General features: G+C 43.6%; 41 protein-coding genes. 20 read left to right on the plus strand and 21 right to left on the minus strand.

The genetic code is table 11. The features are described 5' to 3' along the window. Positions 1-499 precede the first annotated feature (499 nt). A complete protein-coding gene (locus ACE1AQ_RS19670; RefSeq protein ID WP_301182370.1) occupies positions 500-1,111 on the plus strand; it encodes a choice-of-anchor R domain-containing protein in 612 nt (203 codons plus the stop codon). Positions 1,112-1,295: 184 nt separating this feature from the next. Here the strand turns inward: ACE1AQ_RS19670 and ACE1AQ_RS19675 are convergent, their stop codons facing one another. The 3 genes from ACE1AQ_RS19675 to ACE1AQ_RS19685 form a co-directional block, all read right to left on the minus strand. Further along, positions 1,296-1,589, minus strand: coding sequence for a hemolysin XhlA family protein (locus ACE1AQ_RS19675; protein WP_008199924.1), 294 nt, complete (start codon positions 1,587-1,589; stop codon positions 1,296-1,298). 478 nt (positions 1,590-2,067) lie between these two features. Beyond that, positions 2,068-2,850, minus strand: coding sequence for an endonuclease/exonuclease/phosphatase family protein (locus ACE1AQ_RS19680; RefSeq protein ID WP_008199922.1), 783 nt, complete (start codon positions 2,848-2,850; stop codon positions 2,068-2,070). Between the two features lie 148 nt (positions 2,851-2,998). Then, complete coding sequence (locus tag ACE1AQ_RS19685; RefSeq protein WP_008199920.1) at positions 2,999-4,615, minus strand: ABC transporter substrate-binding protein; 1,617 nt, start codon at positions 4,613-4,615, stop codon at positions 2,999-3,001. A 98-nt stretch (positions 4,616-4,713) separates the two neighbouring features. On the opposite strand from ACE1AQ_RS19685, the gene ACE1AQ_RS19690 reads away from it, so the two are divergent. After that, entirely contained in the window at positions 4,714-4,902 is a 189-nt protein-coding gene (locus ACE1AQ_RS19690; protein ID WP_039899800.1) for a hypothetical protein, read from the plus strand. 418 nt (positions 4,903-5,320) lie between these two features. Here the strand turns inward: ACE1AQ_RS19690 and ACE1AQ_RS19695 are convergent, their stop codons facing one another. Then, positions 5,321-5,875, minus strand: coding sequence for a YqeG family HAD IIIA-type phosphatase (locus tag ACE1AQ_RS19695; protein ID WP_008199918.1), 555 nt, complete (start codon positions 5,873-5,875; stop codon positions 5,321-5,323). Between the two features lie 116 nt (positions 5,876-5,991). Next, entirely contained in the window at positions 5,992-6,615 is a 624-nt protein-coding gene (locus ACE1AQ_RS19700) for a class I SAM-dependent methyltransferase (protein ID WP_008199916.1), read from the minus strand. A gap of 119 nt (positions 6,616-6,734) precedes the next feature. Between ACE1AQ_RS19700 and hemH the strand changes: the two genes are divergently transcribed. Then, positions 6,735-7,898 (plus strand): ferrochelatase, encoded by a 1,164-nt coding sequence (gene hemH / locus ACE1AQ_RS19705; RefSeq protein WP_008199914.1) that lies wholly within the window; start codon positions 6,735-6,737, stop codon positions 7,896-7,898. A gap of 90 nt (positions 7,899-7,988) precedes the next feature. On the opposite strand, the gene ACE1AQ_RS19710 is transcribed toward hemH, so the two are convergent. The 3 genes from ACE1AQ_RS19710 to ACE1AQ_RS19720 all read right to left on the minus strand — a co-directional run bounded on the left by ACE1AQ_RS19710 (position 7,989) and on the right by ACE1AQ_RS19720 (position 10,750). Then, a complete protein-coding gene (locus ACE1AQ_RS19710) occupies positions 7,989-8,240 on the minus strand; it encodes a hypothetical protein (protein WP_002739055.1) in 252 nt (83 codons plus the stop codon). 82 nt (positions 8,241-8,322) lie between these two features. Then, a protein-coding gene (prfB, locus tag ACE1AQ_RS19715; RefSeq protein ID WP_106909843.1) for a peptide chain release factor 2 occupies positions 8,323-9,448 on the minus strand; the annotation gives its coding sequence in 2 pieces (ribosomal slippage) (positions 8,323-9,375 and positions 9,377-9,448; 1,125 coding nt in all). A gap of 189 nt (positions 9,449-9,637) precedes the next feature. Further along, entirely contained in the window at positions 9,638-10,750 is a 1,113-nt protein-coding gene (locus tag ACE1AQ_RS19720; protein WP_110545118.1) for a DUF3747 domain-containing protein, read from the minus strand. 832 nt (positions 10,751-11,582) lie between these two features. On the opposite strand from ACE1AQ_RS19720, the gene murD reads away from it, so the two are divergent. The 4 genes from murD (at position 11,583) to mdh (ending at position 17,315) form a co-directional block, all read left to right on the plus strand. After that, on the plus strand, positions 11,583-12,932 hold the full coding sequence (gene murD / locus ACE1AQ_RS19725; protein ID WP_110545117.1) for a UDP-N-acetylmuramoyl-L-alanine--D-glutamate ligase: 1,350 nt from the start codon (positions 11,583-11,585) through the stop codon (positions 12,930-12,932). 273 nt (positions 12,933-13,205) lie between these two features. Next, positions 13,206-15,857 (plus strand): glycoside hydrolase family 10 protein, encoded by a 2,652-nt coding sequence (locus ACE1AQ_RS19730; protein ID WP_008199902.1) that lies wholly within the window; start codon positions 13,206-13,208, stop codon positions 15,855-15,857. 238 nt (positions 15,858-16,095) lie between these two features. Then, on the plus strand, positions 16,096-16,311 hold the full coding sequence (locus tag ACE1AQ_RS19735) for an NAD(P)H-quinone oxidoreductase subunit O (RefSeq protein ID WP_008199900.1): 216 nt from the start codon (positions 16,096-16,098) through the stop codon (positions 16,309-16,311). Positions 16,312-16,337: 26 nt separating this feature from the next. Continuing rightward, positions 16,338-17,315: a malate dehydrogenase gene (gene mdh, locus ACE1AQ_RS19740; protein ID WP_008199899.1), complete on the plus strand. Its 978-nt coding sequence runs from the start codon at positions 16,338-16,340 to the stop codon at positions 17,313-17,315. 143 nt (positions 17,316-17,458) lie between these two features. Here mdh and ACE1AQ_RS19745 read toward each other — a convergent pair whose 3' ends face one another. Together ACE1AQ_RS19745 and ACE1AQ_RS19750 are read right to left on the minus strand one after the other, a co-directional pair. Then, positions 17,459-18,586 carry a class I SAM-dependent RNA methyltransferase gene (locus ACE1AQ_RS19745; protein WP_110545115.1) on the minus strand — a complete coding sequence of 376 codons (1,128 nt, stop codon included), beginning with the start codon at positions 18,584-18,586 and terminating at the stop codon, positions 17,459-17,461. 300 nt (positions 18,587-18,886) lie between these two features. After that, complete coding sequence (locus tag ACE1AQ_RS19750) at positions 18,887-19,072, minus strand: hypothetical protein (RefSeq protein ID WP_106909839.1); 186 nt, start codon at positions 19,070-19,072, stop codon at positions 18,887-18,889. Positions 19,073-19,293: 221 nt separating this feature from the next. On the opposite strand from ACE1AQ_RS19750, the gene ACE1AQ_RS19755 reads away from it, so the two are divergent. From ACE1AQ_RS19755 to ACE1AQ_RS19775, 5 genes are all read left to right on the plus strand, one after another. Next, a complete protein-coding gene (locus ACE1AQ_RS19755; RefSeq protein ID WP_002735229.1) occupies positions 19,294-19,530 on the plus strand; it encodes a NifU family protein in 237 nt (78 codons plus the stop codon). A 287-nt stretch (positions 19,531-19,817) separates the two neighbouring features. Next, positions 19,818-20,906 (plus strand): isocitrate/isopropylmalate family dehydrogenase, encoded by a 1,089-nt coding sequence (locus ACE1AQ_RS19760; protein WP_288124548.1) that lies wholly within the window; start codon positions 19,818-19,820, stop codon positions 20,904-20,906. Between the two features lie 160 nt (positions 20,907-21,066). Next, a complete protein-coding gene (locus tag ACE1AQ_RS19765; protein WP_130756903.1) occupies positions 21,067-21,690 on the plus strand; it encodes a COP23 domain-containing protein in 624 nt (207 codons plus the stop codon). A 37-nt stretch (positions 21,691-21,727) separates the two neighbouring features. Then, on the plus strand, positions 21,728-22,657 hold the full coding sequence (locus ACE1AQ_RS19770; RefSeq protein ID WP_374809070.1) for a serine protease: 930 nt from the start codon (positions 21,728-21,730) through the stop codon (positions 22,655-22,657). 29 nt (positions 22,658-22,686) lie between these two features. After that, positions 22,687-23,892 (plus strand): tetratricopeptide repeat-containing serine protease family protein, encoded by a 1,206-nt coding sequence (locus ACE1AQ_RS19775; RefSeq protein WP_110545735.1) that lies wholly within the window; start codon positions 22,687-22,689, stop codon positions 23,890-23,892. 110 nt (positions 23,893-24,002) lie between these two features. Here the strand turns inward: ACE1AQ_RS19775 and ACE1AQ_RS19780 are convergent, their stop codons facing one another. The 3 genes from ACE1AQ_RS19780 to ACE1AQ_RS19790 all read right to left on the minus strand — a co-directional run bounded on the left by ACE1AQ_RS19780 (position 24,003) and on the right by ACE1AQ_RS19790 (position 26,616). Next, positions 24,003-24,602, minus strand: a complete 600-nt coding sequence (locus ACE1AQ_RS19780) for a hypothetical protein (protein ID WP_110545733.1) — start codon at positions 24,600-24,602, stop codon at positions 24,003-24,005. Positions 24,603-24,649: 47 nt separating this feature from the next. Further along, entirely contained in the window at positions 24,650-25,864 is a 1,215-nt protein-coding gene (locus ACE1AQ_RS19785) for a hypothetical protein (protein ID WP_110545731.1), read from the minus strand. Positions 25,865-26,112: 248 nt separating this feature from the next. Beyond that, entirely contained in the window at positions 26,113-26,616 is a 504-nt protein-coding gene (locus tag ACE1AQ_RS19790; protein WP_008203264.1) for a hypothetical protein, read from the minus strand. Positions 26,617-26,895: 279 nt separating this feature from the next. On the opposite strand from ACE1AQ_RS19790, the gene ACE1AQ_RS19795 reads away from it, so the two are divergent. Both ACE1AQ_RS19795 and ACE1AQ_RS19800 read left to right on the plus strand, forming a co-directional pair. Beyond that, the gene (locus ACE1AQ_RS19795) at positions 26,896-27,210 is read left to right on the plus strand and encodes a hypothetical protein (protein ID WP_002735918.1); all 315 of its coding nucleotides are present in this window, start codon (positions 26,896-26,898) and stop codon (positions 27,208-27,210) included. A 282-nt stretch (positions 27,211-27,492) separates the two neighbouring features. Further along, entirely contained in the window at positions 27,493-27,888 is a 396-nt protein-coding gene (locus ACE1AQ_RS19800; protein WP_110545728.1) for a hypothetical protein, read from the plus strand. 248 nt (positions 27,889-28,136) lie between these two features. On the opposite strand, the gene ACE1AQ_RS19805 is transcribed toward ACE1AQ_RS19800, so the two are convergent. From ACE1AQ_RS19805 to ACE1AQ_RS19820, 4 genes are all read right to left on the minus strand, one after another. Then, positions 28,137-28,529 (minus strand): hypothetical protein, encoded by a 393-nt coding sequence (locus ACE1AQ_RS19805; protein WP_008203269.1) that lies wholly within the window; start codon positions 28,527-28,529, stop codon positions 28,137-28,139. A gap of 76 nt (positions 28,530-28,605) precedes the next feature. Further along, positions 28,606-30,744 (minus strand): hypothetical protein, encoded by a 2,139-nt coding sequence (locus tag ACE1AQ_RS19810; RefSeq protein ID WP_110545726.1) that lies wholly within the window; start codon positions 30,742-30,744, stop codon positions 28,606-28,608. An 18-nt stretch (positions 30,745-30,762) separates the two neighbouring features. Further along, positions 30,763-31,452, minus strand: coding sequence for a Uma2 family endonuclease (locus tag ACE1AQ_RS19815; RefSeq protein ID WP_110545723.1), 690 nt, complete (start codon positions 31,450-31,452; stop codon positions 30,763-30,765). Between the two features lie 220 nt (positions 31,453-31,672). Continuing rightward, positions 31,673-32,956 carry an aspartate aminotransferase family protein gene (locus tag ACE1AQ_RS19820; RefSeq protein ID WP_110545721.1) on the minus strand — a complete coding sequence of 428 codons (1,284 nt, stop codon included), beginning with the start codon at positions 32,954-32,956 and terminating at the stop codon, positions 31,673-31,675. A gap of 126 nt (positions 32,957-33,082) precedes the next feature. Between ACE1AQ_RS19820 and ACE1AQ_RS19825 the strand changes: the two genes are divergently transcribed. After that, positions 33,083-34,141: a TrkA family potassium uptake protein gene (locus tag ACE1AQ_RS19825; protein WP_002803175.1), complete on the plus strand. Its 1,059-nt coding sequence runs from the start codon at positions 33,083-33,085 to the stop codon at positions 34,139-34,141. Here ACE1AQ_RS19825 and ACE1AQ_RS19830 read toward each other — a convergent pair whose 3' ends face one another. Both ACE1AQ_RS19830 and ACE1AQ_RS19835 read right to left on the minus strand, forming a co-directional pair. Continuing rightward, a complete protein-coding gene (locus tag ACE1AQ_RS19830; RefSeq protein WP_008203283.1) occupies positions 34,142-34,552 on the minus strand; it encodes a PIN domain-containing protein in 411 nt (136 codons plus the stop codon). After that, positions 34,549-35,514: a hypothetical protein gene (locus tag ACE1AQ_RS19835; RefSeq protein ID WP_374809075.1), complete on the minus strand. Its 966-nt coding sequence runs from the start codon at positions 35,512-35,514 to the stop codon at positions 34,549-34,551. Before ACE1AQ_RS19835 ends, ACE1AQ_RS19830 begins: the two co-directional genes overlap by 4 nt. A 245-nt stretch (positions 35,515-35,759) precedes the next feature. On the opposite strand from ACE1AQ_RS19835, the gene ACE1AQ_RS19840 reads away from it, so the two are divergent. The 4 genes from ACE1AQ_RS19840 (at position 35,760) to ACE1AQ_RS19855 (ending at position 40,018) form a co-directional block, all read left to right on the plus strand. After that, positions 35,760-36,554: a DUF5131 family protein gene (locus ACE1AQ_RS19840; protein ID WP_008203287.1), complete on the plus strand. Its 795-nt coding sequence runs from the start codon at positions 35,760-35,762 to the stop codon at positions 36,552-36,554. 14 nt (positions 36,555-36,568) lie between these two features. Then, on the plus strand, positions 36,569-37,471 hold the full coding sequence (locus ACE1AQ_RS19845; RefSeq protein ID WP_106909305.1) for a three-Cys-motif partner protein TcmP: 903 nt from the start codon (positions 36,569-36,571) through the stop codon (positions 37,469-37,471). 390 nt (positions 37,472-37,861) lie between these two features. Further along, positions 37,862-39,181, plus strand: coding sequence for a type IV pilus twitching motility protein PilT (locus ACE1AQ_RS19850; protein WP_110546043.1), 1,320 nt, complete (start codon positions 37,862-37,864; stop codon positions 39,179-39,181). Positions 39,182-39,271: 90 nt separating this feature from the next. Beyond that, positions 39,272-40,018, plus strand: a complete 747-nt coding sequence (locus tag ACE1AQ_RS19855; protein WP_110546042.1) for a circadian clock KaiB family protein — start codon at positions 39,272-39,274, stop codon at positions 40,016-40,018. Here ACE1AQ_RS19855 and ACE1AQ_RS19860 read toward each other — a convergent pair. After that, entirely contained in the window at positions 40,015-40,227 is a 213-nt protein-coding gene (locus ACE1AQ_RS19860) for a hypothetical protein (RefSeq protein WP_002751038.1), read from the minus strand. The two genes, ACE1AQ_RS19855 and ACE1AQ_RS19860, sit on opposite strands and share 4 nt — an antisense overlap. Before the next feature lie 70 nt (positions 40,228-40,297). Between ACE1AQ_RS19860 and ACE1AQ_RS19865 the strand changes: the two genes are divergently transcribed. Beyond that, positions 40,298-41,959: a M14 family metallopeptidase gene (locus tag ACE1AQ_RS19865; protein WP_110546041.1), complete on the plus strand. Its 1,662-nt coding sequence runs from the start codon at positions 40,298-40,300 to the stop codon at positions 41,957-41,959. Here ACE1AQ_RS19865 and ACE1AQ_RS19870 read toward each other — a convergent pair. Beyond that, positions 41,954-42,421, minus strand: coding sequence for a retroviral-like aspartic protease family protein (locus tag ACE1AQ_RS19870; RefSeq protein ID WP_008203298.1), 468 nt, complete (start codon positions 42,419-42,421; stop codon positions 41,954-41,956). The genes ACE1AQ_RS19865 and ACE1AQ_RS19870 overlap by 6 nt on opposite strands. Between the last annotated feature and the right edge of the window lie 662 nt (positions 42,422-43,083).

Raw genomic sequence — 43,083 nt, forward strand, 5'->3', positions numbered from 1 at the left:
TTGATTGTTTTCGCCACGACCCCGGCGACTGTTCGAGTTTTGTCAGGGAGATTATGGTGGTGACCCTTGCTACGAAGCGGTCTTTTCCGACCAAGGTTGGGACGGTCTACCACCTCTCTCAATATACAAGGTTGGGTTGAACGATAGTGAAACCCAACAACCGAGGATTTATGTCGGGTTTCGTTGCCTCAACCCGACCTACGAATTTACTAACCCCCCCGATGTCGGGGGGGCAGGAGGGGGTAAGTTGCCCGATGTTGCTTACCACTTTCTAGCCCTTTTGTCAACACCCTATAGAATTAAATATCATACCAGACGGTAAATGATGACAAAATCTAATCAATGATTGAACAGAAGAGACGGCTGCTATAGAATTAAGGCAATCTTTCTGAACTTTTTTAGAAATCATGAAAACCTCATCTATGTCTTTTGTGTTGGCGGGCATTAGTAGTTCTCTTGTACTAATGGGGGGGTAAACCCTGTCCGCGCGGCGGTTATCATCGGGAATCTACCGCAAACCAATGATAATATTCCGTCTGGGATCAGCAGTAGCAACATGGTAGTAGCGATCCCCTTTGACCTGCCCGCGGGTGACAATTACAGCCTCGGCAACGTGATCCTGCCACTCGGGGACTACGAAACCGGAGACATTCCCCTCGTCCAGATCCGCAATGATGTCGGGGGTAGCAATCCGGGCAGTACCGTCCTCGCCAATTTCACCAATCCCACCCCTCAAGGAGCGGGAAACTTTAACTACACCTTCACTCCCACTAGCCCCTTCACGTTTGCCGCCAGTACGAAATACTGGTTATACGTTACCACTACCAATGGAGCTTTCAGCTGGCGCGTCAATGAGCCGAGTATAACCCCGACGGGCATCGCGACGCTATCGCCAATGCCAGTAGTATCCGGAACAGGAGAAACGGGATTGCAGAGATTTAGTACTAACGGTGGCTCTACTTTCACGTCTGGTTCCATGGCCCCCAATTTCCAGATCAACACAGCCGACATACCCCCCTCGGTCGCCACTCCCGAACCTGGTGCGATCGCGGCGTTGTCCCTGTTCGGATTGGGTTTACTGGGGGTTAAAGGTCGTCGGAACGAGGGATAATTTGCCGTAGGTTGATTCATGAATCAACCTACCCTAACCCCCCCGATGTCGGGGGGGGCAAGGGGGGGGAAGCTTTTAAGCTGTAGGTTAGGTTGAACAGAGTGAAACCCAACCACCGAGGATTTAGGTCGGGTTTCGTTGCCTCAACCCGACCTACGAATTTACTATACAAACGGAGAAACTTTTAAGGATTAGGGATCGATCGCACCAGCAGAGTCAGAATACTGGTTAATACTGCTACTACCACGGGAATAATCAACGATTTTGCTCCCTTAAGGTCGGATACATCCTTAATTAAAGCGTTCTGTGTTCCCTCTACTTTTTCCAATCGCCTATCAATACTTTTGAGTTCGGTTTTCACCTCGGCCATATCTACTTTTAGATCGGTGACATCTTTCTGTAAAGAGTCTAACTTGCCTTCGATTCTTGTTAGAACAGTTTCTAGGGAATAGGTGATAGTGACGGGGGATTGACTCATCTGAATTTCGGGGAATATTCGATCGCCTAGTAATATTGTAGGCTGTTTTTGTAGGTGATGCGCTCCTTACCAACGTTCTAAAATCAGTCCATCTACATAATTAAAATCAGTATCATCTGTCACCAATACCCAATTATTTGGCGTTGTCAAATTGAAAGATGATCCGAATCAGCTTGCAACTGAAATTACTTTGATAGCAGGGATTGCATTGCATCTTTCATATTCTGATCTGACAACGCCCAAAAATAACCTTTATAGTTAAGCTAAAACTCCCTAGTACAAAACTGCCAGTTTGAAGCAAATTTAACCCAGTTCTCCCCACAAAAGTCGGGATAATTCCTAGTAAAGTCGTCATAAAAATACCACTGGTTAAGTTTTTTCCTGTTTAAAACACTTAAGAAATTTAACTATTGAATTACCAAAGTCTGCTGCAGCTTTCCCCCTCTATATATTTGCTAAATACAAAAATAATCTATTTTTAGGGCAAGGTAAAAGCAGCAATTACGGGATAATGATCGGAAGGAATAAGATTCAGCCAACGGGAACGATCAACTTTTGCCCAATCTAACTGTAAACGGCTATCATAATAAATGGTATCGATGGCTAAATAAGGAGTATCAGTGTAATTATTAAAGCTCATTTGTTCTGCTAATTCCCAATCTGCTAAAGCGTCCTTTAATTTAATGTCTGACTGGAGAGGTTGAGTTAAAATCTGACGGGGTAATTGCTGAGAATTAACATTAAAATCCCCCGTTAAAAATAGGTAATCTTCTGTTAAATCTAGTTGACAAAAATGCTCCTGTATGCACTTAGCACCTAAGTCCTTAGCTTTGTCGCTATAGTAATCGAGATGGGTGTTATAAAACTGCAAAGTTTGCCCCTCAAGAGTGCGAAATTTAGCCCCCGTTACCATGCGGGGATAAGGATTACCCCAAGCTTCGGTAATACTGCCAATAATATCGGGGGTTTCTGATAGCCAAAATTCGTATATTTCTAAACATTTTAACCGACTTGGTTGATATAAAATTGCACAATGTTCATCTAATCCTGTCCCCCTGCGATCGCTGCCTAGACTTTGGTATTTTGGCAATAAACGGTGTAGATCCAATAATTGATTAGCGCGAGCCTCCTGAGTACCAATTATATCAGGAGAATAGTGAGCAATTAAAGCCGCTACTGCTTCCCTTCTTACTCGCCAATTACGCTCATCGGGATCGGGTTTATCGTAGCGAACATTAAAGGACATTGCTGTTAGTTTCATAGCAAAATGGAGAATGGAAGAGATGGAAGGGAGAAGGAAGTGGGGAGTTTTGTCAGTGAACAGTAAACAGTAATCAGTGAACTGAAAACTCACATCTGATAACTGATAACTGATAACTGATTCAAGGCTGACTCCTAATAATTAATTATCAGGATTTTTTGGCAATTGTCCAGAAGGGAAAAGTTTGACTGGGATTGATGATAACTCCCCTGATGCCATGGCGAGCAAAAGCGTATTCCTTGGTTTGCCAAAGGGGAATATAGGGAACTTCATCGGCGAGAATTTCTTGAATTTTGCCAAAAATTTGCTTTCTTTTAGCTGGGTTACTTTCCTGACGGGATTGGGCGATTAATTGATTCATTTCTTGACTGTAAAAAAATGAGCCTTGACTTTGCGAGCCGCCTTCTTCGCATCCCGTTTCTGGGGAACCTTTAGCACAATCTAAAAAGGGATAAATATAGTTATCTGCATCCAAAAAATCTGGATACCAATTAGATAGAGCAGTGGTATAAAGTCCCCGGCTAATATTACGGAAAAATGCCGCTCCTAGGATACTATTGGGTTCAAATTGAATCCTATTATCTAAATCCCGTTTTGATAGGGCTTTCAACACTGCCGCCACAGTGCTGGAAGTGATCGATCCGGAGGAGTGCCAAACTTCTACAATTGCGGGTTTTTCCGGACTATAACCAGCCGCTTTTAGTAATTGTTTGGCTTGCTCTATATTATGATTGCCATAACGCTCTTTAAACACTGGTTGTGACTCGGAAAAAGTAGTAGGAATGAGACTAAAAAGAGGGATGCCTTGACCTTGTAAAATGCGATCATTAAGTAAATCTCGATCAACAAGAGAAGCAATGGCTTGTCGCACTAAAATATTATGGGTGGGTTCACTTTTGAGATTGACGCTCATAAAGTTAATTGCTGCCCCAGAAGATTCGATGGCTTGCCATTTTCCCTGGGCTGCTTCTGTGCGTAATTTTTTCACTTGAGGAGCCAGTAAAGATTGATAGGCAATATCCACCGCACCTGTCTGAAAACCGTTAAACAAATTGGCAGGATTCGAGAGATAAATTTGCACATTAACTCCCTTATTTTTGGCCGGTTCTCCCCAATAGCGATCGAAGGCTTCTAAACTAAAAGAATCGCTGGTAACTGCTTTTAATCGATAATGTCCTGTGCCGATAAATTCTTCGGGTTTAAATTTACCCTCGCCAATTTGATAAAATTTGGGTGAAACCGCACAGGCTCCGGGATAAGCTAAAAGAGCGGGAAATGCGGCAAAAGGTCTGGTTAGTTTAATAGTAATTTCGTCTTCTTTGGTAACGGTGATTTTATCAATTGTATCCCGGAGAAGAAAGGAAGGTTCACCACCATTTTTGATAAATCTTTCTAGGGAAAACTTCATCGCCTCTGCGTTAAAAACCGTGCCATCATGAAAAATAACTCCTCGACGTATTGGGATAGTATAAGTCAAACCATCGGGGCTAATTTGGGGCAATTCCGTGGCGAGGAGAGGCTTTAAATTAGTGGTTCCTTCGGCGTAGGTGTAGAGAGTTTCACCGAGATTATAAATAATAAAAAGTCCCGCTAACTCATAACTATCGGCCGGATCGAGCGAGCGTGGTTTTAGGGTTGTCCCAATCATCAGGCGATCGCTATCCCCCCGGGGTAAATTGGAATTAGTGGACTGACAGCCCACGATCAGAAGAAGACAGAGGCAAAATAAACTTAAATAGCGGTAAAGTTGGCGTAAAGGTCTCATCGAGGGCGATTAACGGCAGCTAGGTATCGATCGATCCTATCATTTTTGTGCATAATCTTTTCCCTAGGTTCCCTGAAGGAAGTAGGTTGATTGCTTAATTGGTTGGGAAAAATTCTTCAATAACTGCACTGATTACCCAGACAATTAAATTAAATTTTCCGGTTGAGGATGGCAAAAACTTGATTAATTTTGCCAAGGAGAAGACCCAGGGCAGAAAAGGTGTTAAATGGTTCAGAATAGCTGCAGATGTGGAGGCAGATAAACAGGGAAATGGTCAAGATTTTTAAGCCTAGATCAGGTGACAGCAACTGATTAGAAACTCATCTTCTTTTATAAACCTCTTGCATAATTAATTTTTCAGAGTTCAAAAACGGCAGAAATAAGGATTAAATGGCATAAAGTCTATAATTAGACCATTTAACTGATTATTATTCATTCTTAATTCTCCTAACTACTGACTTGAAAGAGGGTGTGGGGAAAGAAACCTCTTTCATCTGTGGGGGTGACAATTTTTTCATTGGGACTGAGGACTGACTACTGGCTACTGACTCCCAACCCTAACAACAATTTTTGATTTTTACAAGAGGTCTTATCTATTCACTTTCTTATATTTAAGGTCTTTATCTGGGCTGACCTCATTTCAAATTGCCTATAGTATTTCCTACTTTTCGCTATTTTCCTCTATACTTAAGTATTTTTTAATATTTACTTTTGTGAGGATTGGTCAGGTTTTATGAAGTAATGCTGCGGATGCAGGGAAACGCCGAGAATTTGTGATATCCACACCTCAAAATCGTGGATTGGATAAGCTTGCCCCCCAGTCAAGGGATTTACCATTGGTTTCACCAGAATGGTAAACATTCCCAGACGATTTCCCGCTAAAACATCGGTAAACAAGCGATCGCCAACCATGGCAATTTGTTGGGGGGGGAGTCCCATGGCTGCCATCGCTTGCCGGAGTTTGCGTCGAGATGGTTTCACCGCACCGAGAAGGTAGGGAAGTTGTAAATTATCAGCGATCGCACCGATCCGATTTTCACTGAGATTATTGCTGACCAACCAAATCGGTAGATAAAGACGCAAGGAATCGACCCAACGCTGTAAATCGTCAGAAACCGTGGTTTCCTGAAGGGGAACAAGGGTATCGTCCACATCGAGAATCAATCCCTTAATCTGATGCTGACTCAAAATCTCCAGAGTGAGACCGAGAATCGTATCCCCTAAAATTAAATCGGGTTGTAGAATTTTTGCTCTAGTCATTAACTTCTCAAAAGTAACTGGCACTGAGTCGATCAAACTCAGCTTGATTAAAAAACCGTTGCCTTATTAAGTATAAATGACCGACTGCCCCTGAAAATAATGCCAGATCCATCCCTTCACTTGGCCGCTTGAATCACCTGTAAACTACCACCAGCGTATAATTTTTGTTGACAATCACGAAAACCGATCGCCTGTAAAGATTGGATCAGGTCCCTATCGATAAACTGCCAAGCGGTATGGGTTTCAAATAATTGCAAAAATAGGGCCAAAGAGGGCCAAAAAAGCGGGTTAGTGGGTCGATGAAAATCCACGAGGGCAAAAATTCCCCCCGGTCTGAGAACTCGATACACTTCTTTAAGGATTTCCTCTAACTGCTCCGGCTCCATTTCGTGGAGAGCGGCGCTAGTATGAACAAAGGCGAATTCTCCGGCACTAAAGGGCATTTTTTCGGCTAATCCCTCCACATAATGCCCTTGCGGCACCGCTAAACTAGCTCGCTCCAGGGCCCGGGGAGAGACATCTAAACCAGTACAGCGATCGGATAGGAGGACTAAATAACGGGTGGTTTGACCCGCACCACAACAGAGATCCAGGATAGGGTCATTTTTAGCGATTTTTAAATCTTCTAGGGCCAATTGCCGAAAACGAGGCTCCCCACCCACCGCTAGGGCAGCCAGACGGGAGATACCATCGTAAAGCCATTGATATTGATAACTGAGGGGACGTAAAATTGTAGCCAAGATCAACCTCCAAGATTTGATTAAGTTCTATATTGTCTGTAATTTGTTTTAACGGTTCCACCGATATATTGTTAAACTTGGTAAAGAATCTGAAAATTTAAAAATTATCTGTTAACACTATGGGTCGCGTTGGGGTTCTATTATTAAATTTGGGTGGGCCGGAGCGGTTAGAGGATGTGCGTCCTTTTCTATTTAACCTTTTTTCTGACCCAGAGATCATCCGTTTACCGATCAAAGGATTACAAAAACCGTTAGCTTGGTTAATATCGACGCTAAGAGCGAGTAAATCCCAAGAGAATTACCGTCAGATTGGTGGTGGCTCCCCTTTACTCAAGATTACGGAAGCACAGGCCACGGCACTGCAACAACGTCTCGCGGAAATGGGCCGCGAGGTGAGCGTTTATATCGGGATGCGTTACTGGAATCCCTTCACCGAAGAAGCGATCGAGCGGATTAAACGGGATCATATCAAAAAATTAGTTATTCTTCCTCTTTATCCCCAATTTTCCATCAGCACCAGTGGTTCCAGTTTTCGTGTACTGGAGGAAATGTGGCAGCAGGATCCCTATCTGCGTTTGACGGAATATACTCTCATCCCCTCTTGGTACGATCATCCCACTTATCTGAGTGCTATGGCGGATCTGATTGCGCGAGAATTAGAGCAGTGTCCTAATCCTGACCAAGTACATATCTTTTTTAGCGCCCATGGTGTCCCCCAAAGTTATGTGGAGGAAGCGGGAGATCCCTATCAAAGGCAAATTGAAGAATGCACTAGGGCGATCATGCGTACACTAAACCGACCCAATCAGTACACTTTAGCCTATCAAAGTCGCGTTGGTCCGGTAGAATGGCTAAAACCCTATACTGAAGATGCTCTAAAAGGGTTGGGAGAGCAGGGAATTAAGCATTTATTGGTCGTTCCGATTAGCTTTGTCTCGGAACACATCGAAACTCTGCAAGAAATCGATATAGAGTACCGAGAAGTGGCGGAAGAAGCGGGAATTGAACATTTTCAGCGAGTACCGGCTCTTAACACTCACCCGATGTTTATCGAATCTCTCTCCCAGTTAGTGGTCAAATCCCTAGAGGAAAACCCCACTACTTTCGAGCAAATTACCCGTCCGAAGGCGAATATGAAAATGTATCCCCAGGAGCGTTGGGAATGGGGAATGACCACGGCAGCTGAGGTGTGGAATGGTCGATTAGCGATGATCGGTTTTCTGGCAATTATTATCGAATTAATTACTGGTCAAGGACCATTACATTTTGTGGGTTTATTATAACCTCGCTCTTCGCTGCCATTGCTTTTGACGGTAACTACCAAAATAAGGTTGGGTTAAACATAGTTAAACCCAACCATTGGCGATTTTATCTTAGGACATCATATTAGCAGAACGAACATTAACGTTAACTTCTAGCCTGCCATTGCCGAGCATATCTAACCCAGTGACGCTAAACAGATTAGCTTTAATCCCCCTTTCCTGAAAATTAGCCTGTAATTCTTTGATGAGAACCTCTTCCACTTTCCCTTCATCATCTGCTAGAGCTTGGACGATTTTAGCGGCGAAAGAGCCAATTTTTGCGCTTAATATTTCTTCCACATTGGTAATCTCGATAATAACCATTGATTTTTCTTCTTAGTAGAGGACAAATAGCTTAACAAGCCAATAAGAACAGAATTTGCAAGAAAATAGAGCTGCTCTCATCTTAGGAATCAGTATAACCCGCACTGTTCCCCCCCAAACGTAAATAGGCTTCAATAAAGCTATCTAAATCCCCATTCATTACCCCGCTAACATCGGTGGTTTCCACATTACTACGCAGATCCTTAACTAATTGATAGGGATGAAAAACATAGTTACGGATTTGATTGCCCCAAGCGGCCTCCACCATATCTCCGCGAATTTCGGCGATCGCTTGAGCCTGTTGTTCCCGAGCAATAATTAACAATTTCGCTTTTAATAAAGCTAGGGCTTTTTCTTTATTTTGTAGTTGCGATCGCTCTTGGGTACAACGCACAGCGATACCTGTGGGAAGATGAACTACACGCACGGCAGTTTCCACTTTATTAACATTTTGTCCACCTTTTCCCCCGGATCTAGTGGTGGTAATTTCTAAATCTTTATCGGGAATTTCTACCCTCACCGCATCATCGCCCAAAATTGGCATCACTTCCACCCCGGCGAAACTGGTTTGACGTTTACCATTAGCATTAAAAGGGGAAATTCTGACTAACCGATGGGTGCCTTTTTCTCCTTTCAGATAACCGTAAGCATAAGTTCCGGCAATCTCAATTGTCACCGATTTAATTCCCGCTTCATCTCCTTCTGATATTTCCGCTAAAGTGACTTTATAACCCTGTTTCTCGGCCCAGCGAGAATACATTCTCAGGAGCATTTCTGTCCAATCTTGGGCATCGGTTCCCCCGGCCCCCGCATTAATCGTTAAAACTGCTCCTTTTGCGTCGTAGGGACCATTTAAAAGCTGTTGCAATTCCCAGCGATCGAGGTCATGCTGTAAATGGGTTAAATTGTCCGTCGCTTCTTCTAGTAAAGTTCGATCGGATTCTAATTCTAATAACTCGATAATTGCCTTAGTATCTTCTAATTGTTCACACCAACCCTGATAGGTTTCTAAAGAAGATTTACATTCATTTAGTTCTTGCAGGGTTTTTTGAGCAGTATCTGGGTTATCCCAAAAAGTGGGGACGGCTGCCACCTGTTCTAAGTCTTTAATTTTCGCCCTTAAAGTGGGTAAGTCAAAGATAGTCCTGGGTTTTACCCAGGCGCAATCCTACTATCTCGATACCTTTTTTTAGTTCCGATATTTCCATGTTTTCAGTTATCAGTTATCAGTTATCAGTTACTCTAGGAGTCGGTCGTCAGGAGGCCGGAGTTGAGAGTTGGGGTTTTAGGGTTTTGGGGTATTAGTTGAAAGTCCCCATTACCCCATCACCCCATTTCCCCATTTCCCCATTTCCCCTATCGACTCTCTGTTGCCCGTTCCGCAGTTCCAGCGTTCCCTAAAATGGTACGATCGATCCGCGCAGGGGGGCAAGACTTTGTAAAGCGTTTTCAGCCTTATCACGACTGCTAAACGCGCCTATTTGCCAGACGCGACGACCTTGGTGGGAAGTGGGGAAAGCGTCGGGATAGAGAGAACGAACTTTGGTGCGATCGCTCTCGTTTTTAGCTTCGATTACTACTTTAAAACCTTTGCGGCCACTATTGCTCATGTTAGCACTACTGGGATTAGCGGCGGCTCGATTAAAAGTGATTACGTCTGATAAACTTCTCTGATTGCCTAGGTTGCGCGGTGGTGGTGGTGGTACAATTGCATTACTATTTTGAGAATTGGGAGGAGTTAGGGGGGGCAAATTAGGGGTAACTGGGGACGGTGGCGTTAAATTTGGTTCTGGTGCTGGATTATTGACCGCTGGCTGAGGATTGCTCTCTACTGCTGTTTCTGCAGCCGTAAAGGTATATTCTCGCACTTCGGGATTAGCAGAAGGATTAACCGGTGTTTCTGCTTTGACGGATTCTCTGGGGAGGGAATAACTATTACCCGCGAGTAATTCCGGGGGAGGATTGAAACTGGGACTATCAGCAGTTAGATAGATATGACTGAGATTTTGACCGGCTAGACTGCGTTTAGTAAAGCGCCAGCCATCGATGAGATAAATTTGGATTAAACCGGTCCCTAAACCTTTTGTCCGTCCAATGATTACCTCCGATTGTCTGGGATTGCGGGGGGTTCCCACGAGGACTAATTCCCCGTTGCGTTGTACGATACGCAGCAGGTATTCTAAACCGTAATCTTTGCCCTGAATGCGAAGGGAATAACCGTTACTGTCGGTGGCCCGTTCACAACTGCCGGTAAAATCGAAATCGAGGAGAAGAGGCTGAACAATGGTCGGTTCTCTGCCATTTACCGCCCAACATTGGCGTTTACCGGGGATTTGTTGCAAAATCAGTAAATCGTATTTACCGTTACCGTAGGGTCGGGCAATAGCGATAAAATCCTCTTGATTAACTTCTCGTTGTTCAAAGAGAGTTGCTTGACTGGGTGTCGTCAGGAGACAACCCCCCAGAAGTGAAAACAGTAGGGTAAATTTTAAGGATGATTTTAGATTCATAAATAGGGAGCGTTGTTATAGAGATTGTACTTGCATTTATTTTATCGATCTAGACGTAAGCGAGAGAATTTTGTTTTCTTGGAAGATAAGTACCTAACAAAATTAATTACACATCTAAGCCACTACTCCGTCAGACTTCTGGTGTGAGGAAACAGTGAACTGAAAACTCAAATCCGATCCCTAATAGCTGTCTCCCGTCTCCCGTCTCCCGTCTCCCGTCTCCCGTCTCCTGTCTCGACTAGGAAATTAATTTTGCACGACTACTTATTTAGGGTTTGCTCAATAAATCTAAAAACCTTGTTGGGTAAAACTTTTAGACTTTTTCGTTTCCAAAAAGTACCATATCTAGGGTTTGCTGAATAAATCTAAAAACCTTGTTGGATAAGGCTTTTAGACTTTTTTTCCCTGAAAAAGTGCCTACCATTGGAGTGATTGGGGGGAAAATTTAGGGATTTTTTCCCTGAAAATTAGGTAATTGACCACCTGAAAATGGGTAAAACCCCACACCCCACACCCCACCCCCCCGATGTCGGGGGGGTTGGGGGGGCCACACCCTGCCCCCACGAAAAACTTTTTCAGCAGCCCCTATCTAGGAGTGATCGGGTGGAAAATTCAGGTACTTTTTCCCTGAAAATTAGGTAATTGACCCGCTCAAAATCGCTAAAACCCTACACCCTACACCCTACACCCTACACCCTACACCCCACACCCTACACCCCACACCCTGCCCCCACCGAAAAACTTTTTGCCGCAAACCCTAGTTATTACTCGACCTAATCCACAGTAGGATAGAGATTGCTAAAAATTGACCCTTGAGTAGAGTTGCAACAAGATGGCGAAAGCGGCGATTATTGGATTGGGAAGATCGGGAATAGCGGCGGCAAGGTGCTTAAAACGGGATGGTTGGCAGGTGACATTAAGCGATCGCTCTGATGCTCCCGGTTTACAAGAGACCAAAACCAATCTGGAAAGGGAAGGAATTATGGTCAATCTTGGTCAAAATCTCAGTCTAGAGGCTTCGGACTTGCCCAATCTTATCGTGGTTAGCCCCGGCGTGCCTTGGGATGCCCCGATTTTAATTACTGCCAGAGAAAAAGGCATCGATACGATCGGAGAATTAGAATTAGCTTGGCGTTATCTGCAATCTTCCCCCTGGTTGGGGATTACGGGAACTAACGGCAAAACCACCACCACCGCCCTCTGTGCCGCTATTTTTCAAAAAGCGGGGTTAAATGCCCCTTCCTGCGGTAATATCGGCTATGCTGCCTGTGAATTGGCTTTAAAAGCTGATAAATACGATTGGATTATTGCGGAGATTAGTAGTTATCAGATCGAGTCCAGTCGGGATTTATCGCCGAAAATCGGCATCTGGACAACTTTTACCCCCGATCACCTCAATCGTCATCAAACCCTGGAAAATTATTATCGGATTAAAGCCTCTTTACTGCAAAGAAGCGATCGCCAAATCCTCAACGGGGATGATCCCTATCTGCGTCAAATCGGTGTTAGTCAATGGCAACAAGCTTATTGGACTTCTGTGCAGGGCAAAGAGGCACTTTTGGGCGATCCTAGTCGTGGTGTTTATCTGCAAGATAACTGGATCGTGGCTTTTGGGGAATTAATTGCCCCGGTTAATCTGCTGAAAATGGTGGGCAGTCACAATCAGCAGAATTTGCTTATGGCTGTGGCCGCCGCTAGATTGGCGGGAATCGAGAAAAAAGCCATTACCGAAGCAATCGCCACTTTCCCCGGGGTTGCCCATCGCTTAGAGTATATTTGTACCTATAAAGGTGTAGACTTTATTAATGATAGTAAAGCAACTAACTACGATGCCGCCGCCGTGGGCTTACAATCAGTCCGGGGTCCGGCGATTTTAATCGCGGGGGGAGAAGCGAAAGCCGGGGATGATCGGGCTTGGATCGCTGAAATTAAGGCAAAAGTCGCCACTGTGCTGCTTATTGGTGACGCTGCCGCCGATTTTGCCCATCGTTTAGCATCGGCAGGTTATCACGATTATGAGTGTGTGGAAACAATGGATAATGCCGTTCAACGCGCGGCCGAACTAGCAGCAGCAAAAGAGGCTAAAGTGGTGTTATTATCGCCCGCTTGTGCTAGTTTTGACCAATACCAAAGTTTTGAACATCGCGGCGATCACTTTCGGCAATTGTCCTTACAGTTATAGGGAGATGGGAATTATGAATTATGAATGATGAATTATGAATGGGGGAATGGGGAAGTGGGGGAATGGGGGGATGGGGAGATGGGAATTATGAATTATGAATTATGAATTATGAATTATGAATGGGGAAGTGGGGAAGTGGGGAAATTCAACTAATACCCTAAAATCCGCCTTGCCGACGACTAAGGCGCAATTTTTGTTCCCAAAGATACTATTTTTTGGCTAAGTTGGGTAAGATCAGGAGGAGTTAACCAAAAAAAATTAAGAGAAAAAAACGTGCTGGGATCGTCCTTCCATCTTGATCATCTGTTTAAAAAGCCCCTAATTGCCTGTCTTTTGTCCTGTGTGGGTGTCTTGCTGCCGATCCCAGTTTTAGCGACACCGGTGGCAGTGTTAAAAAGTCAAGAAAATGCCAATCAATGGACAGATATAACCGAACGTTTGCAAAATGTCGGGGTTAATTACTGCATTCTCCAGAGTAATCAGTGGCAAAGCGACACGGATTTAAATAAAATTAAGGTGCTGATCATCCCCAACGTCGAGACTATTTCCGGTTTACAAGCTGATGTCTTGAGCCGTTGGCTGAATCGCGGTGGTAAAATTATCGTCACCGGTCCGGCGGGAAATCTTTCGGAACCCGCCGTGCGCGAGCAACTGCGATCGCTGTTTGGGGCCTACTGGGCCTATCCCCACTCCCAAGCTTACACCCTGCGGCCGACTAATTTAGGTGAACTGAAAAACCAAAAACCTTTAGCCAGCAGTCTCCTCGGTGGTGTGGTTATCCCCACGGGAGTTAATAGCCAAACCGTCGCCGTTTGGGGGGCGCGCAACAATCCCCCCGCCGTTGTCCTCAATAATAACTCGATCTTTCTCGGTTGGCGCTGGGGCAGCGATGCCGTCGCTAATCTCGCCCTCGATAGCGCTTGGCTAGAAACCGCCCTGCAACGCTACGGCATTAATCGCAGTTCTTCTATTAACACAATTGCGCCCTATTGTCAAGGACAATCAACAATAGTTAATAATATTAATAATACACCAACGGCGATCTCGCGTAGCGAGCGCGTTGCGACCGCTCCCCGTCGCCCTCTACCCCCGACTGCGGAAACTTCAGGTAATGAAATGGGGAGATTAAGTGCGAATACCGAGGCAATTCCCCCCAGAGCAAGTCTAACTCCCCAACAAATTAGCCAGATGACGGCGGAATTGCAGGGATTAATCGGACGTTATGGGGCGACTCTCTTAGCTTTAGAGGCCAGTAATAGTAATATATCCAATACTGATAAATCCCTAGCACAAGCATTTCATAATCTTGGGAAAAATTCCCCCACCTCAGATACAGCCAGACGATTCCGTTTAGCCCTAGAAAATGCCCAAGGAGCCTTAAATAATTTTCAGAATTTAATCGCCCAAGGGGACTATACCCAAGCGCGAGAATTTTGGCTACAAGCGCGGCGAAATCTTTGGGATCATTATCCCACTAATCGACAATTTGCCCAACCAGAAATACGGGCAATGTGGTTAGATCGAGGCACGATCGTAGAAGCTAAAAATGAGGAGGATTTAGCTAAAGTATTCGATCGCATGGCGGCGGCGGGTATTAATGTGGTCTTTTTCGAGACAGTTAATGCCAGTTATACTATTTATCCCAGTCAAGTTGCCCCCGAACAAAACCCTTTAACCAGAGGTTGGGATCCCCTAAAAGTTGCCGTTAAATTAGCCCATGAACGCAATATGGAAATCCACGCCTGGGTGTGGGTTTTTGCGGCGGCTAATCAAGCTCATAATAAGGTATTAGAGCAACCTTTAGATTATCTTGGTCCAGTTTTATCCCGTAATCCCGATTGGGGGGCAACTAATAAAAGTGGTGGTTCTTTTGATTACAGTCAAGGCATGAAAAAGGCCTTTTTTGATCCTGCTAATCCCGAAGTACAGAACTATCTTTTATCTCTTTACGAGGAAATTGTCAGGAATTATGATGTGGATGGCTTGCAGTTAGATTATATTCGCTATCCCTTCCAGAATCAAGATTATAATCAAACCTACGGTTATGGTAAATCTGGCCGTTGGTTATTTAAACAAATGACGGGAGTTGATCCCATTACTTTAAATACTGGGGGTGCTTTATGGGAACAATGGACTAGCTTTAAAATCCGTCAGGTTGATACTTTTGTCTCGCAGGTTTCTACTCGCTTAAAACAGATTCGCCCCCACTTAAAAATGTCGGCGGCGGTGTTTCCCCTAGAACAAAAAGAACGATTATATCGGATTCAACAAAACTGGGAAGAATGGGGACAAAATCAATGGATAGATCTGATATTTTTAATGACTTATGCTCTTGATACGGGGACTTTAGAAGAGAAAACCCAGTCTTTATTTGATCGCCAAATTGCGGGAAATGCTCTGATTATACCCGGTATCCGTCTGTTAAAAGTACCCGATCAAGTCACCATCGATCAACTACAATTTATTCGTAATCTTCCCACTTCGGGATTCGCTCTTTTTGCCACAGAAAACCTCAGTACCAACCTGCAAACAATTCTTAATCGCATTCAGGGATCGATAATTACGAAAAAAACCGAACCTTTACCCCACCGTCAACCCTTCAAAACGGCGGCGGCGAGGTTTAATTCCCTGCGTCAAGAGTGGATATTTTTAATAGTGAATAATCTATGGGCAATGGAGGAGCGAACCTTAAAAACTTGGGGGCAAGAAGTGGACGAAATGGCTAATCTATTAGAACAATTGGCTAATAATCCCAGCCCTCGCAATTTTACTTTAACTCAAAATGCCTTAAAGCGATTTAGCTATCAATTTAAATCTGTGATGTCCAGACAAAAAGATTTATCTGTCTATCAAATACAAGTCTGGGAAAATCGCCTCGCCACCCTACAAACTCTCTTAGGTTATGGTCAAATGGTTGAGTTTTAATTAGGGTTTACTGAAAAAGTTTGTCGGTGGGGTTAGGAGAGAGGAGACTCCGAGACAGGAGACAGTATTCAGGAGACAGCTTTTATTTATTCTCCCCACTCCCCAATTCATAATTCATAATTCATCATTCCCACACCCCACACCCCACACCCCACACCCCACACTCTCTTGTCAGAGGCCCGCCGGAATATGTAACAATTTATAGAAGAAACCCCCAAGCAAATTCAACGAGAAAGACATGGCAGCTACAATTAAGAAAGGAGCTTTAGTCCGCGTGGTGACGGGAAACCTAGAAAATAGCCTCGAAGCCTTAGCCAGCGATCGCCGTTTACCTAGTTATATGTTCAACTCGACAGCAGAAGTCTTGGATGTAAAAGATGATTACGCTTTGGTTAAATTCTACGTTCCTACCCCCAGTGTGTGGCTAAAGCTCGAACAACTGGAACCCGCCTGATGAGGATATTGCCTCATCCATAAACCATGGTTGACTTCTACGATACACCCATCCCCTGTCAATCGCCCCGAGTCTCGGTTATTGGTGCTGGTAACGTCGGACGCACCCTGGCCCAACGCATCGCCGAAAAAAACCTCGCCGATGTGGTTCTCCTCGATATCGTCAATGGTTTGCCCCAGGGTATTGCCCTAGATTTGATGGAAGCTCAGGGCATAGAACTGCACGACAGCGAGATTATTGGCACTAATAACTACGAAGACACGGCAGGCTCGGATATTGTCGTGATTACGGCCGGATTAGCCAGAAAACCGGGCATGAGTCGCGATGATCTCATGAATGTCAATGCTAAAATTGTCGTCGAGGCCGCCACTAAATGCCTCCAGTATTCTCCGGAAGCCATTTTTATCGTCATCACTAATCCCCTTGATGTGATGACCTATCTAGTCTGGCAAGCAACCGGTTTACCCCCCCAAAGAGTGATGGGAATGGCAGGGGTCCTCGATTCTTCCCGTTTACAAACCTTTATCGCCATGGAATTGGGGGTTAGTACCGCCGACGTTCATGCTATGGTTTTGGGTGGTCACGGTGATTTAATGTTACCCCTACCCCGTTACTGTACCGTCAGTGGTGTGCCAATTACCGAATTAATGGACGAGATAACAATTAATCGTCTAGTGGAGAGAACTCGCAACGGTGGGGCTGAAATCGTCAAATTACTGCAAACTGGCGGCGCTTATTACGCCCCTGCTTCCTCTGCCTGTACCATGGTCGAGACGATATTGAGAAATCAATCCCGTTTACTGCCGGCGGCAGCCTATCTCAAGGGTGAATACGGTTTACAGGATGTTTATCTGGGGGTTCCCTGTCGCTTAGGATGTCGGGGTGTGGAAAGTATTCTGGAAGTGCGTTTGACCGATGCTGAACGTCTGGATCTACACACTTCTGCTGCCTCAGTTCGTCAAAATGTTCATTTAGCTCTTGACAGTCTCAAGGTTTTGATGTAGTCAAACTGCCTGCGAATTTAAATTGCTGGTTGAGATGAGGCAAGAGGCACTCTTGCAAGAGGCAACCCCCCCGATGTCGGGGGGCAGGGGGGGCGGGGGAGATTCGGCTAATCTAAGAATAAGCGGCTTAAATGCGTCTTAGCTTAATACAACTCATATTTTAAGAGGGTACAGGGCAGAGAACCGTTATACAAGGGAGTGCGACGGGAAGAACGCAGACCGATTTGTTTAGTCAGTTCTTTGTTTCCCGATAAAATATAGGCTGTCCAACCCTTAAACCTCTGTTTTAAGACATCACCGAAGGATTTATATAGGGCCCCTAATTCTTCGGTATTACCCAATCTTTTGCCGTAAGGGGGATTACAGAGAATAATCCCTCGATCGCTCGCCGGTTCTAAGTCGGTGATGCTTTGCAAGCTAAAATTAATATAGTCCTGCACCTGACAAAAATAGGCGTTATCCTCGGCCTGATGTAGAACCTCATAATCGGCATCACTAGCATAAATTGGCGCATTTAGCTGAGATTTTTGTTTTTCTTTAGCTTCCTGAAGCAAAGATTGCCATAAATCCGGTTGATAGTCTGGCCATTTCTGAAATCCGAACTGGGAACGAGATAAACCGGGGGCAATATTTAAAGCTTTTAACGTCGCTTCGATGACAATGGTTCCCGAACCACAGAAAGGGTCTAAAAGCGCCATATCATCCTGCCATGCCGATAATTCTACCAAAGCAGCGGCGAGACTTTCTTTCAGAGGTGCGACTCCCATGGCCCGATGATACCCGCGACGATGCAAACTGTGACCAGAACTATCTAAACTAAGCACACAGCGATTTTTCTCGATATGAGCGTTAATTTGCAGGTCGGGATTTTCTGTATCCACAAAAGAACGGGGATTCCCCTGTTGACGCTGTTGGTCGATAATAGCGTTTTTGATGCTTAAGGCGGTGTAATGGGTGTGATTGAGGCGATCGTTCGTTCCCGTACATTGTACCGCTAAAGTTTCCTCACTGGTGAGATAATCGCGCCAATCAATGGCTTGAATGCCATCATAAAGTTCCTTCCCATCCCCACAGGGAATTTCGGCAATGGGAACCAACACCCGAAAAATAATTCTTGACCAAAGATTGACTCGATAGAGTAGGGCCAGATCTCCCTGAAAATGGACTCCGGTGAATACTGGTTTCACTTCTTTGGCCCCTAGGCATTCTAATTCCCTAGCGGCAATTTCTTCTAGTCCCCTAGCGGTAGTAGCAAAATAGGATCGAGTCATTTCAGTTATCAGTTATCAGTTATCAGTTTTCAGGTTTCAGTGACTAGCGCCGGTCGTTGGTAGCTTGAAATCAGAAAGATTGGCTCTCTTGAGTTTGGTGGGTAAAATATATTCTAAGATACAGTTGGGCTGGCGGGGGAGTGGAGCGAACCACAAAGACACAAAGGACACAAAGATCGATCGTATATTAAGTTAAACTCATCATACGGGGAATAAGAGAGCCAAAGATTTTAATTTTTATCCCCTTGTAAATTCCCTATCTGATTCGTTCTCTTTCTTTATCTTGCAGGTAGTCAGCGATCAAATCAAGTTAGCGATGGGACTGATCCCAATTCCCAGTAAAGTCAAAACTAGAGCGCCTCCGAAGACAATAACATTAGTGCGATTTTGTATGGTTTGTAAAATTTCCGTTCTCAGGGTTTTATGCTCCTCCATACACACATCGATCGCTTTATTGATATCGGGTTGATTGTTGTTATTAGGCATTTTTTAACTCCCGAATTTATATATAGTTTTAATTTTATCTGGTCAAATAAGTAGGTAGTCGTTAAAAATTATCATACACCCACCTTATCAAGGGTAGATCCCCCCGCCTATCGGCACCCCCCTTATCAAGGGGGGCAGGGGGGATCAAAGACAATATCTATCTTCAATTTAATTGAAACCACTTACTTACACTGTAATAAATCTCTGACCAGAAGCTGATTATGTCTTTAACACTGACTCCCAATAACGTCGAACAAGTTTTAGATGAAATGCGCCCCTACCTGATGGCGGATGGTGGTAACGTGGAATTAGTCGAAATCGACGGGCCAGTCGTCAAACTGCGTCTTCAAGGCGCTTGCGGTTCCTGTCCCAGTTCCACCATGACCCTAAAAATGGGCATCGAACGTCGTCTCCGGGAAGTGATTCCCGAAATTGCCGAAGTTGAACAAGCTTTCTAAATCTTGGGTTAATTAATTCTCACCACTGCCCGATTGCTAATTTAATTAGCGATCGGGCATAATATTAATTAGGGTTTAAGGCAAGAGGCACTCATGCAAGAGGCACTTATGCAAAAGGGAGAATAAATAATCAGTTTTTAATAACCAGATTTGGTATTATATATCTTTTTCTGCAAGATTGATAAAATTACAGAATTAATTAAGGTAAAAAGTATCTTTTTTAGCCGATTAAACGGTCAATTAAGCATTAAGATATACTTGAAAATTTTTATTAAAACTCAAAAATTATGACTGAAAATATCCCCACTATTGTGGTCATGCACGGCGACCAAACTGGAGAAGAACTATTACTAGAAGCCCTGAGAGTATTGCAACCCTCGATAATTCGTCAACCGCTTAACTTTGCCGATTTTGATCTTAGTTTAGCCCAGCGTCGCCAGAGTAACAATCAAGTGGTTCACGAGGCCGCCGAAGCGACTCTAAAAACCGGATTAGCTCTCAAAGCTGCCACTATTACCCCAGAAATTAAAGGAGATGTGGGCAGTCCTAACGCTATTTTAAGAGAAGCAATGAATTCTCAGGTAATTCTCCGCATCGGTCGCCGTATCCCCGGCATTCGTCCGATTGGGGGCGTTTATTCTCCCATTGCCATTGTCCGCATGGCCGTTGATGATGCCTATGGGGCCAAAGAATGGCGAGAAACCACTGCCACCGGCGATGAAATTGCCTATCGCACCTCGCGCATTTCTAGGGCTACCAGTCGCGCTGTGGCCGAGTTTACCTTTCAACAGGCCAAAAAAACCGGGGCGCGGGTATTTGGCGGCCCAAAATTCACCGTTAGTGCCACCTACGAAGGGATGTTTAAAGAGGAATTAGACGCGGCGGCCCAAAGACATCCGGAAGTGCGTTATCAACCCCTGTTAATTGATGCAACTTTTGCCCTACTTTTACAAACCGACGGCGAAGCTTTGGTGATTCCGGCACTTAATCGCGATGGCGATTTATTATCCGATTTTGTCTTGCAACTCTATGGCAGTATTGCCGGGGCCGAAAGTTTAGTTTTGGGATTTGATGAGGAGACATTAGCGGTTAAAACTATTATGGCAGAAGCTCCCCACGGCACGGCCCCGGCTTTAGAGGGCAAAAATATCGCTAATCCCATGGCGATGATTTTAGCCTCGGCAGCTTTGTTAGGTTATATCGAAACTAACGAAGCGCGTAAAGCTTCCAGGGCAATTTATGAAAGTGTCTTTGAAACTATTCACGAGGGCAAAAAAACCCCCGATTTAGGGGGCCAAATGACCATGATTGAGTTTACCGATGAGGTGATTCGTCGCGTGGTCAGTAAGTTAGAAGTTTGGTCTGCTTTGGGGTAAACGAACTCATCTGATTGCTCTCTTAAAGGAGTTTGAAGAAAGGGTAATCCCAAAAAATAAGAATTGTTGCAAAAGCCTTGCTTTTGTTGGTTTTGCGGAGAGATAATAGCTACCTTTGAAGTGTATAGTAGAGTCCCTTTGCAGGATTAGAATAAGGACAATGAAATTACAAACTTTGACAAAAACTCTGACTATTGCTCTGATTGGTGTAGGACCTGCCTTGACCTTACAATCACCGAGCCAAGCTCAAGCCAGATTCGAGTGTCTTTTACCAGTGACAGGCCCCCATGTGGGAGTTCCCACAACCTATGTCAAAGTCCGCCCTAATGAACGCAAAGCTGTGATTCGTTGGGTTTCTCGTTATTCTAGCGGTTCCGGTTACACTCCCCGGCAACGGTGTCTAGAAGTAACTAAACGATTCAATACCCTTGACGCTCGACCTAGAGGAATTGATATTATTACCACTGGCTATCTCAATGGTCTGCCGGTCATCTATTCCCCTAGTCATGGACGAGAACGGGCAAATAGCAGTAACCTATTATTTACCCTCAAGAGAGGGGAAGACGCAACCCAGAAAATCCAACTGCTATTTGACCTCCGGGAGAGAGGCGGCCCTGGTCCTTTGTTTGAAAGCTCATCGGATTCTGTCATTGTCTATTTCAATAAATTCCTAGAAAATGCTCCCGTGGAAACAAATCCTGCCACCGGTTCGTCCCCCTCTCCACTGCCGGAGACTTCTCCCGAACAACCCCCCCAAAAACCATCGGGCGGTTCTGTTTGGTAAACTTTTCTAGTTCTATAGATAGGAGCATAGTAATCAAGTGAGTCGGCCTATAAAAAGAATTTTGGCTGGTGCGGGCAGTTTATTATTGGGACTGTCCACACCTTTGCTTGCTGTCCAAAGCTATGCTCCTGCTCTGGAACCTAACCAGGCCAATGCCCATAGCTCTCAGCAACTTTCAGAACAACAGCTGCGTCAGTTAGCCAGAGCAATTACTGTTAAGGTGTTATCAGAGCAAGGCTGGGGTTCGGGCATTTTAGTCGAAAAGCAGGGTTCTTCCTACAAAGTCCTCACGAATGACCATGTTTTAGGGCGGTATCGCTCTCGGGGTTGGCAAATACAAACCCCTGACGGCAAGATACATCGGGGTGAGTTGGTCAGAACAGTTCGCTTGAATAATTATGATTTAGGCTTAATTTCTTTTCGCAGTGGCCAAGTTTATTCTATTGCTGATTTGGCTAATGTCGATGATCTCACTATCGGAGATGAAGTTTTCGCCGCTGGCTTTCCCTACGATGGCGATCGCCCGACAGAACAAGGATTTACCTTCACCGTGGGTAAAGTGTCGCTTTTCAGTGATAAATCCTTTTCGGGGGGCTACCAAATCGGCTACACCAATAAGATTAAAAATGGCATGAGTGGCGGACCGCTGCTGAATCGGCAAGGTAAAGTTATTGGTATTAACGGGATTCATGCTTATCCTCTCTGGGGTAAATCCTACGTTTTTGCTGATGGAACAGTGACTTCACCAGCACTGTGGGAACAAATGAGTCGATTAAGTTGGGCGATTCCTATCGGGACTTTTTTACAATCGGGGTCATCTTCTCTATCTGCTTCCAGTCGGCAACGGCCCGCAGTGTCACCCCCACCGCTTCCCACCCATAGAGAACCCACTTTCTGGGAAGATTTTCCTTCTCCATCCTCGTCAACCCCAAGAGAAAAGAATCCCGCTCCCACACCACTCTGGTAAATTCCACTCAACTGTATTTTTAAACCAGAATGAGCAACAATTTCTTGAAAATTTCCGCCGCCCTAGTTAGTATAGCGGTGTTTGTGGTTTCTCCTCAGATTGCTAAGGCATCAACAACTGAGGAGATAGAAAAAATTGCTGAAAAGATTACCGTTTTAATCCCCTCAGAAGAAGAGGGGGCGAATGGGAAAATTACTTCTAATGGCTCCGGATCGATTATTGCCAAAGAAGGAAGAGTTTATACTGTTCTTACTGCTAGTCATGTGATCTGTAAAGATGCTAGAGATGCCTGCAAGTTCTATTACGATCAACTTAAAATTATTACCTGGGATGGCAAGCAATATCCGCTCGATTACAATAGCATCAAAAAATTACCAGGAGTAGATCTAGCTCTCGTGCAGTTTCAGAGCGACCAAAATTATCAGTTAGCGACCTTGGCTAACTATCAAGTAGCTGACGAACAATTTATTTTTGCTTCTGGATGGCCCGACCCGAAATTTATCGGCAAGCGGAAACGATTGTTCAATGTGGGGAAAGTGCTGCCCAAGGACATTACACCCTTGCTGAAAATATTTCCCCCAGAGTTGGGGTATGAGATAGTTTATACCAGTGTCACCTATGGGGGCATGAGTGGCGGTCCAGTGTTGGATCTCAATGGACGAGTCATCGCGGTTCACGGACAAAATGAAGCCGAAAAAATCGAAAAGGTTCCCGTGCCAATTGGCTTTAGTCTCGCTATTCCCATCACTACTTTTTTGAAATTAGCACCCCAGTCTGGCATTCAAGGGCAGATAAATGTCGAAAATTCGCCCCCCAATGCCTTATCTTTGCAAGAAATTGGTGATGAATTATACAAGGCTTTTGAAGTTCCCAATAATAACGATACTAATCCCCTAAACTGGCTTAATCAAGGCAATACAATGTGGCGGTTAGGACAATTAGCCCTCGCCTATGCCGCCTATGAAAAAGCCTTGCAACTCGATGCTCAACTCTATCAAGCTTGGTATGGGAAAGGTCTGGTCTTGACCTACTGGAAACGCTCCCAAGAGGCGCTGGCCGCCTACGAACAAGCTCTCAAAATTAATCCTAAGTCCGATACCGCCAAAAAACTGCGAGACAAGCTCCAAGAATCCTTAGGGGGAGGAAATACCCCTTCTCTAACCCCCTCACAGCCAACCACCGCGCCCACCGTGGAGCCTTCACCAGAGCCCTCTAATCCGAGAAGACTATGGTGAAGTCAGTCCCGATGAAAAAATTTTCACCCCCACAGATGAAAGAGGTTTCCTTCCCTACACCCCACACCCGACACCCCACACCCTCTTTCAAGTCAGTAGGGAAAACGCGGTTAGCTAATAGTGGGTTGCACCAATTTAGCTAAGAATGCTTGAATTGCTCGTAGTTCTGCGGGGGGATTGCGGAGAAACTCTTCGTTACTGGCTAAAATCATCGCATTATAGGCCAGCACCGCCGCCAGCAATTTAGCTGGCACTACCTTGTCATCCCTGGTCAGTTTCTCTAAGCTGGCCAATAAGTCTTGAATAACATTTAATGGCGGTGCGCCGGGGGCTGAGTAAAGAGCGGCAATGACAGCATTGATATTATTACCCGCCTGTGCATCCCCTGTTAAGATGCTCAGTAGCGATTGCTGAACGGCTGCGGGAATCGGGGTACCCGTGAGGGAGGTTAAATTATTATCAGCTAACAGAGTATTCAGAGAAGCAGCCGCTTGATTAACAGCGATTTGAGCCGGTTCTCCCCCCTGAAATCCCGTTACCGTCGTGGTGCTGGGGAAAGTTTGACCGGCAAAATCACCGGTGGAAAGAATTGGGCCAGTGGCATCGGATTGGTTGCCGGTTTGCGCCATAACGGGAGAGACTAGGGCATTGGTCAGCAAAACCGCCGCCACTAGGGAAACTTGCCAATTAGTCAACCATTTCATCAACATGGTCTTTATCCTCATTCAAAAAGCTAAATTAATAGTGTAAAAACTGACTAACGGGGGAAAAAGTAATTGTAGCCGACACTCATAACGAAGCGAGCGCCGTCCCCAGCATTGCCCGTTAAATCAGCACCGGCAAGGTTAACCGTCAAGGGGACTTTCGGGAAAGGAATCAGGGAAATACCTGCGTTTAAATCTTGACCCGACCATTCGACAATGGCCGAGACCGGTTCAACAATTCGTAAACCCGCACTAGCAAAGACACCCAGGGAATTTACCCCATCTTCGATGGCTCCTTCCGAGCGAAAACGACCACCACCAACACCCAAAGAGAGCGTCAATTGACTAAAGGGTTCTTTCGTTGTTTCTGTGAACTGAAAAAATTTGCTCACCACCCCGTAGATACTGCTACCGGCATCTGTCCCACCCCAGCGAATGGCGTTTTCAAATCCTAGGGCGACAGCAAAACCTTCTGGCAGAGAACGGTGAATTTTAAAGCTAAAACTACCCCGTCCGGCGTTATCACCAAAAAGGCTCAAAATCGCCAGAGTTACATCTAAACCGACAATTTTCTGGGGTTCTCCTAAACCGACCCCTAGGGCTAACCCACCATCTGCTTGATTGGTAAAACGGGTTCTCGACTGGAAACCGAAACCACCGAAAATCTGCTTAAAATTTGCTCCAAAACCGATGGGAATAGAAATACTGGCACTAGGGGCAACCACAAATTCCGCCAGTTTCGCAGAAAGGGTTTTCGGTTCCTCAATCAGAAACTCTTGACGTAAACGCTGCAATTCGGGAGAAACATTGGTATCAACGGGGGTAGATGCTTGCGCTTGCCATTTTTCGACTTCTGGCGAGTTATTACCCCCTGCTGGGAAAAGCTGACTCGCTTGCATTGTCCCTAGATTCGCCTTCCATTCTTCTAGGGTTGAAATTGTCCCGGTCTTTTCTGTTGCTAAAGTATCGCGGGAAGATTTCTCTAGTTTATTTTCTGAGGATGAGGGCAGATTAATATCGGCTAATCCCTCTGTTGTCGAGAAGGAATTGGTTGTCAGAATTCTGTCTGTCCTCTCTAATTCCACGGGGGAATTAATGATAATTTTTTCCCGGGATACCCGAATAGAAGCAGCGTCAATGTCTAAGGGGGAAGGAAGGGCCTTCACTCCCTCACAAAGTATGGCCGTCCCCATACAGGAGGTAATGAAAATTACTCCGGAAAATATCTGTCTCATCTGGCTGTTTCTTTTGGCTTTTTTTAACAACACTTCCAGCTTTCCTCACAGACGAAATTAATTTGCCAGAATTGTAACTGATTTATTCTTAGATAGCAAGTTCTTAAAGTTATCCGTTATCAATCATGGAATCCCCTAGTGCGCCTAAATGAAATGTAAAATATTTACGACCTCTATTCTTGGCTTCGATGGTTGTGCTGCCTCTCTGTTCACGAATCAAATAAGCGGATTATATTGCTAGAACTAAAAAAAGCGGGTTGAACCCCGCTTGTAATCAACAACTAAGCTAATTTAAAGGCATCTCGCCAACACCAGCGCAACAGGGTAAAAGCGATTAAACCTTTAACCACTTCTAGAAACCAGTAACCAATCTGCAAGGACATCATTTCTCCCGACATTCCCGACGCGGTAACGGGAGCCAGTAAACCCATAGCACTCAGATTGGGAGTGAGAAAATAGGTGTAAATTAGGGTGATTACGAAGAGAACACCGGCAAATAGAAGCGATCGATGTTCGGGGAGATGGATTAAGGTATGATAGCGGTGGAAGACAACAAAGCTACACAGCACAATCGCCGCACAAACTAATTCCAGATGGTTAAAAATGCCAAATAGCAAGTAACCGGCACTGGCAAAGCCATTTTGTGTCATCATGCCAGCTACGGATAAGCTGGGGAGAATGATTAAATCGATGACGAAACTGGCACTTAACCAGAAACCGAGAACAACCATGGCTAGGGTTGTCCAATTAAACCAAGACCGATAACGCTCAACAAAAGTTTTCATTAGGCTTGCTCCTCCTTGCCTTTCTAACTTAATTGTAAAGAGCGTTCGCCAAAATTTTGGCAAGTTTTTTGCTAATTCTTAGCAATTCTTATCAATTCTTATCAATTCTTAGGAGAGCAACCAAACAATACCGCTCTTACTTCTAGATTTGGCTACCCGCTCGGGGCAGAATTGTAAAGATTTATCAACAAGTGTTTATAAAAACCTTTAAATATTGACCAAGGTGACGATTCTAGACTTACCCTAAAACAATAACTGACTATCTACGGGTTTACTGTTATGGATAAGGATTTTCGTAACTATCGCATGGTTTGCACCCTCACCTTCGGAGATATTTACGGACAAATAATCGTTTGGTTAATCGTTATTTTTCTTACTCTCGCTTCCACTCTAGCTCTTTGGAGTAGCACTAGACAAATTTTCGCCCTCGCTACCGTGGGGTTAGTCGTCGTCCTCTCTTTGCCTTTTTTACTCTTTGCTTTCGTTACTACCCTCCTCAATCATATTGAATTCGTTCCCATCGAAGCGGAAACCAACATTCGTCGTGGTCCTGTCCCCGGAGTTAGCGGCAGCCGTGTACCTGCAGCCAGCTAAATCCGACCAAATCTCCAATAAATAATCTAGAGACGTTGTCAGCAACGTCTCTAGCAGTTTTTGCCCTTGTTTGCGTCGGGGTTTCTCGTTCTTGATTTTTGTTAATTTTTGTAAATTTAACTTGTTTTTAAAAACTTTTTCTGTTAGGGATTATCCAAAGAAAAATAGATGAAGCAGAGAAATTGTCAAGAGAATAATCTTGTTTGCTGCCTGATCCCGGTCAATGATAAATTTTTAAATACCTAGTCTTTTACATTTTCCCAACTCTCGGAGTGATCCCCGATGTTAAAAAATCTCTTTGGTGGCAAAAAATCTGACTTTTACCTAGAACTAAAAGAAACCGATGGTGAACAACAAGCAACAGCAACCACGGCAGCAGCCGCACCTATTGTGGAAGCGCCCGCCCCTGCTGTCGAGTCTGCTGCCGCCCCTGTAGCCGAGAAAAAAACCCAAAAAACTTCTATTAAGAAAGAAAAGCAAGTAAAAGAAACTCCCGCCGCTCCTGTGAGCGCACCGGCACCCGTAGCCGCTACTAACGGTAAAGTAGAGCCGCAAGAAGTGGAATTTGCGACAAAATACTTGATTACTCCTAGTATGTCTCGCCGTCGCCCTGGTCCAAGTTTGAATGGTTTCAAAGACATGGCACGCAAGGCGAAACTACCTGCTAACCGCGGCTAAATCCCCTCGGATTGCTTTCTCAACAAAAAAAAAGGAGAGTCAAAGAAAGCTCTCCTTTTTCATCAGGGTGCATCTACTGACTCAAGTGTAGCAGAGAGTTTTTTTGAGGTTGGTTATTTAGGTTACTGCCTAGAGTATTTTGGCGATAATTATCACCTGTCTTCTTGGGCAATTTTTAAAACCTAGGACTAGGTTGACTGGTGGACGGGTGCAAAATCAGCATTCATATTCTTGATTCAGCAACACCATTAGGGATTAACTTTCGCCGCTCGGATTAGCCAACCGATTACCCCACCCGTAACACCACTGAGGATCGAACTGAGCGAAGCGGTGATCACCACTACTCCGATCTGTTTCCAGTTTTTCAATTCTCCGACTTTTTCGGCGAGATCGGTGGTTTTTCCCGCCGCGTTCTCTATAACTTTAACTCGATCGCTTAAACCCTCTATCTTCGCGTCTAGGGTTCGGATATCGCCTTTAATTTCCGACTGCCCTAACTCTAAATTCTTCTGTCCGTTTTCCAGGGTGGTTAGTCGGTTTTCCATGGTGGTTAGTCGGTTTTCGATCGCCTTTTGTCCGTTGGCAATACCGATGATTAAATCCTCTAGTCTTTTTAAATCTTTTTCAGTTGCGGCTGTCATCAGTTAAACTCCTATTTAGTTGAATTTTTCTTGCCCAGATTCGATACTTTATTGATTGCGGATAACTTTCTCATTATCAATTTCCCTCCCAGATTTTTAAATAGGCATTTTCCATATTTTCAGCGAATTTTTTCCCTTGCCAGAGGGGGGCTGTGTCACGATTTCCTAACAGTTGATGGCTGATGTCTTGACGAAGGGAGCGATCGAGTCCTAATTTTACTCCCCAGTCGATATATTCTGCCTCATTCCAGCCAATTCCGGCTTCAATCCCAGCATTAATCATAAAAGTATAACTATTGCGGGCGGAAAATTGTTCTCCTACCAATGTAACTAAAGGGATTCCTTGCCATAAAACTTCTAAGGTGGTGGTAGCGCCATTGTAGGGATAGGTATCTAATACCACATCGGCAATCTGTAAATTAGCGCGATGGGTATATTCATCTATATCTCTCGGTAAAAACCGCAATCTTTGGGGATTAACTCCCTCCCGAATCGCTATTTCAGTAAATAATTCTTGAATTTTTTCAGTCTTACCGACTCCCTTAATCAGAAAATAACTATTAGGGACTTGTGCGATAATTTTCATCTGAAGTTTAATAGTATCAGGATGGCGTTTCATGCCACTTTGTACGGAAAAATAGATGGTAGCATCGGGGGGAATTTCTAAATCTTCTCGACGGAGATTGGGAGTGCCGATTTCAAAACCATCCACTGCTAAATATGTCTCTGGTAAACGATAGATTTTTTCTCGATAATATTCCTCCGCTTGCTGGGGTAAAACGTAGGGATCGGCGATATAATAATCAATAGTTGCTAATCCAGAAGCATCCCAACCTAACCAAGTCACTTGTTTTGATGCGGGTTTCATGACCATAATCTGATTGGTGAGATTATGGGTTAAACTGTCTAAATCTACCAAAATATCTATCCGATCTTGTTGAATTTGTTGGGCAACTTCTAGGGGATTTTGAGCGTAGGGAAAATGACGGATAATATCTCGGCTATCCCGGAACCATTGACGGGTAATTTCATCTTCTTCTTGGTTAATAGTATAGATGGCTATTTGAAATTTTTCTCGATCGTGATGGTGAATTAACCAACGACTTAACCAACCGACAGAATGATGTTTTAAGGTACTGGCAAGATAACCAATCGTTAGTTTTTCTGTAGCTTTTTTTATAGTAATAAAAGGAGTTTTTAAACTATTATTATCAAGGAAAATTTCGGCGATGCGATTAGTTAATTGTCGATTGGCTAAGGCTCGATCGCCTAGGTAGGGTAGGGGACTAGAAACATTGAGAAAGCTAGTTTTAATAATCGGTTCTAGAGTAATATTTTTCCGACGGGTTAATTTCTGTAATAAATTCTGATATTCTTGATAGATATGATCAATTTCTTGCCAAACTCCCCAGCGCAAAAGTATTAATAAAATTAGATAATTACTGTATAACTTTAGAGTTGGGGTTAGACAAATTTCTCGCAACTGATAGGCAGTTATCAAAGAATTATCAAAGTCTTCTGCTAAAATATAGAGGTTAACTAACTGTTCCAAAAGACTCAGATCATTTGGTCTTAATTGCAGACAAAGTTTAATAATTTCTACTCCAAAAGCGGGACTTTGTTGCTCCTTGGTGACTCGTGCTGCTATCTGAAAAGCTTGCGGGATAAAACTATCAGCTAATTCCCCTAAGTAAGGTAAACTTGCTTGAGCTAAATCTAAAGTTAATTCGTGGGGATATAAAAGACTTTTGAGAACTACATTTAAAAGCAATTCTCGATCAGGATTAGATCTGAGATTCTCTTGAATAGGATAATTAAGTAGTTCTCCTGGAGCGAATATTTCTAAATCTAAAGCTAAGTCGAATAAAGCTAATAAATTATTAATTGACTTGGGAACAATTTCCTGTAGATGATAGCGAAAATATTCTACGGCTGCCAGATCACCTTTTCTTTGTTGTCGTCGCGCTTCTGCGTCTAAAACCGCTTCTAATTCTGCTTGCCATTGCTTAACTTCTTCCAGATTACCTTCCCTTAAAACATTTTGCCACATTACCTGCGCTTCTGCTTCTAAATTTTGCAGAAGATAGGCAACTCCCAAGTACCAATAGTCAGAAATATTTTCGGGATTGTTATCGATTAGTTCCTCGTAGATTGCCGCAACTTGAGGATAATCTTCGGCAATTAAAGCTTGATAAGCGTCAGGATGCCAATTCATAAATTTAAATATCAATTATTATTTTTTTTGAGATAATTTCTTCAGAAAATCTTGATGTTCTTGACTGGCTAAACCTTGCTGTAAAACTGTCAAAACCTGTCCCAAGTTACCCGCTAATAAAGCATTAACATCTAACCAAAGACCGGGGAAAACCTGCGAGTAAATTATCCCTCGACTATCGGGTTCAAGTTTAATATATGCTCCAGCATTTAATCGGAACCAATCTAATTGACGTTCATAAACTCGCCAAACAAGATATTCTTGCACTTGATTACGACGATAAACTCGCCATTTATTGTGGAGATCATAGGAAGCACTAGAAGCGGCGATTTCTACGATTAATTCCGGCGCACCTTCGATATAATCATCGTCACTAATAGTTGATTGTCCAGCAATTTTAATTCTTAGTAAAGCATCTGGTTGTACTTCATTATCTGCATCCAGACGCACTGTAGTATTATCCGCAGACATCACCCCAATTGTGGCGGCTTTATAGACCCCTAACCAAGTTAAAATATCAGAATGAGGTTCTCCATGACTCTGCACTCGTACAGGAGAAGACATATAAACTATTCCTTCAATTAATTCGGCTTTTTTTATTTCAGAAAGGTTCTGATAACGGCACTCAAATTCCTGGCGACTTAGTTGATCCCCATTTTCTAAAGGAGGGGTTTTAGGGAGGGAATAAATAGGTTCAGAAGTGATCATTTTATTTGCCCAGAACAACAGTAGATTTATCCTCCCCTAGTCCAGTGAAAAGGTGACAGTTAGGGGGGATAAAGCTCAAAAAGAATTGACTCATAAGTAGGTAGGCACAATTATTTGTAGGATGGGTTAGCGGTAGCGTAACATGAGCGGGCTACGTTCTGGAAACTGTCAACTTAAAACTTACATCTGATAACTGATAACTGATAACTGATAACTGAAATTAAACCACTTTAGCGATGGCTGCTTCTAGCTTATCCATCGCCTCATCTACTTCTGTTTCCGAGACGATTAAAGGCGGTACAAAACGGAGAACTTTCGGACCTGCGGGAGCAATTAATAAACCCTCGGCCAAGGCTGCATTAACAATAGTAGATGAAACTAACTCACTTTCTGAATTAATTTCCAGACCGTTAATTAAACCCCAACCGCGCACATCGACAAATAGATGGGGATATTGAGAAGCAATCACCCCTAAACGGCTGCGTAATTGTTCCCCTCGCTGCTGGACATTTTCGAGAATGTGATCCCGTTCAATGGTTTGTAATACTGTTAAAGCTGAGGCACAAGCGAACGGATTACCCCCAAAGGTACTCGCATGACTACCCGGTTCAAACACATCACAGAACTTTCTGCACATCATCGCACCGATGGGAATACCCCCCGCTAAACCCTTAGCAGAAGTGAAAATATCCGGTTCTACCCCCAAATTCTCATAACCCCAGAGTTTACCAGTTCTTCCCACTCCCACCTGTACTTCATCAAAGACAAGCAAAATGTTATTTTCGTCGCAAATTTGCCGTAAACGTTGGAAATATTCGATAGCTCCCGGACGTACTCCCCCTTCACCCTGCAGCGGTTCCAACATAATCGCAGCCACCCGACGATTACCCTCATCGAGATCAGCGATCGCATTTTCCACCGCTTCGATATCATTGTAGGGAATATAGGCAAACCCCGGCATCAGGGGTTCAAAGTCTTTTTGGTACTTCGGTTGACCGGTTGCGGTGATGGTAGCTAAAGTGCGACCGTGAAAACTAGCGTGAGCGGTTAAAATCACCGGCTGTTCCAGGAAATCTAGCACCGTATGGGCATATTTTCGTACTAATTTAATCGCCGCTTCGTTCGCTTCCGCACCAGAATTACAGAAAAAGACCTTATCAGCGCAGGAATGATCGACAATCCATTTAGCTAGTTCCCCTTGTTCGGGAATATAGTATAAATTCGAGACATGATGGAGTTTTTGGATTTGCTGGCTAACCACTTCAATTAAAGCAGGGTGCGCGTGACCGAGGGTACAGGTGGCAATTCCTGCGACAAAATCAAGGTATTGTTTACCGGAAGTATCCCAGAGAAGACAGCCTAACCCTTTGGCGATCGCAATGGGAAAACGACCATAAGTATTCATCACATAGCTGTTAAAACTATCTCGATCAAAGGGTTGATTCGGGTTTAAATTGGAAGTGGGATCAACTAGGGTTGGTTCTAAAAGGGTTTCTGGACTCACTGGGGAACTCCTGCGCGATTAGACATAGGGGAAATTATAATCAAATCCGTCTGAGAAGGACGGGTTATTTAGATTAAAAACTGATTTCATTGTAATTTACTAGACAGTCTTAGGGGTGAATTTTGCTTGTCTATCAGTGAAGATAAATATCGTCGTCTGCGTCAGGAATTAATCGGGGGAATTTTTGCCCTGATTGTGGTATTTTTGCTGGGTACGCTTTGGTATCATCTGATCGAGGGTTGGAGTTGGCTAGATTCGGCCTATATGACGATTAGTACCCTCGCTACCGTCGGTTTTGGCGAAATTAATCCCCTAGGTGAACGGGGACGATTGTTTACAATGGTTTTGATTATCATGGGAGTAGTCAGCATCGGTTATATTGTTAATCGCTTGACCGAAGCTTTAATTCAAGGCTATTTTCAAGAGGGACTCAAACAGAGACAGGAGAAACGCTTGATCGATCGACTATCGGAACACTATATCATCTGTGGTTTGGGTCGCACGGGGAGACAGGTGGCGATCGAATTTTACGCCGAAAATATTCCTTTTGTAGTCATTGATACGGACCCCCTACAGGTAAATCGGGCCAAAGAATTAAATTATATTGTTGTTCAAGGAGATGCCACCTTAGATAAATCTTTACAAATGGCAGGAATCGAACGCGCTATTTGTATTGTGGCCGCTTTAACTTCCGATGCGGAGAATTTATATACAGTTTTGTCCGCTAAAACTCTTAATCCGAAAATTCGTGCCATTGCTAGGGCCAGTACCGAGGAAGCAGTACAAAAATTACAACGGGCCGGGGCCGATGCGGTAGTATCTCCCTATATTACCGGCGGTAGAAGATTAGCGGCCGCAGCCCTACGACCCCAGGTGATGGATTTTGTTGATGGTATTCTAACCGGAACCGATCGATCGTTTTATATGGAGGAATTTTTAATCGATCCGAGGACTTGTCCCTGTGTGGGTTTAAGTCTTAGTCAAGCACATTTAAGATCTCGATCGGGGGCCTTAGTTTTGGCTATACGTCGCGCCGATGGTACGCTAATCGGGGGACCCACTGGCGATACGGAATTAATGGCCGGGGATCTGTTAATTTGTATGGGAACGGCCGAACAATTACGCAGTTTAACTCAGATTTTAATCCCCATGCGATCGGATGGTTTACGTTTACCGAAGCATTAGTTAAAGAATCGATAAAAAATCGGCTGGTAGCATTGCGGGAACGGGGGAAGCGGCAAAATCTCTTAAGTTTCGCGTTATGATTATCTCTAGCTTTTCCGATTCAGCAACGGCACTGGTAACGGCATCTTCAAAATCTTTCATCTGACTTGCCAATGCTTGCCTAATTATTGCGTCTGTCACTCTAGCAACTTGTAAATTCTCTAGAAGACTTATCACCAATTTTCTTGAGCTTTCCCTTCCGTTTTGTTTAGACAAAATATAATAAATATTAGTGACGGCATGACCAGAAATATATCCTTGAGTTTTACCTGTCTTAACTGTATTTAATGCTTGTACAGATGCGGGAAAATATTGTTCACGCTTACCCAAAACATCTAGCAATACATCACTATCGAATAGGACTCGTTTCACCGATACTTATCGACTAAATAATCAATATACGATTCTTTTGGGTCTTCTGATCCTAAATCAACAACCCCCACTAAGTCTCTTGTCCAAGGATCAAGATCGCTTAAATCATCTGTTAGGGAATGAGAGGTAGTTTCTGAGGATACATTTTGACGAAAAACACGCCCATATTCTAATGCTTTCTCAAAAGCCTCCTCATTAGAAATTGATCCAGAAAGATTATCTAACCAGTTTTCAGACGAAGATTTTTCAGTTTCCAAATTGACCAAATCTGTTAAATTTTGTCTAGAGGCATCAATATCATTGAAATTATCTGTTAGGGAATGAGAGGTATTTTCTGAGGATACATTCCTAGAATTAAATCCCTCTTGAATTCTGAAAATTATTAAACTACTATAGGCTCTCAGTTGTGTGACTAAATGGGATGTTTCAGTATCTTGGAAATATTCGGTTATAGTACGATTAGAAACCGATAGAGTATTTTTAGCTCCCTTGTCAATTTGCTCTAGTTCTGAATCGGCAAACATATCAATAAACACATCTATGGTTTCCGAGAGAATGCGTGAACCTTCCACCACTCTGATTAAATCGGCTTTTTCCTCACCAGTCTTTCCCTCATTGATCTGAGCAAGACCGATAAATAATTGACTATAGGCAGTAATTTGATTAGTAAATTGGTCTATATATTGGATTAATTCCCGTGCCGAAACCTCATTCTTATATTGTTTCCATACCTGAAACCATAGTTGATTAATTTGACAAAATATATCGGCTCTTGCTTGATAAGTTTTAGAGTTATCCTTAACTTGCTCAAGTAAAATCTGAGTTTCTTGTAGTAAATTATTCAGTATTATCCGATCAGAATCGGTGACAATTTGATCGAGTTTATCTGTAATATCTTGCAGATTTTCTAACAAAAATTGTCCTAAATTTTCCCGTTCGACTGAAGTTTGCAGACTATTCATCGTATTTACCTCTCCTAAAACTGACGATCAAACAGAAATGAGTAGTCAAAATCATTAGCCCTAAACCTCCATTGTAACAATTTTGGGGTCTGAAAGGGTGATTATAGTTACTATAGCCTCTGAGGGAGATCGGGAGAGATCTGGCAGTAGCATTAATTTTTGTCAGCCTTTGATCCTACTTAGATAATTTGTACTATAATACTTTGTTAAAAGTTTAACCTCATATTGAAGTATCTGGTAAAAAAATGTCAAGTAGTAAAACTGGTATTGAATGGACGGACAAAACTTGGAATCCCACCACTGGTTGTACAAAGGTGAGTCCGGGGTGTCGTCATTGCTATGCAGAAGCAATAACAATGCGTTTTCCGGGAAGTTTTCCCACAGGTTTTAATTTTACTATTCATCGAGAAAGACTAGAACAGCCGAAAAAATGGCGCACACCGAGTCGAATTTTCGTCAATTCGATGAGTGATCTTTTTCATGAAGATTTAGACTTTGGCTATTTACAGGAAATCTTTGCGGTGATGCGAGACACTCCTTGGCATATTTATCAAATTTTGACTAAGCGCCCTCAAAAACTAGCAACTTTAGCAGATAAACTGGAATGGTCGGAAAATATCTGGATGGGTGTCTCTGTAGAAAGTCAGCAATATACCCATAGAATTGAGGCTTTAAAAACAGTACCAGCCAAAGTACGTTTTCTTTCCTGTGAACCTCTTTTAGGACCACTAAATCTGGATTTATCGCTGATTGATTGGGTTATTGTTGGCGGTGAATCAGGCTATCAACATCGTCCCATAGAGCCAGATTGGGTTAGGGAAATTTTGGCTCAAACCAGAGAATCTAAAGTCGCTTTTTTCTTTAAGCAATGGGGTGGTAACTATTCCAAAGCTGGTGGTAGAATGCTTGATGAGCGTATTTGGGATGAAATGCCTGCTGCTTGGAACGAACACAATGCTAAATGGACAATCAGAGCAGGTTCCTCCCTAAAAAAACTCTCAAAAAATAAAGAACAAAATAATTTATTAACATTGACCTAAACAAAGTTATCGATATGAGTCAACGAGGGCAAGAAGGCGAAGATATTATTGGTAAATGGTCTGAGGATAAGTTAGATTTACTCGCTCAGTATCTCAACGCTTATTCTGTGATCATGAATAATCAAAAAACTCCCAAGAATCCCAGAAAAAAACCTTGGCTTAAAGCTTATTACTATATAGACGCTTTTGCTGGTTCCGTGAGACCAACAGCGAAGGAAGATGAACAACGATATATTGAAGGTTCTCCCCTGCGTGCTTTGCGAACAGAACCACCATTTGATAGTTACTGGTTTATTGATACTTCCCCTCAACGCACGGAACGTTTAGAACGTTTATGTGAGGAGTTTTCTGACCGTGAAATTCATGTCTGTTGCGGTAACTGTAATGAGATTTTATGTAACGATATTATACCCAATTTATTGCTCAAGAAAAAATTTACTCAACGAGCCTTTGTTTTTTTAGATCCCTATGGATTACAAGTAGATTGGGAAACTATTATCAAATTAGCAAAAACTAAAGCTTGCGATATTTTTATTAACTTTTCGTTGATGGGAGTTACTCGGCTTTTGCCAAAGGATAAAGAACCAGAAGCAGAGGCATTAGAACGTTTGAATAAAGTAATGGGTAACGTAGATTGGCTAGAGCAAATTTATCAACCACCACAAAATATTCAATTAAATTTGTTTGATAATCAAGAACCTAATGCCAGTCGTAACAAAATCTCTGCCGATAGATTAGCAGATTTATATACAGAAAGATTAAAAACACTTTTTCCCTGCGTTAGCAACCCAGTTATCATGAAAAATTCTAAGAATGCCGCTTTATATGCTTTGTGCTTGGCCAGTCACAATGAAAAAGCCATTAAAATTACTAACGATATTTTTAAACGTTACGAAAAACTAAAATTATCCTTGTAATTTTTGTTTTTATATTTCAAGTCAAACTCGCTCAAACTTGAGTAGTCAAAATCATTAGCCCTAAACCTCCATTGTAACAATTTTGGGGTCTAAATCCTGTTTAAAAGGTATAGGAGAGGGGGAATTATGAATTATGAATTATGAATTATGAATTATGAATTATGAAGTGGGGAAGTGGGAAGAATAAATAAAAATAATCTCCTGTCTCCTGTCTCCTGTCTCCTGTCTCCTGTCTCCTGTCTCCTGTCTCCTGTCTCCTGTCTCCTGACTCGGAGACTACTGACTCCGTACTCCTCAATCTAGGGTCTGTGAGGAATTGAGAAATTGGGGATGATTTGATAGGATGTTAGTACAATCAGGGAATAGTAAAGGAAAAACCCCCTATTGCTCATGAGTCAAAATCCCAATTCTTCCTCGCGACCACTGCAGCCGCTGCCGGTTCCCTCCCTGCCGATGCCTTCCTCAGAGTTAATCACGGGAACTAGCACGGGGATAACTCAAGAAATAAGCCAACAGGTGGCGACACCGACCAAAAACGTCGCTAATATGGCCCAAAATGGTCAAATTTCCGCCCCACGTCCTCCCCAAAATCGTACTCCCAGTCAGGCTGCTTCTCCCCAAACCCCACCCCGGCCCGGTCGCGCTCCCAATCAACCCACCTTAGAACATTTGCTCCGGATGGCCTTTGATCGGGGTTATTCGGACGTTCACCTGGGAGTTGGAGAAAAAACCCGGATGCGCGATCGTGGTGAAATGATTATTCTCGACTATCCTGAAATTGACATCAACACTTTTTATAGTTGGTTACGGGAAATCCTAGGGGAAGAAGAAATCCTTCGCTTTAAAAAAGACCTAGAATTTGACGGTGCCACTCAGTACGAATTCGCTAGGGTGCGGATTAATATCTTTGAAAGTCTGCGCGGTCCGGGGATGGTTTTGCGTCTGATTCCCATGAAAATCCCCACTATGGAACAATTGCGCTTACCGGCGGTCTTCCAGGATGTGTGCAATGTGCATAAGGGATTGATTTTAATCACCGGTCCGACGGGTTCGGGAAAATCCACCACCCTAGCGGCAATGATCGATTACATCAATAAAGAAAAAGCCAAACATATTATCACCATCGAAGACCCGATCGAATTTGTCCATCAAAGTCGTCGCAGTTTGATCAAACAAAGGGAAGTGGGAATACACACCCACGAGTTCGATAATGCCCTAAAAGCCTCTTTGCGGGAAGATCCGGATATTATTCTGGTGGGGGAGATGCGCGACAAATCCACCGTTAATACGGCCCTGAAAGCTGCCCAAACCGGTCACTTAGTTATGGGAACCCTGCACACCAACAGCGCCGTTAAAACCCTAGAGCGGATTTTAACTCTTTATACCGCCGAGGAACGGGAATCCATGCGGGTGGCGATCGCAGAATCCCTGGTTTGTATTATTTCCCAGGGTTTATGTCGTACCAGCGACAGCAAACGGACAGCTTTTCACGATATTCTCGTCAACACAGAAACCGTCAAAGATTACATCTGCAGCGGCAAAAATGACGAAATTATTGAACTAATGAGAGATGGCGAATACCATGGCATGATTACCACTAATCAATCTCTGTTTAATCTCTATCAAGAGGGCCGGATTACTGAGGAGGTGGCCTTGGAAATGTCCCCGGTTCCCAATGAAATGGCGATGATGCTGCGGGGTAGAATCTAGAAAAACCCTGAAGGAAATCCTTGAGGGGTCAAGAGTTTAGTAGTCTAGAAAAATAGAAGCTCCTATTGATCCCCTAGGGGAAACCCTCCAGTGACAACTTCCGCAATTGTGTTGCCTGATATTTTTAAAGGCATCGCCCTGTTTACCCCCGGGGGCGACCTGATGTACTGTATCGATCCTGATAAACAAACTCATTGGCATCTGAATCTCTGCGCTGCTCTCCAGTCCGCTTTAGGGTTGCCAGAACCCCCCCATTTTTTAGTTCCTGGTTTTACCGCTACCATTGATCGCTGGCGAGATCCCTACAGTCACCGCATTCATACTAGAGCCGAAGTCTATCCCCTTGTCCGTCGCTATCAGCCTTTATTAAATGCTATTTTCGCCACGGACGATCGAGCTTGGTTTACTGTACCCTGGCAGGAACAATCCTCTAATCCCACTATCTTAGAAACCTATCGTCAGCAGTTTCCCCAACTTTGGCAATCCCACGATCTGATTCTCCGTTATCAGGAGCGCCCCGCTGCGAATTCGGCGATTGCTGCTGACTCTGACTACACTAACCCTAGTCCCAAGGGTTATGTTTTGCGGTTATTTGTCTCCGGTAATAATGCCAATACTAAACACACCCTAGAATCGATCCATCAGCTTCTAGAACGAGAATTACACCATCCCTATACCCTGAAAGTGATCGATATCTCTAAGCATCCAGAACAAGCGGAATCCAATCATGTCTCTGCTATTCCCACTTTAGTCCGGGTTTGGCCGCAACCAGTGAAACGCATCATCGGCGAATTTGAGGATTTACCGCGAGTATTACAGATTATCGCCACCGCTTAGGGTTTAAAGACTTCTGACTCGATCCCTCGCCACCATTCGCCCAATTTCATTAAGTCTTGCTGAATATCATCCAATTCTTGGATGTATTCCTGTTGGGAAAGACTGGCCCGACGTTCTTGCAGTTTTTTGAGACGCAATTGCACCAACAGCCAAGGCTTGGAAATCCCGTTGGTTTCTTCAATATAGCGAGCTATATCTTGACTATCCATAGTTTTTACTGTTATTATCCTATATTTTCTCAAATTAACCCGAGATACCTTTTTTTAGTTGCAGAAGATTATGTTTGATTTTAGCCACTATTACCCCTACCAAGAATTAGTTTCTTTCCTGAAAAACCTAGCTTCATCCTATCCTAATTTAATTAGCCTCACCTCGATCGGTAAAAGCTACGAAAATCGAGACATCTGGTTAACCATCCTCACAAATCAAGCCACAGGCCCCTATTTAGAAAAACCTGCCTATTGGATCGATGCTAACACCCATGCGGGGGAAGTAACAGGCTCTGCCGTCGCTCTCTACACTATCTCTCATCTTTTGCGCCAATACGGTCATAATTCCTCAATTACCAGACTTCTTGACCATTACACTGTCTATATTTTGCCGCGATTGGCCGTGGATGGAGCGGAAAAATATCTCACCACTCCCTATATGTTACGATCAAGTATTCGTCCCTATCCCCACAGGGACGAGAAACCGGGGCTATATCCTGAAGATATTAACGGCGATGGTTTAATCTTACAAATGCGCCAAAAAGATAGCTGTGGCGCTTGGAAAATTTCTGAACAAGATCCTCGCCTGATGGTGCGTCGCGAACCAGAGGAATTTGAGGGAACTTTTTACACTTTGCTCACGGAAGGTTTAATCCGCGATTACGATGGCTATAATTTTACCACTGCCCCCACCCTAGAGGGTCTGGATTTTAACCGCAATTACCCCGTTTATTGGGTTCCTGAAGGGGAACAACAGGGAGCCGGAGATTTTCCTTTTTCTGAGCCAGAAACCCGTGCAGAAGCAGAATTTTGGGCAAATAACACTAATATTAATGGCTTCGTTACCTATCATACCTATTCGGCAGTCATGTTGCGTCCCTATAGCACCCATCCCGACGAATATTTCCCCGTGGAAGACTTAGAAATGTATAAGTATATTGCTGATAAGGGAAAGGCAATGACTGGTTATGAATGCGTTTCTGTCTATCACGATTTTCGTTATCATCCCAAAGAAGTGACTAACGGTGCCATGGATGATTACGGTTATGATCATTTTGGTTGGTATGGTTTTACGGTGGAGTTATGGGATGCACCTACCCAAGCAGGAGTGAAAAAAGATGATTATATTCAATGGTTTCGCTGGCATCCTTTGGAAGATGAATTGAAATTACAGCGTTGGAATGATGAGAATTTAGCGGGAAAGGGTTTTATTGATTGGCAAAGTTTTGATCATCCCCAATTGGGAGAGGTGGAAATTGGTGGTTGGGACTTTAAAAATGTCTGGCAAAATGCTCCAGAAAAGTATTTACCGGATTTATGTGAGAAACAATGTCAGTTTACTATTGCCCATGCTTTAATGTCACCTCTTTTGGCTATCTCTCGTCTCGATCTTAAGTCGGAGGGAAATGGTATTTATCATCTGGTTTTACAGTTAGAAAATCAGGGATTCTTACCCACTTATACCAGTAAAAAGGCACTGGAAAGAAAGATAGTTCGTCCCATTCAAGTCAAGTTAAATTTAGCCGATGAGGTGAGTTTAATAGTGGGAAAATTAGATCAGGAAATCGGTCACTTAGAAGGGCGATCAAATAAAGTATATAGTAGTCTGGCTCACGGTTTAGATTATCGCCGTACGGTGGAATGGGTGATTAAGGGAGTTTCTGGTCAAGAAATCGAGATTATCGCTATAGCTGAAAGAGCAGGAACAGTCAGACAAAAAGTAATTTTATAGAGCTATTTTGTTCGATAAAATTGTTAAATAAGTATCCTTGTATTCTGTGGGTAAAACTCGCAATTTTTGGCTGCGAAGATCTGGTTCTAATCCCAAAGCTTCTAAGGGAATTACTCCTAATAAATTATTTTGACCTCCGGGTAATTCCAAACATTCAAAAGTCCCTTCCCGTCCCGCAATAATCAAGGTAGCATCGCGAAAAATTCTCGCTTTTCCTATGCCTTTAGCCGTAGCCACATCTACTTCCTTTAAAAGCTGTAAACCCAAGCGGGAGATTACTTCTGGCACCAGACAAACAGTAGTTGCTCCCGTATCTACCAAGACATTTTCTAGGGTAAGAGAGCGAATTTGTTCCGGTGCGATCATACCATCCTCCGCACGAATTTGATCGGCGCGATTGATAACTGTAATGGTGGTGTAGATTTTGCCCATATCCTCTGCAATAACTGCTGGCTCAACCATAATATTACCCTCAATTCTACCCCTAATTATACCAGAACAATTGCCAACAAATTTGTCTAGTAATTTTAATTAAGTAGGGTTTGCGGCAAAAAGTTTTTCCTGGGGGTAGGAGTCAGTAGCCGGTCGTCAGTAGCCGGTCGTTTCAGGCTTTGTTGCCCTTGTTTTTTGTACCAAGCGATGTACCACAAGAAGGATAATGCCAGGTTTTTGAAAGTCCCAATCCTATTTTCGCAGCATGAACATCGGACTTTAACAGGTCAAAAGCCTTATTTTAAAAGGGTTTTACCATTATTCAGCAAGCCCTAATTACACATCTAAGCCGTCAGCCGAACGCTTTTTCAGTCACCAGTAAACAATGAACTGAAAACTCAAATCTGATCCCTGATGCCTGTCTCCCATCTCCCATCTCCCATCTCCCGTCTCCTGTCTCCTATCTCGACTAAGAAATTAATTTTGCACGACTACTTAGGGTTTGCGGCAAAAAGTTTGTTGGTGGGGGCAGGGTGCGGCCCCCCTGCCCCTAGGGCTGTTTCATTTAAATTAAGTACAGCTGATTTTAAGTCAATAAATTTGACTGAAGATTCTCAAGTTTATCTTTTTCTAACCAAAAGAATTAGTCACAATAACTAATCTTTAATCCTCTGCCAATATTTATTATGAAT

This window comes from Microcystis sp. BLCC-F209 (genome assembly GCF_041928595.1).
Classification (GTDB): domain Bacteria; phylum Cyanobacteriota; class Cyanobacteriia; order Cyanobacteriales; family Microcystaceae; genus Microcystis.

Coding starts and splice junctions, on each gene's coding strand:
- ACE1AQ_RS19745 (WP_110545115.1), bottom strand. CDS start 18,586: ATGACTCGATCCTATTTTGCTACTACCGCTAGGGGACTAGAAGAAATT.
- murD (WP_110545117.1), top strand. CDS start 11,583: ATGGCGAAAGCGGCGATTATTGGATTGGGAAGATCGGGAATAGCGGCG.
- hemH (WP_008199914.1), top strand. CDS start 6,735: ATGGGTCGCGTTGGGGTTCTATTATTAAATTTGGGTGGGCCGGAGCGG.
- ACE1AQ_RS19760 (WP_288124548.1), top strand. CDS start 19,818: ATGACTGAAAATATCCCCACTATTGTGGTCATGCACGGCGACCAAACT.
- ACE1AQ_RS19805 (WP_008203269.1), bottom strand. CDS start 28,529: ATGACAGCCGCAACTGAAAAAGATTTAAAAAGACTAGAGGATTTAATC.
- ACE1AQ_RS19780 (WP_110545733.1), bottom strand. CDS start 24,602: ATGTTGATGAAATGGTTGACTAATTGGCAAGTTTCCCTAGTGGCGGCG.
- ACE1AQ_RS19790 (WP_008203264.1), bottom strand. CDS start 26,616: ATGAAAACTTTTGTTGAGCGTTATCGGTCTTGGTTTAATTGGACAACC.
- ACE1AQ_RS19860 (WP_002751038.1), bottom strand. CDS start 40,227: ATGGATAGTCAAGATATAGCTCGCTATATTGAAGAAACCAACGGGATT.
- ACE1AQ_RS19845 (WP_106909305.1), top strand. CDS start 36,569: ATGAGTCAACGAGGGCAAGAAGGCGAAGATATTATTGGTAAATGGTCT.
- mdh (WP_008199899.1), top strand. CDS start 16,338: ATGGTTGACTTCTACGATACACCCATCCCCTGTCAATCGCCCCGAGTC.
- ACE1AQ_RS19685 (WP_008199920.1), bottom strand. CDS start 4,615: ATGAGACCTTTACGCCAACTTTACCGCTATTTAAGTTTATTTTGCCTC.
- ACE1AQ_RS19870 (WP_008203298.1), bottom strand. CDS start 42,421: ATGGTTGAGCCAGCAGTTATTGCAGAGGATATGGGCAAAATCTACACC.
- ACE1AQ_RS19765 (WP_130756903.1), top strand. CDS start 21,067: ATGAAATTACAAACTTTGACAAAAACTCTGACTATTGCTCTGATTGGT.
- ACE1AQ_RS19840 (WP_008203287.1), top strand. CDS start 35,760: ATGTCAAGTAGTAAAACTGGTATTGAATGGACGGACAAAACTTGGAAT.
- ACE1AQ_RS19695 (WP_008199918.1), bottom strand. CDS start 5,875: ATGACTAGAGCAAAAATTCTACAACCCGATTTAATTTTAGGGGATACG.
- ACE1AQ_RS19710 (WP_002739055.1), bottom strand. CDS start 8,240: ATGGTTATTATCGAGATTACCAATGTGGAAGAAATATTAAGCGCAAAA.
- ACE1AQ_RS19735 (WP_008199900.1), top strand. CDS start 16,096: ATGGCAGCTACAATTAAGAAAGGAGCTTTAGTCCGCGTGGTGACGGGA.
- ACE1AQ_RS19755 (WP_002735229.1), top strand. CDS start 19,294: ATGTCTTTAACACTGACTCCCAATAACGTCGAACAAGTTTTAGATGAA.
- ACE1AQ_RS19835 (WP_374809075.1), bottom strand. CDS start 35,514: ATGAATAGTCTGCAAACTTCAGTCGAACGGGAAAATTTAGGACAATTT.
- ACE1AQ_RS19810 (WP_110545726.1), bottom strand. CDS start 30,744: ATGAATTGGCATCCTGACGCTTATCAAGCTTTAATTGCCGAAGATTAT.
- ACE1AQ_RS19865 (WP_110546041.1), top strand. CDS start 40,298: ATGTTTGATTTTAGCCACTATTACCCCTACCAAGAATTAGTTTCTTTC.
- ACE1AQ_RS19775 (WP_110545735.1), top strand. CDS start 22,687: ATGAGCAACAATTTCTTGAAAATTTCCGCCGCCCTAGTTAGTATAGCG.
- ACE1AQ_RS19675 (WP_008199924.1), bottom strand. CDS start 1,589: ATGAGTCAATCCCCCGTCACTATCACCTATTCCCTAGAAACTGTTCTA.
- ACE1AQ_RS19795 (WP_002735918.1), top strand. CDS start 26,896: ATGGATAAGGATTTTCGTAACTATCGCATGGTTTGCACCCTCACCTTC.
- ACE1AQ_RS19800 (WP_110545728.1), top strand. CDS start 27,493: ATGTTAAAAAATCTCTTTGGTGGCAAAAAATCTGACTTTTACCTAGAA.
- ACE1AQ_RS19750 (WP_106909839.1), bottom strand. CDS start 19,072: ATGCCTAATAACAACAATCAACCCGATATCAATAAAGCGATCGATGTG.
- ACE1AQ_RS19680 (WP_008199922.1), bottom strand. CDS start 2,850: ATGAAACTAACAGCAATGTCCTTTAATGTTCGCTACGATAAACCCGAT.
- ACE1AQ_RS19850 (WP_110546043.1), top strand. CDS start 37,862: ATGAGTCAAAATCCCAATTCTTCCTCGCGACCACTGCAGCCGCTGCCG.
- ACE1AQ_RS19720 (WP_110545118.1), bottom strand. CDS start 10,750: ATGAATCTAAAATCATCCTTAAAATTTACCCTACTGTTTTCACTTCTG.
- ACE1AQ_RS19815 (WP_110545723.1), bottom strand. CDS start 31,452: ATGATCACTTCTGAACCTATTTATTCCCTCCCTAAAACCCCTCCTTTA.